Here is a 57,671-nt window from a genome sequence, read left to right as displayed (position 1 = left end):
CTGGAAATTTTGAAGTATCAAGCGAAGAAGGAATATCTTCAAATCTGTCTTCTTCACTTGCGAAAATTATCTCATCAAGGTCAAAGGTAACCCGCTTATTGCGATCTGATTTCTCAAGCATTTTTATAATATCAGAAGGCTTGGTAAGATTGACTATATTGACAGGCATTTTTTCTATTCCTGCAATGATAGCCGCTGCCCACCTGTGATGCCCGTTAAGAATCATATACCCATCCGGTCTGACCTTTTCAACCATTAAAGGTTCTGTATCCAGAATACCATTTCTCGCAATATCTTCCCTGAATTTTTTCTGGTACTCAGATATGATTCTGTAGCTGGGTCCTACCGAATCTATGCAAAATTCATCATTTGGGTTAGGATGGAGCTTTTTTACTGATACCTTATTAAACAGAATGCTCTCCAATGGCGATGCTTTCACCGGCACATAGACACCTTTATATTTTTCCAGTTCACTTTTTAAATAAGCAGAAAAACCTGTGGAATCACTCATATTCTCCCTCACATGAAAACATAATTACTTTTTAGGTTCAAGGGCTTTCTCTTCATTTTTGATTTCCCAATGAATAAGGAACGTAAGCGTAGCTCTTAAGGCAATGATTGCTCCCAGGATGCCAAGCTCTGCCCACTCGCGGACAACCACGGTTCTAAGAACCTCTCCGCCCAGCTTAAATTCCAGTGCCAGCGCAATTCCCTGGGCCAGCTCAAGTCTTATGGAATCTTTCTTCCTGATCCAGAAGATGAAGCTCTTTATTGCCGTGTACACAAGTATACATATTCCAAAGAATTCCAATAACAGTGTTGAAAACTCGACTATATAGCGAAGCAGATTTTCTGCATTCAGATACAGTTCTTCCATAGCGCCTCCTTATTTCAGGGAGATTATGCAGCTTAATAAGACTTAAGTATCACATGTAAAAAGCTTCAGGAATCCCGGAACATTTTGTCTCAATACTCTTTTTAACCTATTACTACATATTTATTTTATTATTCTTATTTTGAACATATCAATAAATCTAAAGTTAAGAAATAATAAACTTTATATTTTGTCTGAAATTCTATAAAAAGGCATGTTGCTTGCAACATGCTCGCGCCGAGCGCGGTTGCATTTATGCAACAATTACCATGCGCGCGAGTGCGCATCCATAGCGGAGCGTTTTTATATATTAGGGAATTCGGAGGAATTTCCTAATATATAAAAAAGATTCGACTGAGACCTTCAATCGAATCTTTATATATATTATTATTTATTTTTTAATCCTTAATATGTTCTGTAATATTTACAGCAAATCCGGAAGGTGAAAACAGCAGAGTTGCTCTGGATGAACTTGTATCCGTAACCTTGTCTCCACGCGGATTCACAAATCCATGACCAATCAGAAAATCATAAGCTTCCTGGAAATTATCTACATTAATATTCACTGCTGTGATATCCTGTGGCACATTATTAGAACTTGCAACATTAATGCGATTTCCATTGGCATCCTTCAGATTGTAATTAATGTTATTTCCGCCTTCAATATCTGACTTTGTATGGCGTTTCTCAAAGCCCATTTCTTCAAATACTTTTACAATAGAATCTGCATCTTTACTTACAATCAGTGGACAAAATCCTGTGATTTTCATGGTTGTACCTCCTCGTATAGGAAAACTTGAATTGTTAGCACTCCACTGTATTGTACTCTAAGTAAATTAATTATATATTAACTGCCCATAAAAATAGTTGAAACATTTTCAGCTAATCAGTTCTGCGGATTGTCCTTAAGCCACTGTATTATATCCAGGCTCTCGTACATCGGATTCCCATCGATAAACAGGCATGGAACCTGCATTTTTCCGCCAACTCTTACAAGCTCATCAGCTGCTTCCTGACTATGGCTAATATTTACATATTCAACATCGGTTCTTCCGACTTCATCTATATACTGCTTTACTCTTCTGCAAAATCCGCAGGTATCTGATACAAATAATTTTAAGTCCATATGCTTTACCTCTCTTTCATAATAGTTCCACTGAGAATAGCTCTCAGTTCATTAAGTTATTAAATATCATCTAAAATTACGATTTGTTTGTGCGCAATAGAATTGTATCACAATTCAATGTAATTGCAAGTAATTTATTAAAACAAACTGAGCTGCTCGTATTCCATATGACTATTAAGCTGAGGCATCTTCTCACTAAGCATCTCTTTTGCCGCATAACTATCCCAAAGCCAGTCTTTTACCTCCGCCTTATCTATCATAAGCGGCATTCTGTCATGAACTTGAATCATGGACTTATTAGCCGCCGTTGTAAGAACAACAAAAGAATCTCTGTTTTCAGATAGCTGATAGAATCCTGCCAAATAGATCGGACTCTTATCATTTCTGTAAAACGTAACCTTATTTTTCTCCTTGTCCCATTCATAAAAGCCTGCTGCCGGAAGGATGCACCTCCTTCGAAGGACGCTCTCTGAAAACATAGTTTTTTCAAGAACCGTTTCTGCTCTTGCATTTATGATGAGCTTCTTATCCTTACCCTTTATTCCCCAGAATATCTCTGAGACATTAATAGTATCGAAGGTCTTGTTGTTATCCGTGGTATTACGTTTGTCCGTAGTGTTGCATTTATCCGCGATATTGCATTTATACGTTTTAATTTCAATATTTTTGCCATCATTGCTTCCATTTTTATTTGCGAATAATGCAGATGCCATTATTCCGGGAGTGATATCCCCAGCTTTTAAAGATAAAGCCCCTTTCGGTAGCCCCAGCTCTTCTTCCACATCTCTTGCCGTTTTATCGTCTATATAATACCTTCCGCACATGATTATGCCCTTCCGAAAACAGGTGATTTGCAACGTGATATCGTAGTTTTTATCAATTGTTTTATAACGGAGATGGTACTGTAACAACAAATTCTTTCCATGAAAATCCGAAGTTACGGGGAAAATCCCCAAATGTTCCTTTCATCTGTTCCGGCATTTCTTTGTATGAATATTTCATCTTCGTACCTCACTCATCTAACATCAGTTTGCCGGCTTTAGCTTTTTTCTGAAGCCGTTCCATTTGTTCCTTTTCAATTTGCTGAATACTTTTCTCCGGTGTTGGCAAATCTTCGGGCATAGTTCCACCAATCTTTTCTATTGCCTTTCGAACCTCTCGCCCGACAGCGTAATGGTTTTGCGTTGCCTTATCAGCACCTTGAATGTTGTCTTTCCGCAGTTTTTCCTCTGTTTGGGATATACGGAAGAGATTCGCTATCAGTTCGGTGCTTCCCATGTAGTCAAGGATTTTCTGGTTGATCGTCAATCCCTTCTTGTTATGGATATCGTCGACATCCAGTCCGGCGTTTTCACACGCAATCATTGCTCGCTTTATCACCTTATGAAAATTATCCCATTTTGCGTATTCCAAAACCGGCGCAAGCTCTCTGGCGCTCCAGTATTCACTACCATCATCGCGAATATGTTTTATATCTTCAAATCTTTTATATTCTTTTCCTTTAAGAGACGGCATATTCTTGTCCACCTTTCAGAACTGATGTTCGAAATTATTTTATCATACTTTTTTGATTATTGCACAAGGAAATTTATTTATAAGCTATCAGTGCATAGATATTTAGATATAATGAAATATCCTGGGTGAAGCACTCCTGATCACCCTAAGTTTCTCTCCCGCACGACGAAAAAAAACAGGTCATTCGACCAGGTTTTCTTTGCTTTGCGAGGAGACCTTGAACCCATACAGTATATTATTCGAAATGCGGAAGAAGGGGCGCACGAGGTCCGGGGGACCTCGGTTTTGCGCCGACCGGAGCGAAGCGGAGACCTTGAACCGCTTGTGAAACAAGCGGTTCTAAGTCCCTCTCCCGCACGACGAAAAAGACCAGGTCATTCGACCTGGTCTTTTTTGTCGTGCGGAAGAAGGGACTTGAACCCTCACGATGTAGCCATCACAAGATCCTTAGTCTTGCTCGTCTGCCAATTCCGACACTTCCGCAAATATGATATAAAATTGTTGTTGCCAGAGTTTCGAACTCTAGTGCAGGAAAAGGGACTTGAACCCTCATGATATTGCTATCACACGGACCTGAACCGTGCGCGTCTGCCAATTCCGCCATTCCTGCAAGCAACAATAGATATTGTAGCCACTCAAAGCAGTTTTGTCAACTAATTTTTAAAAAGAATATCTGCCGCTTTAAATAAATCGTTATAACTCCTGTATTTCTGCGCATATTGCACCACAGATACAAGCAAAATCAAAAAGCTTATCAGCACCAAAAACAACATTGGCGGTGAGGGATAAGATAATAATCCGATAAGTGAAGCTACAAATGAAACAAAAAAAGCTGCCATCATTATAGTTCGTCTGAGAAGCTCATTCTGGATTATCTCAATAAGAGACATAATTTCCTTTTTCTCTGCAACAAGTTTCTCATCCGATAAAAGATCAATCTCCAGCTTCTCCACCCGCTTAATTCTTTCACGAATTCTTTTTTCCATACCCGCACCTCTAACTTCAAAAACACATTTCATACAGCCTCGACGATACATATAACTCAGCAATTAAAAATATCCAAAATCATCCGGTTCACCCGATTGCTTGAGCCAATCCCCAATTCGCCATAAGCATCTTCAGAATCCGGCAGACATTCCCCGCAAACATCTATTGCCAATATATCACTTCCAAAGCGCTGATTCAAATAATTAAGCGCATCCTGAAGCTGAGTTATGCTCATATTCCCCTGATCCCAGTTAGTCTTTATTTCATCAGGTGATAATACATCCTTGTCTACAGAGATATACACTTTCCCGAAATCGTAATTCTGAAGCCTGGATATATCACTTAAGAAAAATACTCTTCCATCATATTCAGGAAACTCGTCTTGTGTTTCTTTTACAAGACCTTCATCTGCACCCACAATGAATACTCTGTTAAGTTCAGGTCTATCTTTTAATGTATTAAGTATCCAGCTACCGCATGAAAGAATTTCTCCATAGGATGTCCATTTCATATCTGTGTGATGATCAAAAACTATAAGATCAAAAGGCAGCTGCTCTCCACTTGATAGTTTTTCACACATTACATCAATCAGTATCTTGGACATATAGTGATAATTTCCATTGTCAAAAAAACTGATTTTGTGGACATATTCATTTGGGGGAGTCAATTGCACTGCCTTATTCTTTATAAAGTCATAAGCATATTCATCACAGATGCAGTTTGTGCCACTAATATCCTTTAAACTTAAATAATCAGATTTATCATCAGATACTTTTTCCCGCGCATCAAAAAGAAAACCCGAATGACCAACATCTTTTGCTATTTCTTCTGCACCAAAAAGAAAATCAGAATGTTCATCATTAGCTTCCGGTTTTTCTGCATCTAAAAGAGAACGAGAGCTCTCTTTATCATAAAAGTCGAAGCCCTCGTTCTCATAAATTCCTGTAAAATCGTAGATTGTAACACTCATAATTACTTAGCAAGCATCTCCTGCAAGTGAAGGAGTGCATCCTCCTTAATAATGCATTTTGCTGTCTCTTCAACGTGAGTCTGCTCAGCAGAGTTCATCATCAGCTCCTCTGCATATTCAAGTCCGCTTCTTCGAAGATCATAAACTGCATTTTCTCCGTCAGGTTCAAGTACAAGAGTTAAGTAATACTCATCATTCTCCTTGTAGAGTTTTGATGATGTAATGGGAAGACTGTAGGAAACTTTGGCAAACCTTGCTGCGGAATTTATGTCCTTAAATCTCGCCATATATTTTTCTGTGTTGACTATAGGCTTTGCCATAGCCTCGATATGAGGCTCCTGCTCCTCATCCTGATCATATATCTGCTCAATAAGCTGTGATACATGACTTATCATTTCGTTTAGCGCCTGCCCTTTATCAGAACCGGTCTTTGCTTTGATCGAGTCAACCCTCTCCTGGGTCATCTCCTTAAGAATAGCCTCTGCTGATCCACGTATTCTGTCTGCTGATTTCTGTATATCCTCATTCGTCATCTTAATTGCAAAGATACGAACGCTGCCATCTACCATCATATTCTTACTCATCATGAGTACTTCTGTTTCGGGATCATACCCCAGCTGCTCGCCAACCTCCCTGTTCAGCTGCGCCATAAATGGAACGGTTCTCTTCTCTCCATTCATGATTGCTTCAGGGGTGAGGCCTATTTCGCGTAACTCTGAAGCAGCAATGCTGCATTCAACTGTCGTGTTATTCATTTTAACGATTACCATATAGCCTCATCTCCTTTCTATAAAAAAATGAATTACTACGTTTAGTGATTATAGCTCATTATGTCAGCACTGTCTAGTATCGAGTGCTAATTGTCGGATAATTCACCTTTCCTACTATTATTGTACTATATATTTCGGTGCAAAGCACCTATTTTATTAGATAATTCTTGAACGAATATTTACAAAATTGGTACACGCTATTTTCTATCATAGAACAAAAAGCATCAACCAAGCTAATGGCATCATCAAGATTTTCAATCAAAGTAGATAAAATCATGTACAAACAATCTGGTTGATTATGAATGAGCCAACACTCTAGAATATTATTGATTAAAATAAGAATTTCGCTGAAGTAATATTATTAATTAAAAAGACTTCTTGTGGGCAAAAATAAGATAGCCCACAAGAAGCCTTAAAATATTATCCTATTAGCGCTTAAGCTGCCTGAGTTCATCAAGCAATGTATCAGAAACGGTTATCACGCGGCTGTTTGCCTGGAAACCTCTCTGAGTAATGATCATGTCTGTAAATTCAGCAGAAAGATCCACATTACTCATCTCCAGTGAGCCTGAGCTGATATAGCCGCCATCATCATCCACATACATATTTCTGGCAGGCCCTGAGTTGGGAGTTACCGCATACAGATTTTCTCCCTGCTTTTCAAGACCGGTGACATTAGCAAATTCAGCAACGACTATTCGTCCTGCCACTCTGTTCTGATTATTACTGTAAAGTCTTGTGATCGTGCCATCACGGGCGATTGCAACTCCGTTCATATCTCCCTCAGGATAGCCTTCACCTTCTCCCTGGGCATCTCCGCGGTGAGCCTCAAGCGAGGAACCTGACATGCCGTTTTTGGGCGCATAATTGTTTGTCCCGGAAAAATCAAGCGTAAGCGGTCCTGCCTGTCCTGCATCACCCTGGAAAGCAAGCTGTACCTGTCCCTGGGCATTTCCATTAGCGCTTACAAAAGCTCCGGTTGCAGGATTATAAACCAAATCAATAGTCGGATTAGGTTCTGCAACGCCACCTTCAATCTCCTGATGATTTTGATCAAAGATTGTTGTCACAGTTACACGATAAGTTGAATCATTAGTATCACCTGCATTATCGAATTTTAATCTTGCAGTATAGGTATTTCCATCATTACCATAGAACTCCATGTCTACGGTTCTGCCTCTTTCGTCTGCCAGAAGACTGTCTGTTTTACTGATGATTCCTGTTATTCTTTCATAGGTTGTAGGCGCACCGGCCATTTTCTCGATATTCCCCTCATTATCAATCGGAATAACCTGAATTCTCTGGGTAGCACCTGCATTTTCAGCATCAGGGCCTGAGCCGCGAACATAAAAACCGTCAGCTCTTGTTACAAGATATCCCTGCGCATCCACTGTGAATGCTCCATCTCTGGAGTAATTCATTTCACCTCTCTGATTCTCAATAACAAAGAATGAATCACCGGTGATACTGAGATCAAAAACATTATCTGTCTGCTGAATTGATCCCTGTTTTTCAATGTTTGTCATTATAGCCGAATATTTAGCACCAAGACCTACCTGTTTAGCGTTAATTCCACCCTTAGTCATGGTAGGACCGGCTGCTTTTCTTGCATTCTGATAAAGAAGATCTCCGAAAGTAGTCTTCTGTGCTTTATAGGATGTTGTATTAACATTCGCAACGTTATTACCGATTACATCCATCTGAATCTGATGTGTCTTTAGTCCGGCAACTCCGGACCACAATGATCTCATCATAATCTCACCGCTTTCAAAATCGCAAACAAGTGCATATTATTCCTACATCAACTATTTCGGACATTATCATGAAAATCTTTAGCCTGATAGAATCAAGAATTTCGCTTGTGAAATTCTCGCGCATAGCGCTGTTATTTAGTAATGCCTGATAAAAGCTTCCGGCACCGCAATGAAACTAATGCCGTAAAAACGACATATATTCCAATGCGATGCCGGAAGCTTAATCTTTCATTAGAAATCTTTGGAATCACCTTTGTTAAACTGAAGTTCCTGGTTTTTGATACTTACCTTTGTTCCGGGTGCAATAGATGATGTCAAAAATGCATTTGATCCAACCACTGAATCGTGCCCTATAACAGTCTCTCCACCAAGAATTGATGCACCTGCATAAATTGTAACATTATCTTCGATAGTAGGATGTCTCTTTGCCCCCTTGAGAGCCTGCCCGCCCCTGGTGGAAAGAGCACCTATGGTAACGCCCTGATAAACCTTAACATGCTCACCAATTATGGAAGTCTCACCTACAACGATGCCTGTTCCGTGATCGATCATGAAGTATTTTCCGATAGTAGCACCGGGATGAATATCTATTCCGGTTTTTGAATGAGCATACTCAGTCATAATTCTGGGTATGAGCGGCACCTTTAAAAGATAAAGTTCATGCGCCATTCGATTAATGGCAGTCGCAAAAAGTCCCGGATAGGACAGTATTATCTCTTCCTTGCTATAAGCTGCAGGATCTCCATCAAAGGATGCCTGAAGGTCAGTATCTATAAGCGCACGGATATGAGGTATCTTTTTGAAAAACTCATAGGTTATATATCTTGCACCACAAGTAAGAGTCTCATCGCTGGCGTTCTCATATTCATCCACATGTCTGAACGCTATGGCAATCTGTTTCTGAAGATTATAAATTGCATCCTCAATTATCACTGCTACACGATTTGTATCATTATAGCTTCTGTAAATCTTATCCCTATAGTAGCCAGGATATAAAACACGCATAAGCTTTTTTACGATATCCACAACCATATCCCTGTCAGGCTGATTGAAAATATCCATCTTATCTACATCCCTGCCATTGTTGTAATCATTGAGGATAAGCTCAACAATGCCTCCAATTTCATCTCTAATATTCTGACGCTCTCCGATATCCATAGCCATCTCCCATCAAAATTGTTATTTTGTTTTTGCCATTCTCACTTCGGATTTTTTGCCGTAAATCTTCTCGTCATGAGCAATTCTATATGGAACAATATAATAATAATATTTTGTTTTACGCGCAAGCTTTTTGTCTATATATGTAAGCTTTAGCTGATTTTTCACCGTACCGACTTTTTTATACCCACTCTTTTTTGCAGTAGATCTGTAAATCTCATAGCCGGCAGCCCCTGTGGATTTAGTGTACGAGAGCGTTGCATTTTTCGTTCCCGCCTCAATATTTGTCCACAATACCTTGGAAGGCGCATAGTCCTGGATCTTTGCTCCAAGTGAATTCAAGGTCTTTTTATATGAATTCAGATCATCTGCTGCGATGTACATATTAACATTTTTAGAATTACTTATGGTCCTGGAATAATCTGAATCATCCGATGTGTAAGCAAAAAGCTGAACCCAGTAATGTACATTATTCACCTTGCAGTGACCGATGGCACAAACATTGTAATTTGTGCTGAGCATGTTTCTTCTGTGCCCCTGCCCCACATAGCCATTATTCGCTTCAAGAAAAGCATCAAAAGCCTTGGCTGCTGTCTTGTAACCGTAGGCAATATTTTCGCCGGCATATTTAAATTTATAACCGTTTTCCTTGAAAGCACTGAAACAATCCTTGCCACTGGGTCTCTCGTGATTGAATTTGATAGCAATTTCGGCAGCCCTTAACATGGCAATCTTTTCAAGATTGTAATCATAAGCAAGCTTGCCTATTCCCTGTGTATAGACTTTCTGCGTGTTATTTGCATTCCAGAGCCAGGTGTCTTTTCCTGTTCTGAAATCATTTATCATCTTGTGCATATTCCTCGCAGATTTTTGGGCATATTTAACTTTCAGCTTAACCTTTGAAAGTGGAAATCTTGTGGCTGTTTTTGCTTCAGATTCAGCAGTCAGCAGCTCCCCATCAAATCCCTGAACCATGTAGGTATAAATTCCGCCCTCTTTCATGGCATCAGTATCTGTATACTTTAAAACATCCCCCTGAACTGTGGCGATGAGCTCATAGGGCATACTGCTCTTCTGTTTTCTGAAAACATAATACCCTTTTGCACCATCCACTGCCTTCCAGTTAACGGTGAGTCCCTCATAATCGTTAGTGATTTCCGTGATCACAGGACCTTTTACAACATTTTGGGCTGTAACTTGCGGATTTTCTGCTGCCTTTACAGCAATTGTCCCCACAGGCAGCTGCACACCGGCAGAAAATAATGCAGCCGCAAGTGCAGTAGCAATTACACACCTGCCGGCAGTAATAAAATCTTTTTTCATAAATCCCCCTAAACTGATTTTTTTAGAAGCTTTCAAATATCAAAAGCGTACCGGACCAGCTCCTCGCAAAACGGGGGCCGTATCCTGCAAAGCAGGATTCTTGCGGGCTAATTCCGCAATAAATCCTCATTCTGAATCCGTATTTTTAGCTCTATCATCATATTATAATTCAACTTTTTAATAATGTTATAAAAAAAATTTAAAAAAGTTGTTGCTTTTATTTTGATGTCGTGATAATATACCTTTTGTCGCCGGGGTGTAGCGCAGTTGGTTAGCGCGCTATCTTAGGGAGGTAGAGGCCGCGAGTTCGAGTCCCGCCACTCCGACTATTATAAAAGATCGTAGACATTTGCTCTACGATCTTTTTTATTTCTTATTATTTGAATGTTACAATATTCACTATTTTTCCCGCCATGCTATAGAGTTCTCAGAGTTAAAATACTACAAGAGAAAATGAATCCGGTTGGTGATACCATAATATTGATTTTGGAAGAACCCGTATCAATCGTTTTATTCGCAGCTTCGTGTCTTGCCTTGTGGAATCCTGCATCAAGCCTGCCATAATAATCATCATATGATATGCCGCACTGATCCGGTCCGAAATATGGTCCGATGTCGCTTATGTTTTTCTTTCAGATACATCTCTTATTTGATAGAATTATCATTGATTGAATTTCAATCAGCCCGGGTTATCCCGGACATTAAGGTTAAGGAAATATGATTTATGGATAAGACACAGAAAAACCTGAATATTGGAATATACGCCCATGTTGACTCAGGAAAAACCACACTCTCCGAGGCACTGTTGTACCTTTCAGGAGCAATAAGGAAATCCGGCAGAGTTGATCATGGCGATACTTTTTTTGATACATATTCTCTTGAGAGAAGCCGTGGAATCACCATTTTTTCAAAGCAGGCAGAGCTCGACTTCTCAGAAAACACTCATGTAACACTTCTTGATACTCCCGGTCATGCGGACTTTGCTCCGGAAACCGAACGTACCATGAAGGTTCTTGACTACGCTATTTTGATAATAAGCGCAGCTGATAAGGTCACATCACAGGTGCAGACTCTTTGGAAACTTCTTGAACACTACAAAGTGCCTGTTTTTATATTTGTAAATAAAATGGACCAGCCTCAGGCAAACAAGGCTGAGATCGACGCAGATATAAAAAAGCGATTAACAGATCATCAGGTTGACTTTTCAGATTTGTTTTCAGGCAGCACAGATCCGTCTGAATCAAGTCCGGAATCTCAGGGAGGCGCCATCTGTCAGATTGATTTAAAGGCGCTTGGCGAAGATGTTTTCCAGGAGGAAATCGCCATGTGCGACGAAGCTCTGCTTGATAACTATTTGGAAAACGGTACAGAAGTATCCCTGAATGACATTACAAGGCTCATTTCCGAAAGAAAGCTCTTCCCCTGTCTTTATGGCAGCGCACTGAAAATGGAGGGCGTAAGAGAACTTATAACGCTTTTAGATACTTTTACCAGCACCCCATCCTACCCTGAGGAATTTGCTGCCAGAGTATATAAGATTTCAAGAGATTCAAACGGAAACAGATTGTCCTGGCTTAAGGTAATGGGCGGTACTTTGCATGTAAGAGATGTACTGTCATTGTCATTAAAACCCACTGCCGGCTCCTCAAACAACAGCAAAAACACTGAGACGGCCGAAGAAAAAATAGACCAGATTCGCGTTTATTCAGGGGACAAGTATGAGCTTTTGCAGGAAGCCCCCGCAGGAAAAATCGTAGCAGTAACAGGTCTTGACTCATCCCACGCAGGTCAGGGACTTGGAAGCCTTACAGGAGATGCGGCAGGCCTTTTGCAGCCTATTCTTTCATCAAGAATTATTCTTCCTGAGGATGCTGATCCCTTCAGGGTTTTCAGACAGCTAACAGAGCTCTCTGAGGAAGAGCCGCTTCTTTCAATAAATAAAAATGAAGAGACCGGAGATTTCTATGTTCAGGTGATGGGCGAAGTTCAGATGGAAATCTTAAAGCACCAGTGCATGGAGCGCTTCGGACTTGATATCTCCTTCGGTCCCGGAAATATAGTATATAAGGAGACTATCAAGGCACCGGTTGAGGGTGTTGGTCATTTTGAGCCACTACGCCACTATGCGGAGGTTCATCTTCTTTTATCACCGGGAGAGCCGGGAAGCGGTCTGGTATTTGATGCGGACTGCCCTTTTGATAATCTTGCTGCCAACTGGCAAAACCTTATTCTCTCACACCTTGAGGAATTCAAAATTCGCGGAATTCTAACAGGTTCAGAGATTACAGATATGAAGATCACTGTTATCGGCGGACGCTCCCACATAAAGCACACCGAGGGCGGCGATTTCCGTGAGGCAACCATGCGCGCGGTAAGACAGGGTCTTATGATGGCAGAAAGCATTCTGCTTGAGCCTGTTTATGATTTTACAATAGAACTTCCGTCAGAATCCGTCGGCCGCGCACTGAGTGATATTCAGCGCATGAACGGAAGCACCAATCCTCCCGACATGCTTGCAGATGGTACATCAGTAATAACAGGCTCTGTTCCCGCCTCAGAGCTTCATGATTACGCGCAGGAGCTTTTGTCCTACACCCATGGTGAAGGGCGCCTTAATCTCTCTCTACGAGGCTATGAGCCCTGCCATAATGCTGAAACAGTTATAGAAGAAAAAGGCTATGATCCCGACCATGACCTTGAGCAGCCCACAGGCAGCGTATTCTGCTCCCACGGCGCGGGAACAGTCATCCCCTGGTATGAAGTTAGAAATTATATGCATGTTCATACAGAGTGGCTTTCTGATGATGAAAAAAGAGGTGCAGATACTGAGACCGATCTCACAAGACTTGGTGACAGCCTACAAAGTTTTAGATCCACAGATATAAGAAAAGAGCAGGAGCTTTCCTACGAAGAGCGCACTAAGGCTTATAATGCCACAATACAGGAGCTTGACAGTATTTTTGAGCGTACCTATGGCCCTGTTAAACCACGTTATGATGCAAAGGCAGATGAGGAAAGAAAAAGAAAAGCCGCAAATAAAGCTCCTGAAAAGAAGTATAAAGCTCCTAAAAACATGAATCCGGATAACTCTTATCTGCTGGTTGACGGTTACAATATTATCTACGCCAATGAAGAGTTGCGAAGACTTGCAGAAACAGATATGAAATCGGCCAGGGACAAGCTAATGGATATCCTTTCGAATTTTCAGGGATACAGAAGGGAAATTGTTATCCTTGTTTTTGATGCCTACAGAGTCCCCGGCGGCACTGAGCATGTATTAAAATATCATAACATTGACGTGGTTTTCACAAAGGAAGCGGAAACAGCCGATCAGTATATCGAGCGAACCGCCCATAAATACAGCAAAAATAACCGCGTCACAGTGGCTACCTCCGATGCTATCGAACAGGTAATCATCTATGGCGCGGGTGCGATCAGAATGTCCGCAAATGATTTCTGGTATGAAATCAAAAGAACGGAGGATGAAATCAGGGACAGGTTAAGCTGAGTATCGACGCAGCCTGTCATCATCCCATTATGCTATGAATATGATTCCAATCGAGTTTAAGGAGACTGTTTCTTATTTCAGAAATCTTCGCTCCTTCATCCTTGGGAAGCTCGTACATTTTAAGGGAATCCAGGGTCATCTCCACAAGAGAAAAATCTTCTACCCTGGAAAATTCCTTTAAGGCGGACATGGCATCCATGAGCTTATCTCTGGATATCATCTCTTTCTTTCCGGAATACATGTGGTCAGAAAGAACTTTTTCATAAAGTCTGTACTCCTCCATGAATCTTTTGTGCTGACTTTTTATAAATCTGATGTTGTTGTCATCTCCGGCTCTCTCCATGGCTGCCGCCAGGGTTGAAAGCCGCATGGCACCGATGATTCGTGATGTACTCTTAAGGCCATGTGCCTTTATTCTGTAATTTGCTATGTCATTTGCCTCAATAAAGCTCTCAAATTCCTCAATATTGCTTTCTACATACTCAAGAAAAATATCCACTGAAGAAAGATAGGATTCCGCTGTCACCGCATTTTTTATGCCCTCATGCACATCAAGAAGCGGTTCATGGAAAAACCACTTAGGAAGCTTTTCCTCTTCTCTTTTTATCTGCAGGGCATTATCGTTATCGACATCATCGCCATGCTCTCTGCCATCTATGCTCTCTGCCTCGTAGGTTATCTCTACTCCGGGAACCCCATGCTTGTCCCAGGCTCCGAGAACACGAAGGATTGGTATTGTATAATTTTCATCATTGACCTTCATAAAAAGCATGATAGCCTGATTCTGACTAAGCTTTAGCACCACATCACTTCCTCTGAGTTTTGTGGATGCTACCTCAACAAACTTGTCCGTAATCTCACCAAGATATTCATTATCTCCGGATGACAGCGTAAAAAGCACCATCCTTATATCCCATTTATAATTACTTAAAAAGCGGTTAAGAAATCTATAGATAGATTTGAAGGTATCTGTATCGGCATTAAGAGCACCTTTTCCTATACTTCTTTCATTAAAGAGCATTCTCAGATTATCCAAACTACTTATGCTGCGCTCAGCCTGCTCATTGTTTTCATCCTCAAAAAATGAGCATCCGTGTTTGCCGTTCTGCTTCGTTTTATAAAGGGCTGCATCAGCTTTCATGAAAAGCTTCATATAGCCCTCGCCATTGCCGCTTACTTCAACAGCGCCTCCTGAGCATCCAAGAGGTATATCCATATTAGGTCCCATAAACTCTCTTGCGGATTTTAGAATTTCTTCATTGAGGTATCTGACCTTCTTCGCTATAACGCTCTGATTCGTCAGATTCTCACAGAAAACTATAAATTCATCACCGCCTACTCTTCCGGCAAAATCCTCTTTTCTGATGGCAGTTTTTACAAGTTCTGAAAAGCGCACAAGTATCCTGTCGCCCATCTCGTGCCCATACATATCATTTACAAGCTTAAAACTGTCCAAATCAAGAATCAGCAAAGTGCCATGCTTTTTTTGACAGATGCTGTTCAGAATATTTTCAGATGCCGCTTTATTAAAAAGCCCTGTCATGGCATCTATCTGGGCCGCTTCCTTGAGGCGCTTGTTTTCCTCAATATTCTCAAGGACACGCTCTATTCTTTTTATCAAAAGAGCTGCCTTTACCGGTTTTCTTATATAATCCGCAGCGCCCTGCTCAAACCCGCGGCTCTCGCTATCGTCGCTGTCATCAGCTGTCATGAAAATAAAGGGGATAGCCGGATCTATCTCGGTGTGGACTATACTCTGCAGCTCGTACCCTGTTATGGATGGCATCTGCAGATCTGAAAGCACCAGATCCGGAAGACAGTTTTCAAAGGCTTTAATGGCTTCCTCTCCTGAAGACGCCATAATTGTTTCATACTTATCCTTCAAAATATTGTTTGTGAGCCTTAAAATAAGCTCCTCGTCATCTACAATCAGTATTTTTTTCATAGAGTCACTCCTTGTCAAAACAGCGTAAAAGTGTTGATTTCTGCCATTTTGCAGTATAAATACAATCTACAACTCACTTCCAATATACAGATTGTCCGCATTGTATTAAAATTCTATTTATTTTTAATAAACTATTCAATTAAGCCCCAGTAAATCATCTATTAAAATTTGATAAAAATATAAGGCGAAATATCTTGTAAAATTAAATTATTCTTGCTACAATTTCTTGCATCAAACGTAAATGTGTACCATAACTTTTTGGTACTTTTCACTATTATAGTAACAGGAGGATTTAAAATGAGCGAACAGATTATTAGCCCTGATATGCTTGTGGGTGAAATCATTACAAAGCACCCGCTTGCATCACAGTTTCTTATGGAGTGTGGTATGGGTTGCATCCACTGCCCTGCTTCTCAGATGGAATCATTAGCAGAAGCTTGTGCAGTACACGGTATTGATGGTGATGAGATCACCGATGCTTTAAACGATTATCTCGCTGAGCACAACGCCTAAAAGTATTCAAGGCTGTCGCACTAATTTAGTGTGACAGCCTTTTTTCATACCTCTTCTATGTAATTAACGTAATCAAGTTCATTAAACAGTTGGAGAATTTCGTTGTGAGATCTCTGTCGGTCAAGTTCTAAGTCTATGATAAGTCCTGCATCCGAGGATTGCAGTGTCTTTTCCTTCGTCTTGGTGAGGCTCATGATTATGAAGCCCTGTTCTGAAATCATCTTTGAAAGCTTGGTAACTCCATGATTTTTGGTAACTTCTATGTAAATACTCATGTACTGGCTGTGCTCTTCAACATTTTTACTGGCGCGAAGAAGTACCAGATTGGAAAAGGCAATAAGCAAAAACGAAACAAATCCCACAATCAGATATCCAGCACCAATAGCCATGCCCATGCAGGCTGTGACCCAAAGTGAAGCGGCTGTGGATAGTCCCTTTATCTGCTTCTTACCGGTAACAAGAATTGTTCCAGCTCCCAAAAAGCCGATGCCGCTTACCACGCTGGCAGGAATACGGCTCACATCAGCAGCAAAGCCCGGCATCATTGCCAAATACACATTAAGGGCAGTAGCAACGGCAGAGCCAAGGCTTACAAGCGCAAAGGTCCTTATACCGGCGCTGTGATGCCTCATAAGGCGCTCCCAGCCCACAATACTCCCAAGGAATGTTGCCATGGCAAGTCTTATCGCCACCGCCAGGTCATTTGTACTTTGTAAAAAATCCTTAATTTCACTATAACTCATTCTTTATACCCTTTAATGTGGTGTATTTAAAAATTTTTACTTCTCTCCCTTATTTTTTAGTAGTGAAACTACTGCGTCATAATTATCAGGTTCATGGGGAAAAGTACAGTTAATGCAGCTCTTTATCTTCCGATCACCTTTATCAACAATTTTAAAATTCCCGGGACACTTTAAATTATAAAGCGGGCAATAACAAAAGAGGCAGTTTATGTCATTTTCACTCTCATGACACGGGTAGTATTCACATTCTTTGTTGGCAAAAAATCTACTTGAGTTTTTCATTTTTTACCTCTCTCATTCTCCCTATAAATATTTTAATAAATTTCGGATTGGAATTGTAGTAAAAATGAGGAAATCCCCATATCCCATTATTTTGTGAAATCATGCAGTTCCACCTGATATCCTTACCGGGTTTTCGTGCAACTAAGGCATCTCCATTATTTGAACTATCGTAATAATGAAATTCATGCCCCTTCATACCTACAAGGCTGCGTCTGAGAATATCTTCGTCAAAATCACTTCCCTCTTCCTTTTTAGAAAAGGCTATATTATTTATATCGGAATCTGAGCCTGAATCATGACTCTCCGATTCAATTTCCATATATCCAAACCTCACAAGATGCCCTGTGTAGTGGCATTCCCCATTTATTTCAGAAACCATCTCATAGCTGTTTCCATCTACATCAGTGATGGTTTTATGAAGATACATAAAACCGCCACATTCTGCCAGACTCGGAATTCCTCTATCAAGCGCAGCTTTTATAGATCTGCGCATAGACTCATTATGGCTTAATTCCTCAAGATGGTTTTCAGGATACCCACCGCCAAGCAGGATTCCGTCAGCATCAGCAGGAAGCTCTTTATCTTTCAAGGGAGAAAACATTTTGAGTTTTACTCCGTATTCTTCAAATAGCTCAAAATTATCTTTGTAATAAAAGCAAAAGGCATCATCATAGGCTATGGCAAGGGTCAGCCCTTCTCCAATCTTTGAGTCATACCGGGTATCATCTCCGGTGAAACCATCACTTTGTTTGTACTCTTTTTCAATTTCCCTATTGGAATCATTATTATGTTCTTCTGCAAGCTTAATTAACTCATTTAAATCAACGTTTTTTTGAAGGTTCTCTGCTGCCGCAGAAATTTTTTTCTTTATATCCTCCATTTCCTCAGGCAGCTTTAACCCCAAATGTCTGCTCTCTATAACAATGTCCTTATTCTTTGGAAAGAAACCGAGGAGCTTAACGTCGCTCCTCATGGAAGATATTTCTTTCTCAAAAACCGGCTTAAGGTTATTATAAAAATTCTCGCTTATCTTGTTTAAAATAACTCCTTTTATCAATTTATTCGTATCATCAATAAGCATGCCCTTTACCAGAGAAATAATTGTTCTCCCAACCCCTGATGCATCCACTATAAGGACAATTGGCAGGTTCAGGGCTTTTGCAATTTCATAAGAAGATCCTTCAAGTCCTCCTGCATTCATGCCATCGTAGAGGCCCATCACACCCTCCACAACAGCTATGTCTGCCTCGCACTTTGAAAATGAAGCTGCCACTTTCTCCGCACCTGCAAAAAAAGTATCCAGATTTCTTCCTTCAATTCCCAAAGCCTTTTTATGAAAAAGCGGATCGATATAATCCGGTCCGCATTTAAAGGACACTGTTTTCAGGCCTTTTCCCTTTAAAGCCTTCAAAAGTGCGCAGGTAATTGTAGTTTTTCCGCTGCCGCTAAGAGGTGCAGCAAGCATTATACCTTTTGTTTTTTCTCTACTCATTCCCTGTTCCTCATCTATGTAGTAATAATATCCTCAAATAGTGAATGAGAAAATCCATATAGGATTTTGCCCTTGCAGCATATGGTAAGATGCGAGTTTTTTTACATCACTTATGGAGATCATTATCGTTTCCTCATCGGCAGGCTCATACTCATTTATGATTTCTCTGACTTCACACATTGTTTCAAGACTGACAGCGTTAATGACATATCTTATACCGCTTCCTTTAGCCTTAAGGAGTTCAATTATATATTTAAGTTTCCCGCCGCTTCCGCCAATGAAAACACAATCGGGCTTCTCCATGCCGGCAAGGACTTCCTCAGCTGCGCCTTCTATCACTGTCACATTAGATAATCTTTTGTTCAGAACATTTTTCCTGATAAGTTCTGCTGCCTGAGGCTTCCTCTCTATGGTGTAAACCTTAAGGCTTGGGCTTAGCTGCGCTGCCTCAATTGCGACTGAACCTGTTCCTCCTCCTATATCATAAAAGACATCTCTCTCTTTCAAGTTAAGCCGGATAATGCTCTCATGGCGGATAACCTCCTTTGTCATAGGTATCTCACCTCTAATAAAATCTGTATCCCTCGCCACATTAATCAAAGGCCGCTTTAAGGGATTATAATTAACCACAAGAGCAGTCAGAACTCCATCAGCACAATATTCTTCTCCCTCTTTAAAGGTCATTTCACAGATTTTCTCACTATCATAGGAAAAATCTGCTCCCACCACGATTTTCCCTTCAAGCCCTGACTCTTCCAGCCTTTTTGAAAGCCTCTGAACATCCTTAGAATCTGACAACAGAATGAAAACCTTTTTGTTGTATTTTATTTCCTCTAAAAGAGCTTCTAATTCTTCAGCATTCTTCCTGCCGTGTATGCTAAAAAGGCAGGCATCGTCGTAGCTCTCCCCAAGCTTTGCAGCAAAATATGAAATAGATGAAATTCCGGGAATCACCTTTACATCAGCATCATCTTTCCAGTTCTTAAGAGCCTTAAACATCTTTTTGGCGCCGCTGTAAAAACCGGTATCTCCCGAAAAGATAATAGCTGCTTTTTCTGGCTTTTTTCTTTCAAGAACAGGAATGATATCCTCAGCCCTGTACATCTCATATTTAACCGGCGCTTCAATATCCTTTATAAGCCTCTTCGCACCAAAGACCACATCAGAATTCGCAATAATATCAATGGCTTCTTTAGTCATAAATTCTGCCCTGCCCATGCCAAGTCCAACAAGAGATATCCTCATTAAAAATCCGCCTTCATCATAATTATCACTACAAAAAGGCTCTTCTGACAAAATAAGTTTACAGGCATCATCAAGGCTTATTCCCTTATCGTCTGGACGTTCTATCATATGAAGTTTTATTCCTAAAGTTTCTGCCGCTTCGACCTTTTCCGCAAATCCACCTGATGCCCCGCTCTCCTTTGTAATCAGATGCTTTATGTCATACTGTCTTATCACAGCTTCATTCAGCTCTTTGGAAAAAGGGCCTTGCATGGCTACAATATGATCCGGAGCAATATTCTCATCCTCACAAAGCTTAAGGCTTTGAACAGATGGCAAAACTCTGACATAGGTTCTGTTTTTGGTATCCTCAGATACATTTTCGCAGTATATATGAAGTTCTTTACTGCCGGTAGTAAGGAGTATATTTCCTTCAGTGCTATCCATTGAAGCTGCACATTTCTCAATATCATGATATTTAGCGGCATCCTTAGGGAGCCTGGCTTCAATGCTCCTGCTGACTCTGAGATATTTAACTCCAAGAGATTTTGCAGCCTTCCTGATGTTCTTAGTGACCTCAACAGCGTATGGGTGAGTTGCGTCAATTATGAGATATTTCAAGGATTTCTCTTCTGAATCCTTCCTACCGCCATCAAATACCTCTGACAAAAATGATTCCATTTTCTCAGCATCCATACGTCCTACATGGACTTTTGCATACTCATTTTCGTCCATCATTTCTTTTCCGTACTCTGTTGCAACACAGACGGTGTGCCGGATTTTTGCTTTGGAAAGTCGCTCAGACAAGGTTCTTCCTTCAGTTGTTCCTGAAAAAATAACTATATTACTCATAGCTCATATCCTCTGGGGGTGATAAGTTTGCCGTCCAATATTCTGGTCATTGAGTTGCCTATGAAAACTGTAGTAAACATGTCCACCTTCTCCTGTGAAAGCTCCTTAAGAGTGCAGACCTTTTTCTCACATCCATCTCTTCTGATGTTTCTGACATATCCGCAGGCAGTATCCTCAGGGAGTTTTTCCAGCAGGATTTCACAGGCTCTTTGCAAATAGTCTGCCCTCTTGTGGCTTGAGGGGTTATAAATGGCAATACAAAAATCCCCCTCCGCCGCACATCTTAGCCTATTTTCAATCACTTCAAAGGGTGTAAGAAGATCACTCATACTTATTATGCAAAAATCATGACTTAAAGGCGCTCCAAGAACCGCTCCACCACTTAGGGCTGCAGTCACTCCGGGGATTACCTCCACTTCATGAAAATCTTCTCTGTCTGCGATTTCCAAAAGCGGCGAAGCCATTCCATATACTCCAGCATCACCGCTGCAGATAAGCGCTACCGATTTTCCTTCTTTCGCAAGTTCAACACACTTTTCACAGCGCTGAATCTCTCCGCGCATTCCGTTTTCATAAAACTCCTTTTCAGGAAAGCTGCCCCTTACGAGTTCAATATAGGTCTTGTAGCCCACAATAATATCGCTTCTTTTAAGCGCTTCCATGGCTTCAATAGTCATCATTCCCATGCTTCCGGGACCAATTCCAACTACACTTATTTTACCCAATTATATTCACCTCAAAATCCTATTCCAGGAGAGTTTCTCCTGGCGATTGCGATTGTCATACCATTATGAGCCTGCTTTTTAAGGACCAGCTCAGCCATAGGCCCTGCCCCTGCAACTGCTGCCCGCTCGCATACATTGTCCACACCGACTGTGTTTTTTACAAAATCAGAGGCTTCAAAATTCCCCTGCACCTTGTTTAATATTTCTTTATCAAAAGACAGCACAGGTATCCTGAATCTGTCCCTTAAATCAGTTATTGCTTCTTCATTTTCCTTCAGATCAATGGTGCAAATAGCGTAAACTTCGCTGGTTTCTATACCGATGTTTTCAAGGGTCTTAAGAAAAAAATCAAGCACCGCTTTCTTATCTCTATCTTTTTTCATCCCGAGACCAACTGTGTATTTTTTGGGTTTTAGTAAAAGTGAACACTCAGCATCCGTATCATCGCTAACCGCCACGTCCACCTTTTCCTTTGGAGGATAATTCTTTATGGATAAGGTTACCTTCTTATTTTCAATCGCCTTTACTGAAACCCTTTTTATTCCGTCCCTATTGGCAATCGTTAGCCTGTTTTCCACAGCAAATGTATCAACTGAAAAAGAATCATTAACATCAGTTGAAGTGGTTATAACGGGTATGGCTCCAAGAAGCTCTGAAAGAATCACCGCAAGCTTGTTTGCACCGCCTGCATGCCCGGAGAGCAAGGGAATCACAAACTGTCCGTTATCATCTATTACAATAACAGGGCAGTCACCTAGCTTATCCTTTGGAAGACCTGAAATTGCTCTTACTGCAATCCCGGTGGCGCCAATGAAAATAAGTGCATTACCTGTATGAAAAACTTCCCCGGTCCACTCACCTATCTTTTTCCCAGTCTTTTTGAATGACTTTGGAAAATCATCGGAGTCCATGCAGACATAGCAGTCCGGTGCTTCGATTCCATTCTTTACGCATCCTTCATTTATTTTTTCTAAAATACCCGCGCCGGGTTTCGTAAAGCATACAGCTATCTTCTTCATTTGTAATACCTGATTTTCTTTTCCTGAATTCCGTTGAGAACTCAGGATCATAAAGCTTTGATCTGTCATAACTGCTGTGGCTTATGGCATCTCCCACAAGAACTATTGCTGTCTTTGTGATATTTTCTTCGGATGCTTTTTCTGCAAGATTTTCAAGGGTGCAGATAATCTTCTTCTCCTCGGGCCAGGTGGCCTTATACACGATTGCACAAGGAGTATCCTTGGAATAGCCGCCGCTTATAAGTCTGTCCGACAATTCCTTAAGCATTCCTGCACTAAGATAAATAGCCATGGATGCACCGTGCTGTGATAACAGCTCCATCTGCTCCTTTTCCGGGACCTTTGTTTTTCCTTCAAGTCTCGTTATTATTAAAGTCTGTGAAACGTCAGGAAGTGTGTACTCGATATTTAGAGCTGCAGCAGCGCCAAAACATGCACTGACTCCGGGGCAGGACGCATAGGGTATTTTCTCTTTATCAAGCTCGTCCATCTGCTCACGAACTGCACCGTAAATGCTGGGCTCTCCTGTATGAAGTCTCACCACTTCTTTGCCTTCTTTATGAGCATTTATCATCACCGCCATGACCTCTTCAAGGGTCATAACTGCGCTGTTATATATTTTGGCTTCCTTCCTGGTGTACGTAAGGATTTCGGGATTCACAAGGCTTCCCGCATATATCACAACATCTGCTTTTTTCAGAAGTTCCATTCCTCTTACAGTTATAAGATCCACTGCCCCGGGACCTGCTCCAACGAAATTTACCATCTATATATCCTCGTCTTAAAAAATATCCTTTAGAAATCTTTGTTCTGAAAAATGTCCTCAGCATTTTCAGTTTTTCCCAAAAGTCCCTCTTTATTGGAATACATTATGCACTCTGTCTGAATCTGCCCTGCTCCTCTTTTGCTTAGATAAAAAGCGATTTTCTCCATAATATAATCAAAGCATTCTTTTTCTATGCCCTCTCTAAAATAAATATCAAGAGCCTCCTCGGTGGACACGCAGCCAAGGATTTCCTGTAAAACTTCAGTTGATGCTCCGCACTTTATGGCAGCTGCTGCCAAAAGCTCCATTCTGCAGTCTGCCTCTCTTGAGTGGGTGTTCATGATACCGCCGGAGACCTTTATCAGTTTCCCGATATGTCCGCAAAGCACCAGCTTTTCAAAGCCCAGTTCCTTTGCCATATCTATGGTCTCCCCGATATAATTCGAGCACTTAACCGCCGCATCGAGGTCATATCCATATTTTTCCTTCATAAACTCTCTGCCATAATTGCCGGGTGAAACTATGGCACAGCAATCGCCCATGGCTCTCTTTTGCCGAAGCTCCACAAGGATAGTATCAAGAAGGGCTTTGGTACTCATGGGCTCCACAATGCCTGTGGTACCGATGATAGATATCCCGCCTTCGATTCCGAGTCTTGGATTAAAAGTTTTTTCAGCAAGTGCCTCACCATCAGGAACTGATATTTCTATGAAAAGTGAACCATCATAGTCATAAAGATCCATGACCTGCCTCACTTCTTTTTCAATCATCTGCCTGGGCACAGAATTTATCGCAGCATTACCTACAGGCTGATCAAGCCCCGGACGGGTTACCCTTCCGACACCTTTTCCGCCATCTATTAAAACTCTGCTTTCCTCATCCTTTGGATCAATGCAGGAAACTTTAGCATAAACCAGAATTCCATTGGTGATATCAGGGTCATCCCCGGACTGTTTTCTCACCGCACAGCTTGCATAGCCGCTATCAAACTGTATGTCTTCAAGCTCTGGACTGTACTTAATTCCTGCAGGTGTCTCTATTTCAATTTGTGTTTTCTTTTTCCCTGATAAAAGCATGATTGCAGCGGCTTTACTTGCTGCTGCAGCACAGCTTCCCGTGGTAAATCCTTTTTTCATCTTATTCCCCGTGTCAAAGTAATATATATATCTTCTTTCAGGCAAAAGCGATAATGACCGAAAATCACAGGCTGTAAAGAACTGCGTTGCAGATAGCTGCCGCAATGTTGCTTCCGCCTTTCCTGCCTTTATTTATTATGTAGGGCACATCGGAATTAAGAAAAAGCTCTTTTGCCCAAACCACGTTCACAAAACCCACCGGCACACCTATGACAAACTTTGGTGTAAAAAACCCCTCTTCCATCATCTCGTAGAGCTTTATCAAAGCGGTCGGAGCATTTCCTATAGCAAAAATCACATCCTTGTCGAGCCTGGCTGCTTTTTCCATTGAAGCCTGTGCCCTTGTGGTTCCTCTTTTTGATGCCTCCAGAGCAACATCCTCATCAGCCATAAAGCAAAACGCCTCACCGCCAAAACTTGCAAGCTTCTTCTTATTTATCCCCGAAAGAGCCATGTTGGTATCAGTTACTATGCAGGCACCATTTCGTATAAGATTCTGTATCTTTTCCACTGCCCCTTTAGAAAATGTAAGAGTTGATGCATAGTCAAAATCTGCTGAAGTATGAATGCATCTTTTGGTGATAAAAGAAGTTTCTTCATCCAGGAAAATCCCGGCATCTTCCAGCTCCTTCGTTATGATCTCAAAACTCCTTTTCTCTATATCAGCAGGTTTTACATTTTCATAATTCATACACAGCACCTCAAAAAGTTTATGTCTTTATATTTCGTAAACGCCATTCAAACTTTGCCTTAATACTTCTAAAACATCAAGGCTTTCGTTCTCAAAAAGTGTGTAAAACATCTTCCAAAGCTTCCACAAGCTTTTCGTTTTCCAAATGTCCCTTAACAGCGATTCTGAAAAATCCCTTTTCAAGTCCGTAATAATCGCTGCAGTCTCTTATTAGTATTCCCTTTGAAAGCAGCGCATCATACAAATCAGAAGGTCCCTCAAACAGAATAAATGAACTGTCGCTTTCATAAACCTTAAGCCCAAGATTCCTAAGTTTGCTCATAAGGAAACTTCTTTCACTACTAATTAGATCATTCGTGCTTTTGATAAAATCCATCTCTCCTATAAGTCGTATTCCTTCCTTCATAGCTGCTTCACTACAGACGGAAAGGTTCCATTCGGGGAGCTGTCTTATCATCTTTTTGATGTTTCTCGGAGACGAAATTGCATAGCCCATTCTGATTCCCGGGAGCGCAAGGAGCTTTGTCAAAGACCTGATGATTATCAGATTTTCATACTTTGTAATGAGGTCTCTTACTCTTGCTTTAAGAAATTCATTTGCATTTCCTACTCTACCTGAATCGTCTGCATTCCAGAATTTTCCTATCTTTTCTGACATATAAAGGAAGCTCTCGTCGAGGCATACATAAACATCTCTTTCCTTTGCAATATCAAGAATTTCTATAAGGATTTCTTCTTCAATATTTACTCCTGTTGGATTTGAGGGATCACATATAAAAATCATACCTGGTCTGTCACCTGATTCTTCACTTAATGCCTTTATATCCTCTTCCGAAAATCTAAAGCCATTTTCCTTGTTTAGCAGGTGTCTCTTTATCCTGCAATCCACTGATAACAAAGCATGCTCATACCCTGAAAATCCCGGTTCAAATAGTAAAGCTGTCGCAGGTCGTACAGCCTTAACCGCAGCCATAATAAGCTCAGATGCGCCGTTACCTGCATACACAGATTCCGGCGAAACTCCGTTTGCATCCGCTATGATTTCTCTTATCTCCTGCTGCGTGATGTCAGGGTAAACACCTGCCCTTTCAACTGAATTCCTTACCGCTTCCATGACCTTTGCCGGTGTACCAAGAGGATTCAGGTTCACTGAAAAGTCCATATTCACTTTATTTCTGTAAATGTCACCGCCATGTGCCATATATTTCCACCAATAAAATCTGTTTTATGAGAAAAAAGGATTCTTGAACGCATTTTCCTTAGTGCATTCATAAAATCATCGTAGTCTGTAATTAAACGCCTGCGAAAAATCCAACAAGGCACATAATGACCAAGAGCACTACTGCCGTGATTGCCTCAGTCATAAACATAAGGTCATTGGCTCTTTTGATGTCCTTTTTCTCCGGCTTTCGTACTTCGTCGCCGATTGTGGGCTTTTCAACAACAACTCCCTTATATGTATGAGTTCCGCCAAGCTTTAGTCCCAAAGCACCGGCGCAGACGCTCTCTGTCTGGGCTGAGTTGGGAGACTTGTGATTAAGCCTGTCTCTTTTCCAAATTTTAGAGGCTCTTTTCCCATCAATATTCTTTGAAAAAAGCTCTAAAATAAAGCTTGCTGCAATCATGAAAACTGCGCTGATACGGGCCGGAAGAAAATTGAAAAAGTCGTCTGCCCTTGCTGCAAAGCTTCCAAAATATTCGTATCTGTCATTGTGATACCCAAGCATGGAATCCATGGTATTTACAGCTTTATATGCCATCCCGATCACAGGTCCGAAAAGCGCCGTGTAAAGGAGCGGCGCAATTACTCCATCAGATGTATTTTCAGCCACAGTCTCGACTGCCGCCTTGATCACTTCCTCCTCGGACAGCTCTTTGGTATCTCTCCCGACGATCATGGATAATGCATATCTTGCCTTCCCGATATCGCTCTTTTCAAGCTCTGAAGCTACCGCCATGCTCTCTCTGCAAAGGCTCCTTGCTGCAAGAATATAGCAGGTAAAAATCGCCTCAAAAACAACGCCAATATACATGTTTAAAAAATATGCCGTGCCTACGATAACTGCCATAACCGCAATTACAATAAGCTCCACACTAAGCCACAGAAGGATTCCGTTTCTCTTTTCCCTTTGATATTCTCTCTTTTTATCCTTAAGATCGCCTCCCAGCAGCACTTTTTCAAAAAAGGAAATCAGGTTGCCAATCGCTCTTATTGGATGCGGGAGCCTGTGAGGATCTCCGATTATCTGGTCAAGTATTATGCCAAGTACCAGCCCTGCTATATGAAGTCTAAAAAACAATCCCATCCGTTAGTTTTTCCTTATCAAATTAATAATATGGCAAGCTTTCCTGCCAAAAAACGCCATTTCCAACCTATCAATACAGCCATATTTAATTATCCACATTGATAAGCCGATACTATCAATCTATCCACATAGGCAGGTGGATATTATAGGCTTTTTTACAAATAAACCACAATTGCCAAAACAGCGGCCATGACAATCTCGCCCGTCGTTACAAAAAATCCTGCGGTATCTCCGGTGACGCCGCCAAACTCTTTATAAATCTTCCTTTTGTAATACAATGTATGCGCCAAAAATGCCAACACTGTAGCTGCTCCATAGAGCGGTTTAGCGTAAATCATTCCCCCGCAGCTTATAAGAAATATGAAAAGATTAAAAAATACCGTTCCCTTCTGATTATTCTTTGTTTCTTCATAAAGCATTCCTTCCTTTTTTGCTTTCTTAAAGGTTAGTGAAGTAAAAGCACTGGCTGCCCTTGAAATAACAAAGGTCAATCCCAAAATAACAATAAGCCTTGTATCGTATTTGGGACTTAGCAAAATCGCTGTAACAGCAGCTGCATAAATCAGATACCATTTTAAAAGTGATATAACCGCAAATGCACCGATATGGGAATCCTTTAGGATTTCCAGTTTTCTCTCCTTTGATGCGTAGGAATTAAGGGCATCCTCCGTATCCATAAAACCGTCCAGATGAAAGCCGCCGGTTATAAGAATTGGAGTCAGAATCGTCAGGATAATTCTGACCGCCACGGGCAGTTTCATAAGCGGATCAAAACTATTTAAAAGCAGAACTACTGCCCCAATCACAGCCCCTACGAATGTGAAAAATGTGAGGCTGTGCGCCATATCATCTTCCTTCCACTCAAACACAGGCATAGGTATCTTACTGTACATGGAAAAAGTTACAGCGAGCCATCTAAATATTTTCAACTTTAGTTTCCTTTCCTCAGATCATATATCTTCTCTGAAAAAGCAGACAGCTTCTCATTTATCATGCTAAGGATATACACATATCGCCTTGTGGAAACGTCATATCCCTCATCATCTCTCTCGTACTCATTCGTGACAATAATGATATTATTAACTTTCTTCGAGAGCTGCTTTATCTCATCAACAACTTTGTCTATAAGTTCTATGGTCGTCAGATTTTTTCCTTCAGGATTCTCGAACATCTCATTTCCGGCTAAATTGGATACGCACTCCAGAAGCACCGTTGTCTTTTGTGGATCAGGAATTTGGGCTAAAGTCTCAGCTATTCCGTACTCTTTTTCTATAGTGACAAAGCCTTTTCCTTCCCGCTGTCTTCTATGCTTTTCCACACGCTCTTTTCCTGCATCATCATATATCTTCATGGTGGCGAGATATACTCTGTATGGGTCATCCGTCTTCATGGAAAGCTCCTCTGCAAGAACGGATTTTCCGCTGTTGCTGGTACCGATTACAAGATAAATCATCTGTCAAACCTCTCATACTGCTCTATTACGGTGTCGTTAAATTCCGTGCCGTTAAGATAAAGAGACATAGCCATATCAAGCATAGGAAAAAGCATAATAGCACCGGTTCCCTCTCCCAGGGCAAGGTCAGCATGGATTACAGGTTTAAGTGAAAGCTCACCAAGAACAATCTCCATTCCTTTCTCTCTCCCCATGTGTGATGGAATCATATAATCACTGCTGCCGGGTACAAGCCTCTCAGCCAAAAGCCCTGCAACTGCACTAATCAGTCCATCTACCACTATCGGCACATGGTATAGCGCACCTCCTATAAAAACTCCGGTGAGTCCTGCTATGTCAAAACCTCCAAGGCGCATGAGTGCGTCAATTGCCTCTTCTTTGGTAACTATCTTTGAATTCTTTTTATCTCCTCTGTGAAGCTCCAGCCCCTTTTGAACAACCTCTGCCTTTTTCTTAAGTCCGCTGTCGGAAAGTCCTGCGCCTCTCCCTGTTACTCCCGCAGGATTAAGTCCCATCAATGCACAAAGAAGAGCTGTGCTGGTTGTCGTGTTTCCTATACCCATCTCGCCAGTGGCGATAATGCCATATCCGTCCCTGCTCCTGTTCTTTACTGCCAGAGTTCCTGTTGTAATTGCCAGAAGGCACTCATCAAGCGTCATAGCAGGTCCTTTAACGAAATTCGAAGTTCCTTTTCTGACCTTGGCGGCTATAACTCCGGAAGGCGTATCCTCACAATTTATGCCTACATCATAGACGAAAAAGTCAAGCGGATAGCCCTTTGCCATGGTACCTACAGAACTCTTTTTTTGTCCCATTAGCTCAGCCACATCCCTCGTAACTTTCTGGTTTGTCTGGGATACCCCCTCTTCAAACACGCCATTGTCAGCGCACATTATTATGATGGCTTTCTTTTCTATGTCAGGACAAGTTTTCCTCTGTATCTCTGCCATGTGGCTTATCATCGCTTCAAAGCTCCCAAGACCGTCGATGGGCTTTGCAACCGCATCCCATTTTTCCTTGGACTTTATTCTGATTTTGCCATCCGGCTTATCTATTTTAATTGAAAATAATTCTTCTAATGTCATTCCGCTCCCTTACCTTTAATAAGCCTGTAATTTCCGTTCAGGACTTCATAAATATAATCCATATCAAGGCTCTCTCTTAGCGCTTTTGCAAGACGGTCATACTCCCTGTCCTTGAATTCATCATAGTCTGAAATCTTATCCGTGACGATATCTTTTCCCCTTGCTTTTGCGATTTTTTCAATAACCAATGAGGCTATCTCCTTCTTATCAAAAAAGCCGTGGATGTAGGTTCCGTACACATTTTTACTGCAAAATCCCGTTCCGCCAGATGTGAATTCTAAAGGCTCTTCGGCGGGTGTATTTTTTTCCATTTCTCCGTAGGTGACAGTATTCCCCATTTCACCATAGGGAACAGTTTTCCCATTTTCATCATAGGGAACGGTTTTTCCCATATGTATTTCATAACCATCAACAGAAATACCCTCTAATCCGCTAAGGATTCCGGAAACTGAATTCACCTTTCCTTCATAACGGGTTCTCACCTTCTCATTTTCCAAAACCGTATCAACAGGTAAAAGCTCAAGTCCCTCAATGCTTCCGCCCTCTTCCACATGATAAGGATCTTCTATTTTCCTGCCTAGCATCTGGAAACCGCCGCATATTCCAAAGACACAGATGCCTTCTGCTGCCTTGCCTATGACTTCATCAAAAAGGCCGTTTTTCTTGATACTCCTTAGATCTGCGATCGTGTTTTTGGTTCCGGGCAAAATTATGAGGTCAGGATCCTTAAGTTCTGATGGCTCATAAACATACCTTACCGACACATCTTCAAGCTGTTCAAAGGTATCAAAGTCTGTAAAATTCGATATATGCGGAAGCCTTATAACAGCTATATCAAAAGTCTTCACCTCTTTTTTTGTAAATCTGTCAGAAAGAGAATCCTCATCATCAAGCTTGACATCAATATAAGGAACAACACCCGCAACCCTTGTTTTTCCTTTATCTTCAAGGATGCGTATACCATCATCAAAAAGCCTTATATCCCCTCGGAATTTATTGACTATAAGCCCTTTAACTCTTCTCCTCTCATCATCTTCAAGAAGGTCAAGCGTACCAAGGAGCTGCGGAAAAACGCCGCCTCTGTCTATGTCTCCAACCAGTAGAACGGGTGCATCTATCATCTCTGCAAGTCCCATGTTCACGATGTCATCCTTTTTAAGATTCATCTCCACAGGAGAGCCAGCGCCCTCAACAACTATCACATCTACCATGTCCGAGAGCCTGTTGTAAGCATCAAGAATGTCTTTTACATAATCCTTCTTGTGCCTGAAATACTCCATTGCCTTCATGTTTCCGATAACTCTGCCATTTACAATGACCTGGGAACCCACATCACTAGTAGGTTTTAAGAGTATGGGATTCATAATGGCCATAGGCTCAATTCTGGCACACTCTGCCTGCATCACCTGGGCTCTGCCCATCTCTAAGCCGTCCTTTGTGATAAAAGAATTAAGTGCCATATTCTGAGACTTAAAGGGCGCAACCTTATACCCATCATCGCTGAAAATCCTGCAAAGACCGGCTGCTATAACACTTTTTCCGGCATTTGACATAGTGCCCTGAATCATTATGACCTTTGCCTTTTTCCTCTTGAGAAAAGGCGCTTCATCTGAAGCATCAATTTTATTTTTATTAAATGAAGCTTCTTTTGATGATTTTTCTACAGGTTTTTCTATCACTACGGAACTTTCTTCATTATTATGTAAAGACGATTCGGGCGCGTTTGCCTGAGTAGATTCTTTTTCTTTCTCCCAGGGCATCTCCCCAAGCAGCTCAATATCTATATTCTCAATATGATAAAGCTTTCTTATGAAGCTCTCCTTAAATACTTCTGAGGGCTTTCCTATTTTCAGGACTTTCCTCTCTCCGATTGCAACCACAGTATCGGAGATTTTCCTGGCTATTTCCAGTTCATGAAGTGACATAAGCACGGCCACGTTTTTCTCCTGAACATAGGCTTTGATCTTTTGAAGAATGTCGATTTTATGCCTTATATCAAGGAAAGATGTGGGCTCATCAAGTACCAGAATCTCCGGTTCCTGACATATGGCTCTGGCCAGCAGGACTCTTTGTTTTTGTCCGTCACTTATTTTTTCAAAAAACTTATCCGAAAGTTCTGAAACATCAGTCCACCGCATGGCTTCTTCAACTTTTTCCCTGTCTGCTTCTGAAAGGATTCCAAGCCGCCCGGTGTAGGGATATCGCCCTATCTCCACAACCTCTCTGCAGGTCATAAGCTCAGGCTTAACCCTGTAGGTCATAAGGAGCGACATGCGCTTTGCAATCTCTGACGCAGATAACGCAGACTTATCCTCACCATTTAAATACACGGTACCGCCCCTTAATGAAAGCTCACCTGTCAGAGTCTTTAGAAGCGTAGTCTTACCACATCCGTTAGGACCTATAAGTGTGACGATTTCGCCCTTTTTCACAATTATTGAAATGTCTCTTATCAGGTCTTCCTTGTAGCCTATATTAAGTTTGTCAGTGCTTATCGCTTTTGACTTATCCATCAATCCTTCTTTTTCCTTTGAATCATCATAAAAATAACAACCGGCACCAGAAGCACCGCTGTCACGGAGCTGATGCTGACCTCAGTGGGGGCAAAAACTGTTCTGGCTATAAGATCGCAAAATAATGTTATGAGCGCCCCTCCAAGGAAGCTGGCGGGGATCATCACATGAGCGCTGTCAGTTTTAAGGCTCATCCTTGCAAGATGAGGAACTGCTATTCCCACAAAGGATATGGGGCCTGCAAATGCAGTTACACAGGCAGCAAGAATGCTTGATATAAATATGAGCATGATCCTGAGGGCAATTATATTTACGCCAACGCTCCTTGCATAAGCTTCCCCAAGTCTGTAGGCATTCATGGGTTTTAAAATCGTAACCGTAAGTAAAAGTCCCAGAATCACGATCACGGTAAACACTCTGATTCCATCCCAGTTTATTCCGGAAAGACTTCCCATGGACCAGTTATGAAGATTTACAATATTTGAATCATCCGCAAATGTCACCACAAAATCAGTTATGGCTGAACATATATATCCTATCATTATTCCGCATACAACAAGAGTGCTCATGCTCTTAACTTTTGTGGAAATCATAAGTACAAAACTCATGGCAAGAGACGCTCCAATGAAGGCTGACAACACCATCATACTTAGTCCCATCTCTTTTCCCATATATAGAAATGAAATCATGAAAATGGCAACCGACAGCTTGGCTCCTGAAGATATTCCAAGCACAAATGGCCCAACGATAGGATTCCCAAAAAAGGTCTGCAAAAGATATCCTGACAGAGCCAGCGCTCCTCCCAGAATGATTGCAGACACTGCCCTCGGAAGTCTGATATTAAGAATGATGCTTCTTAGCATCTCATTGTCGGACTTACCGGAAATAATTCCGGGCAAGTCCCACACGGATACGTAAGCGCTTCCAAGGATAATGCTTATCCAAAATACTACCACTATGAAAATTGTTATCAGGCTAAAGAATATAATGCTTCTTTTTCTATTCATATATGTTTCCTAATTCCATTTACGATAACTTATTCAGGTAAGTGTAGTCTCTGTCCACATCACTTAGCACATCACTTAAGTCTCGCAAAAATTCGGCCATTCCTGTTATCTGCTGAAAAAGATTTCTCTCCGTACAATAAACTCTTTTTTCTTTTACCGCTTTAAAATCGCTAAACAGTTTATTCTTTGCAATGAGGTCATCGATAGAATGAATCTCGCCACCGATGGTGCTGTTGTAGATTATTATATCTGCCAAAGCCGCCTCTCTGTAAAAATCCTCCATCTGCATGTTCATGGTTGAGAGGGCATTTTCCCCTTCCCCTGCTCCAAGGAGGGCATACTTTCCGCCTGAAAGCTCAATCATCCTGGTAATATAATCACCGGATTTTCTTACATTGATAAGGCCATTTGCGGTTACATGGAAAAAGGCAACAGTTTTTCCTGTCTTCTTATTATCATCCATGATTGCGCTCATGGAACCAAGCTGATCATCAAAATATTGTTCTGCTTCTTTTTCCCTGTCAAAAAGTGCTCCGTAAAGCTTTATCCATTCAAGCCTTCCAAGAGGATGCTCCTCGTAGCTGGAAGTCTCAACAAGTACAGGTATGCCTAGCTCTGTAAGCTTTTCTTTAACTGCGGGCTCATGATATATCATAGTATTTTCTATGGCAAAATTGCAGCCTGCCCCAAGGATAACCTCGTAATCGGGAGCTCTGTATTTTCCCGCATATATTATTTTTCCATCCTGCATGGCATCCTTCGCAGCATCAATGTACCAGTCTTCCTTCTTTGTACCTGAAAGCTTTACCATATCAAGGGCGCCGCAGGTGTTAATAAGGTCCATTGCAGATGTTGATACAAGATAAGTCTTATCAAGAGGCTTTTGCAAAATCACAACATCCTTGCCTGCTTTTTTAAGGATATTACTTGTTATCTTCTCATCTGAACCTTCCGGTAAAACCAGATAGTTCCCGGAATTATCTATAGATATGAGAGAATAATCTCCGTATTTTTCTATTTCAAAACCTGTAGCATATTTAAGTTCTGTCTTGCCGGTAAAGGATAAACCTGCATCTTCAAGCGCAGCTTTTAACTCAGATAATTTCGCATCTGAGTTCTTATCTTTCCTTGTTGAAGGCTCCTCATTGCCTGCTTCTGAATTCTCTCCTACTGGGCTACTTTCATTTTCTGCTTCTAGATTTTCTTCTACAGAAGTATTACCATCGTGTTTTTCGCCCCAGGTTATCGTATATTCAATTTCATGAGGGACACTCATTGCCACTGTATCCCCGATAACCGTCAGAGGTTCATCTATATTATCTATATCTACGGTAAAGGTCGATTCTCCACCGTTATTTTCATTTTCATATTTTTGCCCGTTTACGATCATGTAGTCATAATTGCTGCTGCTCCAGACAAATTTAGCAGAAAGCTTTCCATTATTATCAGTAATCTCTACCGGGGATTTGATATAAGCTTTCCCTGTTCCGCCTTCAAAGCTTATATCAACAAAGTAATTATGTTCTGATATTACATTTATATTCTGATTAGTGGAAGTAACCTCCTGCGAAGCGCAGGAGGTTATGATAAATGTTGCTAATATTAAAATACATAAAGAGGTTATTGTTTTTCTAAAATTCATTAAATCCTCATTCTTTTGTGCCTGCCGGACTTTAGTTCTGCATTTTTCCTGAAACCAATTTGTAATTCTGATAAATACAGTATTTCTTCGCAGGCATTTTATTACACTAACAGTATTTACTTATATTTAGATTCCTGTTTTTTTCTAAGAAAAACCCTATCAGTTATTACTTAGCAGGAGTTTCAACAACTACCTTGTGGTCGTACCACTTTCCCTTTGTTCCTATCAGCGCAAGGTCAAATTCCTTATCAAGATAGGGAACAGGAACATCAAAACCGTTTACTGTCTCTGTTGTACCGTCACTGTAGGTAACCTCATCCTTTGTGGGCTCAAGAAGAACTGCACCATCCTTCATAGCATCCTCAGCTGTTCCGGGAAAAAGATTTACAATGTTCTCGGAAGGAAGGCTGATATGAATTACCATCTCACCATCTTGTACGGTTAAAGTTCCCATGTCCTCATAGACTTCGTTTACCTTAAACATTGAACTGTCAGTTGTGAATTTTGCCTGATACTCTCCGTTCTCAATTGCCTCAGCACTTTCCTCCTTTGCAGCAGTTTCACCTGCTTCAACACCTGATTCAGAGATTGCTGCTGCAGTATGAGCTACATATAAATCCTTAACTGCATCGATTCTTCCAAGACCTTCTATCTGGCAGTCTATTTTCTCAAAAGCTCCGGAAGCCTCAAACATGTTCTTCCAGGAATCCTCATCATCTCCAGCCATATCGTTGTTTGCATGATCACCTGCAACAACCATCAAAGGACGAAGAATAACCTTTGTATAGCCTGCTTCCTTGACATTCTCGATTACCTTGTCACAAGCAGTTTCTTCAGGCTCACCCTCAACTGTTCCAATGAAAACATTGTCATAGCCAAGTTCCTTCATCTGAGTTGCCATCTGAGAATAAGTAACTTTTGCAGTGTGTGCTGTTCCGTGTCCCATGAATACGAAAGCAGTCTGATCATCTGCTGCAGCTTTAATGCTTTCAAAACCTGCTGACTTTACAGAAGCTTCCACAACCGCCTCGGCAACAGCTTTCTTATCTTCATTTATTACACTTGCATCACTTCCTACTTCTCCAAGAAGGGGCTCTGCAATAACTACGCTGTCAAATTTATCTGCATAGTTGTCAATTGCTTCCTTGAGCTCATCGTACTCAGCACCATGCATAAGGTGTGTAGGCTGAACAACAAGATTTTTTACACCATTCTGGACTGCTCTCTCAAGAGCCTGTTCCATGTTATCAATTTTCTCACCATCTCTTGCCTGAACATGGTTGATGATAATCTGAGCAGTGAAAGCTCTTCTTACAGACCAGTCAGGATAAGCATCAGCGATAGCTTTTTCAACTCCACTTATATCTTCCACCCTGCTGTCATTAAAAGATGTTCCAAAGCTGACAACAAGTATCTCATTTTCTCCGATGTTATCTGTATTAAGCGGATCATCCTTTGATGCATCACCTGTATCTCTTCCAAAGTAATCAGGATCTGCGTTTTCACCTTCTACAAGTTCCTTCTGCTCATCTGTAAGATTATCCCAGGCAGCCTTTGCTTTTTCACAAAGCTCATCTGTCTCGTCGGTTCTCTGCTGAACATAGATAGAATCTATAAGGTCAGCTACTTCCTTAGCTTTCTCCTCATCACTCATATCAGCATCATCCTCTGTCTCTTCTGCATCCTCTGCCTGCTCTTTAGCGGCATCCTCTTCTGCTTCAGCTTCGCTTACTTCCTCACTTGCTTCATCAGCCTGCTCTTGCGCTTCTGCTTCCTCAGATGCTTCATTTGAACTTTCATCAGAAACAGTTTCCTGCACTGCTCCGGATTCAGCTCCTGTTTTGCCGCATCCAACAACCAGTGACATTGAAGTTGCCATTGCAAGCACTGCTAACACTATTCTTCTTTTCATAATATAATGCCTCCTTTTTATATATAGAAAAAACTCATTCCCAAAATCCGGAAATGAGTTTTTTGCACACAAAACTACAGGGTTCTATTTTTCATAAACCCTTCTATTCGGTACGGCCAATTACTCGTGGTCCGGATTACAATTTCCAAAAGGAAATCTTATCCTGTACCAGCTTCATGGCAGGTTTCCTGGCTCATGGATCATTATGCTGCTATCTGCCTTCCCGGGATTCCCCAGTGGTCATAAAATGCGATATCAGCACTCCCCATTTACAGTGACGAGTTCGCACAGGTTTTACACCTGTTTCCCTTTTACCCTCTGCAGTCAGATAAACTTCCCTGACTTAAGCGGCACCACAAAACTGTCTATATTCTATTTTGAAAAAGTCCTTTAATTACTATTCAAGCTTCTCTTACAGCCTGAATTACTCAAAACTAATCCCATATCAAATGGATGTATTCTTAAAAGCTTCAATATCAAGCTCAGGCATAAGCTCTTTGTTTATGATATCCAGCATTTCGTTAAGCTTTTTATAGTCCTCAGGAGAGAATCTCTTCTCGCACCTCTTCATAAGGATCTTCAGATAGTCCTGATTGATCTTGCAGAAATCAAGATACTTCTTGGTGGGACGAAGGTGAAATTCTCTTCCATCATCCTTGGACTGCACTTTTTCAAGATATCCTTTTTGAACCAGACACTTGATTCTGTGAGCAGCATTGGGAGAGGATATATTAAGCGTTTTTGCAAACTCAGCAATAGTTGGCTCATTCATAGCCATTATTATCTCCATACTGAAAGTTTCAACCGTTGTGAGTGTTGCCTCTCTGTTTTCATAACGCGAATAAACCTTCAGGAAAAAATGAAGGCGAAGCTTATCATATATATGACTTATGGCATAATCGAGCATTTTATATATTCCTTTGAAAATAATGATGTAAGGATCAAAAGTAAATTTAGCCCATTACTGATGATAAAAGTTACTTTTTCCGAAACTTTCGCAATTCAAAACAATCGAAATCCGTTAATTTACTGTGTAATCTGCTACCTACTCACGTTTAACGGTTTAATATGTCATGATTCGATTTATGCAGGCATAAACGAATTATGGCCTTTGACCCTATTTTGTAACTTTCATCTAGTATAGCATACTTTGCAAAGATACCCATCACTGAAACCCGAAAAGGTATTAAGCCAATCTTAAAGTTTTCTAAAGAATGACTGACGACTTTCTGAAAAAGCGCATACATGAATCATATTTTCATGCATTATTAGCATTTTGAATACATCAAATGACCAATTTCATTGAATTTCTGATACTTCAATGTTCTTTTTTGAACAAAATAATCAGTCTAAAATAAGATTTTAATTAGTCAGACTCCTCATAAACGAAATAACGTCAACTTTCCACAGCAAAGGATATAACTTCACATTAATTCCATTTTGAACCTTCAAGATAATACATTTAGCACAACTCACCTGTCAAGCAGTAAAGGACATCTCAGCGCTCTGCTAATGTAAAAATCCGGAATTTCTGATAAAATTCCGGATCCTGTCACTATATTATGAGGTAAGGTACATTAAGTAATTATGCTATTTATGCAAGCATAATCTCATTATAACCTTTGCTCCTCGTATCATATTATTGAAAATGTAATTTCAGCCTTAGTGACAACTACTCCGTCCACAAGAGCCTCTGCTTCTGCTACTCCCACAGGGCCTTTGCATCTGACCATCTGACAGCGGAGCTCAAGAACATCCCCTGGAGTTACAGGCTTTTTGAAGCGGGCATTCCTTATGCCTCCGAACAGAGCAATCTTACCTCTGTTTTCAGGAAGAGATAGCGCTGCAACAGCTCCTGTCTGTGCAAGTGCTTCAATAATCAGAACCCCGGGCATTATAGGTCTTCCGGGAAAATGTCCCTGAAAGAACTGCTCATCCATACTGACGCACTTTCTTCCCACAGCCCATATTCCAGGCTCATGATCTATAATTCTGTCCACAAGAGCAAAAGGATACCTGTGCGGCAGTATTTCAGCTATTTCCTCTGCAGTAAGTGATTTCTTTTCAACTCTTTCTTCTATATTCATACTATTTATTTTCCTCTAAATGCGATGACAGAGTAACCCTATCTTCCCTATCATTGCAAAATAATCAATACGACTTTCCAAGCGCTACACAAAGAACGTTCAAAGAATCTTAAAACTTCTTAAAGATGAGACAAGCGTTGTGTCCGCCAAAGCCAAGGCTGTTACTAAGCACATACTTAAGATCAGATTCTATGCCCTTACCGGGAACATAATTAAGATCCAGTTCAGGATCAGTTTCCTTAAGTCCTACAGTCGGAGGAACGAAACCGTCTTCCAATGCCTTTACACTAAATATAGCCTCTACTCCGCCTGCGCCGCCGAGGAGATGTCCTGTCATTGACTTTGTACTGGAGACGTAGAGTTTCTTTGCATGATCGCCAAAAACTGATTTTATGGCTGCTGTTTCATACTTATCATTAAGGCTTGTTGATGTTCCGTGCGCGTTGATGTAGTCGATATCATTTTCACTGATTCCTGCATCTTTGATGGCAAGCTTCATGCAAGCTGCGCCGCCGACTCCGTCCGGTGAAGGAGAAGTTATGTGATAAGCATCGCAGTTACTTCCATAACCAACTATCTCAGCATAGATATGCGCGCCTCTGCTGACAGCATGCTCGTATTCTTCAAGTACGAGGACACCGCTTCCCTCGCCCATTACAAAGCCGCTTCTGTCCTTATCAAAAGGAATGCTTGCTCTTGCAGGGTCTGTAGAATCTGAAAGTGCCTTCATATTCTGGAAACCTGCGATTCCAAGAGGAGTTATGCTGCTCTCAGTTCCGCCGCAGATCATCACATCCTCGTAGCCATCTCTTATTCTGAAAAAAGAATCTCCGATGGCATTACTTCCGCCTGCGCAGGCAGTAACAGGGCAGGTGCACATTCCCTTAAAGCCATGAGCTATTGCTATGCGGGCTGCTGCCATATTACAGATAGCCATAGGCACAAAGAAAGGGCTGACCATATTGTTACCTTTTTCCGTCATGCGGTTATGCTGTTTTTCAATATCATCAAGTCCACCGATTCCGCTTGAAATAATAACTCCGCATCTTTCTGCTGCTATCTCGGATACAGGAGTATCAAATTTATACTCTCCGTCAGCAGACTTGCAGAGACCTGAATCCTCTATTGCCTCTTCAGCGGCATATAAAGCAAGCTGAGTAAATCTCGCCATATGACGAATTTCTTTTCTGTCCAGCTTCTTTGCAGGATCAAAATCCTTGACCTCAGCTGCTACCTTGGTCTTATACTCTGTGGTGTCAAATACTGTTATTTCTCCGATTCCTATTCTGCTATTTTTTACACTGTCCCAGCTCTCTTCTACACTGTTACCGATTGGATTGACTGTACCAAGGCCGGTTACGACTACTCTTCTCTTCATATCGTTCCTTTCTTACAACTTACATTCCCATGCCGCCATCGACTCCAAGTACCTGACCTGTAATATAGCTGCTCTTCTCGTCTGCCAGGAAAAGCACAGCATTCGCCACGTCTCCGGGCTCTCCCATTCTCTTGGCAGGAATTGAATTATTGATGTTATCCTTTTGTGCATCTGACAGCACATTTGTCATGTCAGTTTCGATCATTCCGGGTGCAACAGCATTCACGGTAATATTTCTTGAAGCCAGTTCTTTTGCGCTGCTCTTTGTCAGGCCGATAAGTCCTGCTTTGCTTGCACTGTAATTTGCCTGTCCCGCATTTCCGTGAACACCGACAACACTGGATATATTTATTATTCTTCCATAGCGCTGCTTCATCATGGGTTTTGTGACAAGCTTACTCATCAAAAATGCGCCCTTTAGGTTTGTAGACACTACGCTGTCAAAATCCTCAGGACTCATTCTCATAAGAAGTCCATCCCTTGTGATTCCGGCATTGTTTACGAGCACGTCAATTCTTCCGTACTTCTCAACTACTTTTTGAACAAGCTCTTTGCAGGATTTTTCATCTGAGACATCTCCCTTGAAAAGAACGACATCCTCAGCACCTTTTTCTCTGCAGAGCTGCTCAGCTTCGGCAGCAGCTGCATCGTTTCCTGCATAGGTAATCACAACATTATATTTATTCTCTGAAAATGACAGTGCAATTTCCCTGCCAATACCACGGCTTGCGCCGGTTACAACTACTGTTCGTGCCATTTGTGTTTCCTCTACTTATTCATCTCACTGAGCTAATGCTACAAAATCCTCTATATCCTTAGAAGTTTCCAGGGTGATACACTCGATGTCATCAATGTTCTTTTCCTTGGCAGTTCTCTTTACAAAGCCTGTAAGAGCTTTTCCGGGTCCGATTTCAACAAAACGTCTTACACCCTTTTCAAGCAGATGCTCAATTGTCTGAGTCATCTTTACGCCGCTCTGAACCTGTTTTTCAAGAAGTTCTTTCACAGATTCATCGCTTCTTCTTTCATCTCCCTTGACATTGAATACCACAGGAATCTGCTCTTCATTAAAGGTGATTCCTTCAAAGTATTCCTTCAATGCGTCTCCCGCAGGAGTCATGAATTTGGTATGAAAAGGGCCACTGACATTAAGATACATGCATCTTTTTGCGCCATTTTCCTTGGCGAGTTCTACTGCCTTATCAACCGCAGCCTTTTCACCGCCGATTACGATCTGTCCCGGGCAGTTGTCGTTACAAATGGATACGACTCCAACTGAAGATGCTTCATCAACTGATTCCTGAAGCTTATCTCTGGAAATGCCGATCACTGCTGCCATTTTTGACTCAACACCCTCTGCTGCCTTTGTCATGGCTTCTCCTCTGAAGGCTGCCAGATCAATTGCAGTCTTTGCATCCCATACTCCTGAAGCTTCAAGTGCTGAATACTCTCCCAGAGATAAGCCTGCAAGATAGTCAGGTTTTATTCCCCTTTTATTCAAAATCGCTGTTACACCGGAGGCAAAAGCAACCATGCAGGGCTGGGTATATTTTGTAAGACTAAGCTCCTCATCAGGATCCTCAAAACACATCTTTTTAAGGTCAAAAGACAGCTCCGCCTTATCAAAAATCTCTCTGAATTCCTCAAAATCGCGGTAAAGATCCTCGCCCATTCCCTTATGCTGGCTCCCCTGTCCCGCATATAAAAATGCTGTTTTCATTCTCTTACTAGCTCCTCAAAAATTTTTCTCAAAGGCCTGATTTCCTTGACCTGTCCGCAAGTCTGTCCTGCCATGAGACTTCCGGTTTCGGTATCTCCTTCAAAAACCGCTCTTCTAAGACTTCCAAGTGTAAATTTCTCAAGCTCTAAAAGATCAGCTCCTGCCTTTTCCTGCTTAATGTATTCACGGCTCATCTTGTTTTTAAGGATTCTTACCGGTGTTCCACCGATTCTTCCTGTGACGATAGCATCTGTTCCCTTCGCCTTGATGACCGCCTTTTTATAATTCTCATGAATAGGACATTCATCACTGGCAAGAAGACATGTTCCGACCTGAATGCCGCTGGCTCCAAGTGCATATGCCGCCTTAACCTGTCTGCCATCCGCAATACCGCCTGCTGCAATAACAGGAATGTTTACCGAATCAACGGTCTGCGGAACCAGAGTCATTGTGGTCATCTCTCCGATGTGTCCACCACTCTCACAGCCTTCAGCGATTATCATATCCGCTCCGCATTTCTCAAGAGCCTTTGCAAGTATAGGTGCCGCAACTACCGGAATCACAATGATTCCTGCTGCCTTCCATTTGTCCATGTACTTTGCAGGATTTCCTGCACCGGTTGTGACAACCTTTACCTTTTCCTCCACCACAATGTCAGCAAATTCGTCTGCGTCAGGATGCATGAGCATTATATTTACACCAAAAGGCTTATCTGTTTTGCTCTTGCAGATCCTGATCTCATCTCTTAGCATCTTGGGGGTCATACCGCCTACACCTATAATTCCAAGCGCTCCTGCGTTTGAACATGCTGCTGCAAAAGATCCGGTGGCAATGTTAGCCATGCCTCCCTGGATTATGGGAAATTCCGTTCCGAGTATTTCGTTAATCTTTTTCATTTTTTCATTCATCCTCTATTAACACCGATACTGCACTATCTTCCGGCATATCGTATGAGCGCTCCTGCCCATGTAAGTCCTCCACCAAAACCGACCAGCATTAAAAGATCCCCACTACTTAGCTGTCCGCTTTCTGCAAGTTCATCAAGTGCTATCGGCACTGAAGCAGCACTTGTGTTGCCATAACGGTCCATGTTTTTGTAAAATCTGTCCGGATCAGCCTTCATCCTTCTGACAACAAAATCGATAATTCTTTCATTTGCCTGATGACATATCACCTTACTGACATCACCGGAAGAATATCCGCTCTTTTCTTCAAGCTCCTTTATACACAGAGGAATAATTGATGTTGCAAATTTAAAAACATCCTGCCCCTGCATTTTTATGTGGCTTGGTTCTTTTCCGGGTCCCTCTGCAAGAATTTCATATCCGCCTCTTGCCCCTAAAGTTGAGGCATAAGGCGCATCCTCCGAGAGCCTTACAACTGCTGCTCCCGCACCGTCTCCAAAGAGAACACAGGTGGAACGGTCAGTCATATCAAGTAATCTGGACAGCTGCTCACATCCAACTACAAGAGCGTATTTTTCTAAAGATCCATTTAGCATCCCTCTGGCAACTTCAAGCCCGTACAGAAAACCGCTGCAGGCTGCATTTATATCAAAGCTTGCGATGTTTTCCCTAAGCCCCAGCTCCCTCTGAACCATGCATGCCATACTTGGCGTTGCATAATCTCCTGAAAGTGTTGCACATATACATACTCCTATATCCTGTGCATTAAGTCCCGAGGACTCTATCGCTTTACATGCTGCCTTTATCGCAAGTTTGTCCGCACTCTCATTTTCATCACAGAAATATCTCTGCCTGATACCGGTCCTGGTAGTAATCCACTCATCACTTGTCTCAACTATTTTGGCAAGATCATCATTGGTTACGACTTTTGAAGGAATCGCTCTTCCAGTTCCCAATATTTCAATATTTTTCATCCCTCTTATCCAATCTTCCTGTACTTCATCTGTCTGTTTTTCTTACATCCGGAGGGTGACAGTGCCATAAGCTCTTTCAGATTGGAATAAAGCTCCTTATCAAGGTTTTTAAACACTTCCTTATAATCCCTCTGGGCACCGCCGACAGGCTCTTTTATAACGCAATCGGCAACACCGTCCTTAAGGAGATCAGCCGCTGTAAGCTTCATAAGCTTGCATGCTTCCTTGTGTCTGTCAGCATCCTTCCAGAGAATACTTGCAAAGCCCTCAGGACTGAGAATTGAATAGACTGCGTTCTCCAGCATAAGAATCTTGTTGGCAACGCCTATCGCCAGAGCTCCTCCGGAATTGCCTTCACCTGTGACAACGGCTATGATCGGCACATGGAACTGACTCATCTTGGCAAGGTTCATTGCAATCGCCTCACCCTGACCATGCTCCTCAGCCTCAAGCCCCGGATATGCTCCGGGAGTATCTATAAAGGTAATGATCGGTCTCCCGAATTTTTCTGCCTGATTCATAAGCCTTAAGGCTTTTCTGTAGCCCTCCGGGCAAGGCATTCCGAAATTATAGGCCATGTTTTCTTCCACGGTATGCCCTTTTCTGTGCCCAAGAACAGTGACAGGTATCCCGTGAAATCTGGCAATTCCGCCATATATGCTCTTGTCCTCATCAAAGAGGTGATCTCCCTTTTGCTCAAAGAAGTCTGTAAAAAGTCCCTCTATAAAATCTTCTATGTGCGGCCTTAAAGGGTGTCTGGCAAGAAAAACCTTTTCATCAGGAGACAGCTCCTCACATTCGGAAAGGAGACAGTCACGCATTTTTTTAAGCTTGCCTATCTCTATTCCCTGAGCTTCCCAGGCTTCGTACTCATCCTCAATGCCCTCGAGGATCTCGTCATATTTAAATGCTGTTTCGACAAGTTCGTCCGTCTCTCCTGCCGCTTTCTTTTCAAGTTCAGATATTTTCCGGTCGAGTTTTTCTACTGATTTTAAAACCTTCTCTATCATGGATTAATCCCTCCATCACCTCAAAACAAAACTCATTTTGAATGCAGCTCTATAAGTTGGATCAGTGTATCCCTCATCTCACTTCTTGGCACTATCTTGTCAACAAAACCATGAGCCTCCAGATATTCGCTTCTTTGGAAGCCCTTAGGGAGCTTTTTATGGATAGTCTGCTCAATTACCCTGGGACCTGCAAAGCCTATCAGCGCTCCGGGTTCGGCAAGAGTTATGTCGCCAAGAGAAGCAAAGCTTGCCGTGACACCACCCGTCGTTGGATGAGTCAGGAAGCTGATATAGAGCCCTCCTGCCGCATTGAACTCCTCAATAGCTGCCGCAGTTTTTGCCATCTGCATAAGGCTGAATATTCCTTCCTGCATCCTGGCTCCTCCGCTGGCTGAAAAGATGATCAGGGGCAGACATTTTTCAGTTGCATATTCAACTGCCCTCGTGACCTTTTCCCCTACGGTACTACTCATACTTCCCATGAAAAATCTGCTGTCAAGGACAATAGTTACAACCTTATGTCCATTGATTTTCCCGGTGGCTGTAACAGCCGCCTCGGGAAGTCCGGTCTTCTCTGTCTGGCGCTTCAATTTATCCTGATACTCCGGAAAATCCATGGGATCCTTTGCCTTAAGGTCTTCGTTCAACTCTTTGAAAGTTCCCTTATCAAGTATAATAGAGAGTCTGTAGTAAGCCCCTATCGGTCTGTAATTGCCGCAGACCGGACAAACATAATAATTCTTTTTCCACTCCTGTTTCAGAGCTCGTCTGTTACAGGCCTTACATGTTATAAAAACCGGCTCCTTGTCCTTTTTCAAAAGGACCTCGCCAATGTCCTTCCTTACTCTTGCAGGAAAGGATAATGAGTCAAGAAAAGTCCCCATTCTGCTGCCTCCTCTATAAACTATTCCATAAGGCGCTGCCATCGAAACTTTATTATTTATGTGCCTCGATTGCGTTAAGTACGTCCTGAACTGTCTTAAGATTTGCAACTTCCTCATCAGGAATCTTTACACCAAGTCTCTCCTCGATTTCCATGTGAAGCTCAACAACGCTGAGTGAATCTGCACCAAGATCATCGATAAGGTTTGATTCCTTTGTAATCTTCTCCTCATCTACTGCAAGAATCTCTGCTATAAGTCCCTTAATTTCTTCAAAGCTCATTTTATTTTCCTCCGTTTTAACTAAATTCTTTTTAATTAAATTACTTTGAAATAATATCCTTAAAGTTTCCGTTTGTCAACGTAGTAATGAATGCCACCTTTTATAGTCCAGGCTTAGTTTCCGTGGTTTTCTTGTCCCCTTCTGAATTTACCAACATAATTAAGCCTAGTTGAAACTGTCTGATTGCGAACAATTTTTCACTATTTCCGGTGCTTTATGAAAGTTAAAAACATTTTATTTTCCTATAAACTTTTCCAAATTCCACTTCGATAATATTATTGAACACACAAAAGAACATGCAAAACGGCCGGTCGCATGAAACATAATTATTACTGACGGAGGAATAGGACAATGTATATGTATGAATTGTTTCTTGCAAAAGATATAAATGGGAAAAATGTTCACTTTATAGAGACTGATCACAAAGTAGATGACCTGGAAAAGTGGCTCAAGAAACTTGTTAAAGACAATACCATTACAGAAGATATCGCAAATGCTGTTACCTTCGTCTGGTAAGTAAAAAACAGAATATCAAAAATCCACAGCTCGACAAGTCAGATACAATAAGATCAGTCCACAGAGCCAGGGACATAACACATAAAAACAGGGACTATGCTTGACGAAGCATAGTCCTTTTAAAATGTCATCCAATATTACTTTTTCTCATATTTTTTATTACGGAGCCTGTCCTCAAACTCCTCAACGGGCAGGGGTCTGTCGTAGAAAAATCCCTGAATCACAAAACAGCCTACCTTGTTAATAAAATCTATCTGATCCTGTCTCTCAACACCTTCAGTGATAATATCCATTCCAAGGCTTGTTGCTATGTGGATTATATCTCTGAGGATTATTTCATCCTTCCAGGAAAACTCCTCGGTATTTATAAAGGAGCGGTCTATTTTCAGAGTATGAACCTGGAATTCTCTAAGAGTTGCCAGTGATGAATATCCGGCACCGAAATCATCGATTGCCGTCATAATCCCTCTACTATCCAGATCACTTATAAATCTGGCGAGTTCTCCGTGCTCCTGCTCATCGACGGTCTCGGTAACTTCGATCTCGATAAACTTCTTATCGATTCCGGAATTGGTTATGATCCTGTCGATGTTTTCCGCCAGATCAGGATCCATCAGATCTTTTCTTGAAAAGTTGACTGAAATAGTTACAGGCTCTATTCCCTCATCAATCCATCTCTTGATATCAGTACATGCTCTTCTCAATACATAATAATCAAGAAGAACTATCTCTCCATTGGTCTCGAGCGGCGGAATAAATATTCCGGGAGATACCATCTCTCCCTTATGTTTCCAGCGCACAAGTCCCTCAGCTCCTACAAGCATATTGTTTCTCGAATCAACCTTTGGCTGATAGTACACAAGAAACTCATGGTTACTAAGAGCACTCTGATACCTCTGCAAAACAGATTTTTGTACTGCAACGCGCTCAACCATGGCATCTGTTACGCTCACCACGGGAACATGCTGAATATGCTTTGCGTACTGCAAAGCAATTGAAGTCCTTCCTATGGTCTCTCCGGGATCTGTAAATTCATCATTTATATCCCAAAGACCTATCGTAGAAGGTATGCGAAGTTTATAACTATGACCCTCTGTTTCCAGAATAATCTCTATTCCGTTTAGAAGACGACAAAATTTCTCTTTTCTCTCCTTCTTAACCAGCGCAACGAAATTGTCACCACCAAGATGCCCCAGCACCTCGTCATCCTCAAGAAAATCCTTGACCTTCTCGGATAACCGAACAATTATCATGTCACCCTTTTCCATTCCATATCTCTGATTGATGTTGCCAAAGCCCTTGAGATTGAAATAAAAAGCAGTATAGTTCTGAATGGTTCCGTCCTTCATTTTTCTTATTATTTCATCCAGATAACCGCCGGCGTTAGGGAGTCCAGTCAGATAATGTATTTTTCGGTCTTCAAACATTTTTCCCCTCTCATCTTCTTTCATGCTCTAATAATCTCCATCTCGTAGCTTATCAAATATTTACCTGAGGAATCCATCTCTTTCCATTTATCTATAATTCTGTTAATAACTGTTTCGCTGTTAATTGCCTCGGTCTCAATAAGAATTACCCTGATATGGCTGTAGCCGTTTTGAGATACCACATCGCTTCCACGCAGGGATTCCTTTACAATCTGATAAAACTTCTCACCTGTCTCGGCATCAACCTTATCATTCTCCTTGTCTGAGGGACTTATGGTAAAAATTATATAGCGATTGCCAACCTGGTAATTATCCTCAACCCTGCACAAAAATCTGTATATCAGCTTAAACTGGTCTCCGTTCAGGGCGTAGGCACCTTTTCCCTTGCTTCTCTCAGAGAGTATCATCATATCCTGGACGATATCGGATGCAACAGCGGCTTCACCATAATTGTCCTTCTCAGACTCTACAAAAATACAATATCCGTGCTTTCCATTCTGTTTTACATTATAAAGTGCCTTATCAGCCTTTTTATAAAGCGTAAGGAAATCCGTTCCTTCTTCAGGAGCAATAACCGCCCCCACTGAGGCACCAAGGGGTATGTTCATATCCTCCCCCATAAATTCCTTCGCTGATTTTAAAAGTTCGTCATTTATGTACCTGGTTTTCTCCGCAATTATTTTTTCATCCATTGCATTCTGACAGAAGGCGATGAATTCATCTCCTCCCATTCGTCCTGCTACGTCATTGGTTCTGATAGCTGTTCTTATTATTTCGGCAAATCTTATGAGAACTTTATCCCCCATGCTGTGCCCATAAATATCATTGACCAGCTTGAAGCTGTCAAGATCGATCATCATAAGCACGCCTTTGGTTTCTCTGCACATGGCACCTATCTCTATCTGTGATGATGCCTTATTGAGCAGCCCTGTCATGGGGTCTGTCTCAGCCGCCGCCTTCAATCCCTTAATCTGTTCCACATTCTTAAGGATATTCTCCACGCGCTTGATAAGAACATCTGCCCGAAACGGCTTTCTTATAAAATCAACTGCACCGGCTTCAAATCCCTTGCCCTCTGTCTCTTCATCTGCATCCGCAGTCATAAACATCACAGGTATATGTTCAGCGTATTGATCCTGTAATGTATTCTGAAGCTCAAAACCTGACATTCCCGGCATGTGCAGATCAGTAAGAATCATGTCAGGACGTTCATGCTTATATTTCTCTATTGCTTCCGTACCGGAAGTAACACAAATAGTCTCATAATGAGGCGCGAGAATATGCTGTGTCATTCTAAGAGTAATTCTTTCATCATCTACTATCAGAATTTTCTTCATGAAAAACAACCTCTAAGAAGCTAAACCACCTGCTTACATTATACTCGCCAATAGTTCAAAATTGCGCGAATAAACGAATTTTTTAAACTTTTTTTATTTTTCTTCAGACAGAAGGCTGACGATGCCGTCGTAATTATATTGTGATGCAAGTCTCTTTATCTCATCGAACTTTTCCTTATCAGTCTCAGGAATCTCGTAATCTGAAAGCTCCAAAAAGGCTTCATCTATGGCATCACTGTCCATATCTTCCGCAGCCGCGGATATCGCTTCATAGACACTGTCCATAAGGAATGAATCTGCCATGGGTTTTAATGCTGCGGCGCTCTTTCCTTTACTCTTTTTACTGTATAAGTCTGAAAGCCTGTCCTTATATGAAAGATACTCTTCCATAAATTCATCATACTTATCCCGGATGTATACGATATTTTCTTCCTTACCAGCGGTTTCAAGGCTCTGAGCTTTTTCTGCAAGCGCGGTAGCACCTATAAGCTTACATGAACTCTTAAGAGCATGAATTTTTATCGTATAATTCCCCCAGTCCTCCTCTTTATATGCAAATTCCAGTTCCCTTGCTCTCTCATCAATTGAATTATAAAAAATCTCCAGCACCGTTCTGAATGACTCCTCAGACCCGCTGTTTGTAATTGCAGTTTCGCCATCTATTCCTTCAATATTTGCATACCACGGTTTGTTATCATCTGCACCCTTAGGTTTAGTATTTCTGGTAAAAATATCCCTGCCGGCTTCATAAATCTCATTGAAGAAAAGGGCCTCTGACTTTGCTGTTTTCCCGGTATCTTTCTTATCATCAGGATCATCCGGCTCATTAAAATCAGTCCGAAGAGGCAGAATAGATGAAACATTGTAGGATTTATCCCCTTTAAGGAAATAAAGAAGTCCAAAGGAGCCCGGTCCGCAGTTGGAAGAAATAGCCGCAGAAGCCCTCTGGAAAACAATATGTTCAAAATCTACTATATTAGATACTTCCTTCCTGATTTTTTGAAGCATCTCTTCATTTAAATCGACATAGGTTATAAAAAGGACATCCGTATCCGGTATCTGCCCTGTTCGAAAAGCTGATCGGATATAGGTTTTATAGGCATCCCACTTACTTCCCACACAGATTGTGCCCAGTTTTACTTTATCATCTGAGAATCTAAGGCACGGACGAAGACTAAGGGACTCCGCTACTCTGTGCATTCCTACACCTATGCGGCCGTTTCTTTTCATAAAATCAGTACTGTCTATGATAAAGCTGCACTTTATCTTTTTCTTTACCATCTCGAGTTCATCAATGATCTCTTCAACCGGCATATCCCTTTGAGCAAGCTTACATGCTATAAGAACCAGCAGACCTGTGGCGCTGGAAAGGGCTTCAGAATTGATAACCGTCACATTATCAAACGCTTTGGAGGCTTCGATTGCACGGTTGTAATCCTCACTCATACTGGTTGTAAGTGCAATATAGATAACATGATGAGCTCTCTTTAAAGCTTTTGCGAAAAACTCAGTGTAAACAGCGGTCTCAGGCGGAGCTGACACTGCATTTTTCCCGTCATTTATATACCTTACCAGTTCATCAGAACCAATCTGGGTTCCATCTTTAAATACTCCATACTCAGTCTTAACAACAAAGGGTAGGATAGGCAAACGTGGATCCCTCATAGATGCATCAGGAAGATCGCACATACTGCTGGTGGTGATAACAACAGGTATCTTCCTGTTATACCCGGCGGTGGCATTGGTCTGCCCCTGCATACGCCTTGTCTGGCTCTTTACATCAATCTTATCCCCCTGAATATGCCCCATCATCATCTCTTCCAGGGCCTCACCGGATACCGGTTTTACAAGATAGCCGTCAAAACCTGCATGACTGTATAGTTCTTTATTATCGCTTCCGGCATTTGCCGTAAGAATGATCACAGGGGTTTGCTGATTAAGTCCTCCTACCTGATTGCGGATCTGATTAAGACACTCAATTCCATCCATCTCAGGCATAAGATGATCCATCAGAATAATGTCGTACCTGGTATCAACTGTAGCTTCAAGAGCCTTTTCCCCACTGGTAGCAACATCTATGTGCATCTTTGTCCCAAGTAAAAGCTTTCTTTCTACTTCCAGGTTCATCTCATTATCATCAACGATGAGAACACTGGCTTCCGGAGCTGTAAAGGAGCATTCATAGGCATGCTTTTTAACTTTTCCGTAATTCTGTATACTCAGTTCTCCGATTGCCGTAGGGTCAGATACGCCCTGTTTTATAGTGACATTAAAGGTGGACCCCTCACCGTATACGCTATTTACAGAGATACTTCCATCCATCATCTCCACGAGCTGCTTGACGATACTTAGTCCGAGTCCGGTTCCTTCTATATGTCTGTTTTTCTCTTCATCCACTCGTTTAAAGGCATCAAAAAGATAGGGAATATAGTCCTTCTTAATTCCCATGCCCGTATCGGAAACCGAAATTCGAAGCAATACAACATTTTCCCCTGCAGTCTCGCTTTCAATATGAAAACCTATGCTTCCTTCTCTGGTATATTTGACTGCATTATTCAGTATGTTGATGAGGATTTGTTTGATCCTGACTTCATCGCCGTAAAGGATCGAAGGAACACCCGGATCAACACTGACATTCAGGTCAAGACCTTTTTCCCTGGACCTTAGCCATATCATATTTACAATCTCGGAAACCAGGTCTCCCACGTTGTAATCCACGGGGACTATTTCCATGCTTCCTGCCTTCATCTTGGAAAAATCAAGAATGTCATTAATAAGCGCAAGCAGCATTTTTCCTGCACCCTGTATGCCAAGTGCATCTTTTGCCACTTCATCTGATATATTCTCTTCCCTTAAAATGAGTTCATTTAACCCCAAAATTGAGTTGATGGGAGTCCTTATTTCATGACTCATGCTGGAAAAGAAGCGGTTCTGTGACTGGTTAAGTTCTTCAACTCTCTCTGCTTCCTTTTTAGCCTTTTCATTTTCCTTTCTGAACATACGAGTCTGATAGGAAACCATACCAAATAAAACAAGGCTCACCAAAATGAATGAAATGAATGAATCTATGAAAAATTCATTGCGATTCTGGTACAGCACAAGCTCAGGATAAAAATATTCCAGGCAATAACAGGAAAGCGCCAAAACCAGCATCAATGAAAGCATCACATTTCTTACTTGACCTGAAAGTACCATTCCAATATAAAAAAAGGCGAACAACAGCCAGAGTATTCCGCTGCCTTCCGCGCCGCCCCCAAGGAAAAACTCCATTGGAAGTACAATAAATATTCCTCCGACAATTATTATCTTCGCAATCAGCTGGAACTTTTTATGATAGGCACAGAGCGTCATCAGTACAGGCGTAACTACAACCATTATGAGCAAACTTATGATTTTGAGTATATTTGCACCCATAATGGCATCCACTATCAGGGCAATGGTTACCGCAACATTGGATATTATTGTGAGAAGTATGAACACTCTTTCTGAAAAGCTTCTGTTTTCACTATTTATGTTTGTCAGTATTCTTTGGATAAAATCTTTGACATTCATGATTTTGCACCTCCCTCAGCCATACGCACTTTGGAAAGTACACGTGACATAACACGTTCAAAATCCGGAAGACTTATGGGTTTTCCTATAAATCCGTCAAAGCCCTCTTTGACAAACATCTCCCTTGCACCTGATACCACATTGGCTGTAAGAGCAATAACAATTACATTTTTACCCATCACAGCTGCCTCAGATCTGATGCGATGCATCGCCTCAACGCCATCCATCTCAGGCATCATATGGTCCATGAATACCAGGTCTATGTCGTCTGCTTTAAATTTACTTATAGCTTCCTTGCCGCTCTTTGCGGTTTCAACTATCATTCCGTAGTCTTCAAAAAGGCCTTTTGCAACCACGAGATTCATGGGTTCATCATCCACAACAAGCGCCCTTATTCCATCCAGTTCCGGAGGCTTGTAATTATCATCCAGTTCTATATTCTCGGCATTTAGTCCTTCGTTTAATATCTTTACGACAGGATAAGCGTAAATAGGCTTAGGCATAACCATTACACGGCTTCCGGCTTTGGGTCTGAATCCGTGATCTGCTGATACTGCGATGATGATATCACCTTTACTTAGTTCATCAAAATACTTTGAATTGGCTTTGTATTCTTCCTCTCCCATAAAGATAAAAGAGACATTAAGATTATCGCATAGTCTCTCGATATCTTTTATTGTCTCTGCAGGGTATAGCGGTATCTGCAGACCTGTAGCAAGATTTGTTGCCATATCACTGTAGAAATCTCTAACCCTGGCAACCTTATACTTGTCAGGTCTTACGTGGAACAAAATATCTCCGGAGAATGAATCATCCTTTTTAAGGCATGGCTTTGGATCAACAACCTTCTGAGGTATGGTTGCCCTCACGGTGGTTCCTTTTCCATACTCGCTCTCAATCTTGATAAATCCATTCATTCTGTGAACGAATCCATAAACGATAGAAAGTCCAAGGCCCACGCCACCTGAGCTTCTGTTCCTTTGCTTATTCACCTGAAACAAACCATTGAATGCCGAATCCACATCCTTTTGCCTCATGCCTATTCCGGTATCTGTCACTTCAAGAATAAGGTTTACGCCATATTCCATTTTTTCCGCAGTCAGCTTTACATATACGCCGCCGTGCCTGGTAAATTTGAAGGCATTTGACAGCAGCTGATTGAAAATCTTATGAAGTTTTTTCACATCCCCACACATCATTGTAGGGACATCAGGGGACATATCGACGATAAGTTCGAGATCTGTTTTATCAGAAACCATGCGAAAACTTGTTACCACATCATTAATAAGAGATGTGCTCATATAGTTTTCTTCTTCAAGAATCATGGCACTTCTTCTGGTTTCCGTGTAATCCTGGATGTCTTCAATCTGATTAGAAAGACGAATACCGGCCTCTTTTATTGCATTTACTTCGCCGCCAAAACCTTTTTTCAGAAGAAGGTCAGACATTCCACTGACGACGTTGACCGGAGTTCTTAGCTCATGAGAAATATTAGAAAGGAAATCCTCCATATCCTGATCATATTCATGCATATGCTCCTGCATCCGGCTCAGGCGTTCCTGCATCTCGCTTCGTCCCTGAATAGCCTTGCAGCAGCCTGTATACACGTAAAGTACTGCGACAAAATGAAGCATGGTCCTTGAAACAGTCAGAAAATCGAAAGTCACTGACCCACCGATCATGCCAAGCCAGATCTGTATAAGCAGCAAAAAAAGATATTCGGCAAGAAGCAGATGCATCATATAAAAGCGGTCCATAAGAGAATATGCAACCATGATGAAACTGATAACTATTGCGATATCTACATAACTTGTTTCATGAATTCCATGGTAAAAAGATGCCATCATGGCATAGATGAGATAGCACACTTCACGAATGTTTTCTTCAGGCCTCTCTGTGATATGCATGACCCACAGGGAGACTGTTCCAATTATGATAAGCGGTGAAACCCAAAACTCCCATTTGAGAACACTCCCCTCAAATATCAGGGCAATACATGAAATGGACACCAACGAGATAATATATATATTATTGTTTCTTCGATCCATAGGGTTCCCCCCGCCGTTCACTGACCAATCTTTTCATCAATAATAGCAAGAAGATTCTCACGTGTAGTGGATTTTAGCACATAACCTGCGGGTTTCAGTTCCATTACCCTCTCCACTCCTTCTCTTGTACTAACGCCTGTGAGAAATATTACCGGAATATCTTTTGTTGTGGGTTCCTGCCGCAGCATCTGAAGGACCTGCGCCCCATCAACCACAGGCATCTCATAATCCAGCAAAATCAGATCAACAGGTTTTTTCAGAAGGAATGTGATTGCCTGCATTCCTGCCGTTACCACATCTGTCTTATAAAACCTTTTGATCCATGTCTTCACCATCATTGCATAGGAGGGATCATCATCAACAATAAGGACTCTTTTTCTTGTATCTGCGTCTTCGTCATTCGAAAGTGCTGCCTCATCCGGGTTAGGTCCACCGCTTTCCTCAGCAGCTTTTTTCCTCATTTGTATCTTTTCGTAGTTTTCCATTACTTCATCAACTACGTTGCAGAACGCTTCAGGCTCCACAGGACGGATCAGCCATTTGTAGGATGCAAATTCCGGAAACTCATTCACCAGAACTTCCTTATCCCCTGCATCTCCGATAAAAATGATAAAACCGTTATTGTCCACGATCAGGTCTTTGATATGAGCCATGTTCTTATGCCCATACTTGGCATAAAGAATATCCTGAGGATTATATATGATAAATACCCCTGCATTTTTTATGTAATTCTCCAGCCTGTCAAAATTACCGAATATAGAATACGTAGTGTAATTATCTGCTTTAAGTCTTTTTTCAAGTCCGCTTATGACAATACTTGATTTTTCCATTAAAAAAATAACTCTTTTAGACTGCTCAAGCATCTTAACCCCTCCAAAATACTGTATCACTGCCTAAGTCGTAAGGTTTGGTTTTTTTACAATTTTAAATTCCTTATTTAACGTATTTTTATAAAATTTCCCACACCTTTTTGGTGTGGGAAGCCTTTAAAACAATCTTAGCCTATTATTATTCTACAACGAAAATTACCCAAAATGCGTTTGTTTATGTTTTTTTTAGGAACTATTCAGAATTGATGTAACAAAAGTATCTGCCGGTTAATAAACTGATTTAACCTTCTAATTTTGACAATGCAATATGTATTTATCCTTTTAATTATGTCAATTGCCTGAAAAGTGTTATCATTAAATCAAACAAACATAGCTACTGAAGATGACATCGATAATAATCTTGTATATTGGGCTTCGATATTCAAAGCAACTACATGGGAAGAATTTAAAGCTCTTGCTGCCGGAAACCCGGCCATGGAGGAGGTGGGCGATTTGATCCTTGAACTTAATACTGACAACCAGACAAAAGAACTACTTGAAGGGCAACGCAGATACAGAGAGATGATGGCTTCACAGTATACTGCAGGCTATACTGACGCTGAGGATAATTATAAGAGCATAATTGCTGATAAAGATGCCACTATCGCTAATATGGGTGTCACTATCGCTGATAAAGATGCAGAAATTGCCGAGTTAAAAAAGGCTCTGAATGATATAAAGAGGCAATCAAAATAACCTGCTTTTTTATATTCAGGCTACTTATAAGCACTGATGATCCCTATGCGGCCCAAATAAAGCGCTGTCATAGGGATTATTCTATTGCTTATGCCGTCCTATTAATATGTCCCTAAGTCAAAACAGCATAAAAGTCCTCCCGCCACTAATTCGAAATAATGACAGGAGGACTTATCTTACTTCTTATTCTTTACTCTCTTAACTGTTGCGTTCTATCGACAAGTGCCTGTGCAGTGCCGTTAGCTGTCAGTTTTTTAGCAGTTGGAGCGGTTTTTACTTTCGCTACTTCCATCTCAGACTTTTTATAAATAGGTGCACTGTACCTAATCTGCCAACCTTCTTCACTTTGAATAAGAAAATTGTCCCGTCCATTCCCTTGTGGCTCCATATTGAATTTTGCATAAACTGTTAGATTTTCAATTAAAACACCTTGGCCATAATCATCACTTGTCTTTAATTTCTGCGTACAGGCATCATCAGCATAAAACGTCACTAATCCGGATATACCCTCAGTCCCCCATTTAACTTTCTTTTTGGATGCATTTTCCGGGAGAATTGTCTCTTATATTTATGATTGACATCTTATTCTTAATATTGTATTATTCCACTTGTTCAAAAGGCCATATATGGTGTCAGGGAGTATCTCCCACATTTTCCACAGATTGTTTGTGCAAGCGATGTAGGATATAATTATAGT

Annotated in this window: 50 protein-coding genes, 3 tRNA genes, 2 pseudogenes and 1 riboswitch (1 of these 56 running past the window's edge); of the genes and pseudogenes, 5 read left to right on the top strand and 50 right to left on the bottom strand. The window is 41.4% G+C overall.

Translation table 11 applies throughout. From position 1 onward, the window contains the following. From G622_RS0109055 to G622_RS24545, 14 genes are all read right to left on the bottom strand, one after another. Nucleotides 1–511 carry the 5' portion of a ParB/RepB/Spo0J family partition protein gene (locus G622_RS0109055; protein ID WP_044957399.1) on the bottom strand. 380 nt of this gene lie to the left of the window's left edge, so the window shows 511 of its 891 coding nt (coding positions 1–511); the start codon lies at nucleotides 509–511; its stop codon lies off the left edge, out of view. Between the two features lie 24 nt (nucleotides 512–535). Beyond that, nucleotides 536–877, bottom strand: a complete 342-nt coding sequence (locus G622_RS0109050) for a DUF1622 domain-containing protein (protein ID WP_026510454.1) — start codon at nucleotides 875–877, stop codon at nucleotides 536–538. A 395-nt stretch (nucleotides 878–1,272) separates the two neighbouring features. Next, nucleotides 1,273–1,644: a hypothetical protein gene (locus G622_RS0109045; protein WP_026510453.1), complete on the bottom strand. Its 372-nt coding sequence runs from the start codon at nucleotides 1,642–1,644 to the stop codon at nucleotides 1,273–1,275. A 116-nt stretch (nucleotides 1,645–1,760) separates the two neighbouring features. After that, on the bottom strand, nucleotides 1,761–2,000 hold the full coding sequence (locus tag G622_RS0109040) for a glutaredoxin family protein (protein WP_026510452.1): 240 nt from the start codon (nucleotides 1,998–2,000) through the stop codon (nucleotides 1,761–1,763). Nucleotides 2,001–2,137: 137 nt separating this feature from the next. Then, nucleotides 2,138–2,824, bottom strand: coding sequence for an SOS response-associated peptidase (locus G622_RS22305; RefSeq protein ID WP_049945765.1), 687 nt, complete (start codon nucleotides 2,822–2,824; stop codon nucleotides 2,138–2,140). 187 nt (nucleotides 2,825–3,011) lie between these two features. After that, on the bottom strand, nucleotides 3,012–3,515 hold the full coding sequence (locus G622_RS0109025) for a BRO family protein (RefSeq protein WP_026510451.1): 504 nt from the start codon (nucleotides 3,513–3,515) through the stop codon (nucleotides 3,012–3,014). A gap of 399 nt (nucleotides 3,516–3,914) precedes the next feature. Next, a tRNA-Leu gene (locus G622_RS0109020) sits at nucleotides 3,915–3,998 on the bottom strand. Between the two features lie 43 nt (nucleotides 3,999–4,041). Further along, nucleotides 4,042–4,125 (bottom strand) — tRNA-Leu (locus G622_RS0109015). Between the two features lie 43 nt (nucleotides 4,126–4,168). After that, a complete protein-coding gene (locus tag G622_RS0109010; protein ID WP_155831441.1) occupies nucleotides 4,169–4,501 on the bottom strand; it encodes a hypothetical protein in 333 nt (110 codons plus the stop codon). 56 nt (nucleotides 4,502–4,557) lie between these two features. After that, nucleotides 4,558–5,472 carry a hypothetical protein gene (locus tag G622_RS0109005; RefSeq protein ID WP_026510449.1) on the bottom strand — a complete coding sequence of 305 codons (915 nt, stop codon included), beginning with the start codon at nucleotides 5,470–5,472 and terminating at the stop codon, nucleotides 4,558–4,560. A gap of 2 nt (nucleotides 5,473–5,474) precedes the next feature. Continuing rightward, entirely contained in the window at nucleotides 5,475–6,242 is a 768-nt protein-coding gene (locus G622_RS0109000) for an adaptor protein MecA (protein ID WP_026510448.1), read from the bottom strand. A 428-nt stretch (nucleotides 6,243–6,670) separates the two neighbouring features. After that, a complete protein-coding gene (locus G622_RS0108995; RefSeq protein WP_026510447.1) occupies nucleotides 6,671–7,996 on the bottom strand; it encodes a flagellar hook protein FlgE in 1,326 nt (441 codons plus the stop codon). Nucleotides 7,997–8,227: 231 nt separating this feature from the next. Then, nucleotides 8,228–9,154, bottom strand: coding sequence for a serine O-acetyltransferase (locus G622_RS0108990; protein WP_026510446.1), 927 nt, complete (start codon nucleotides 9,152–9,154; stop codon nucleotides 8,228–8,230). Nucleotides 9,155–9,175: 21 nt separating this feature from the next. Beyond that, nucleotides 9,176–10,477 (bottom strand): CAP domain-containing protein, encoded by a 1,302-nt coding sequence (locus tag G622_RS24545; RefSeq protein ID WP_026510445.1) that lies wholly within the window; start codon nucleotides 10,475–10,477, stop codon nucleotides 9,176–9,178. Nucleotides 10,478–10,729: 252 nt separating this feature from the next. Here G622_RS24545 and G622_RS0108980 point away from each other — a divergent pair. Continuing rightward, nucleotides 10,730–10,803, top strand: a tRNA-Pro gene (locus G622_RS0108980). A gap of 398 nt (nucleotides 10,804–11,201) precedes the next feature. Continuing rightward, nucleotides 11,202–13,985, top strand: a complete 2,784-nt coding sequence (locus G622_RS22295) for a translation factor GTPase family protein (RefSeq protein WP_044957397.1) — start codon at nucleotides 11,202–11,204, stop codon at nucleotides 13,983–13,985. A 19-nt stretch (nucleotides 13,986–14,004) separates the two neighbouring features. On the opposite strand, the gene G622_RS0108970 is transcribed toward G622_RS22295, so the two are convergent. Beyond that, nucleotides 14,005–15,930, bottom strand: a complete 1,926-nt coding sequence (locus tag G622_RS0108970; protein ID WP_026510444.1) for a diguanylate cyclase — start codon at nucleotides 15,928–15,930, stop codon at nucleotides 14,005–14,007. Between the two features lie 297 nt (nucleotides 15,931–16,227). Here G622_RS0108970 and G622_RS0108965 point away from each other — a divergent pair, with 297 nt between their 5' ends. Further along, nucleotides 16,228–16,443 carry a DUF1858 domain-containing protein gene (locus G622_RS0108965; RefSeq protein ID WP_026510443.1) on the top strand — a complete coding sequence of 72 codons (216 nt, stop codon included), beginning with the start codon at nucleotides 16,228–16,230 and terminating at the stop codon, nucleotides 16,441–16,443. Nucleotides 16,444–16,487: 44 nt separating this feature from the next. Here the strand turns inward: G622_RS0108965 and G622_RS0108960 are convergent, their stop codons facing one another. The 29 genes and pseudogenes from G622_RS0108960 to acpP form a co-directional block, all read right to left on the bottom strand. Beyond that, nucleotides 16,488–17,186, bottom strand: a complete 699-nt coding sequence (locus G622_RS0108960) for an MgtC/SapB family protein (protein WP_026510442.1) — start codon at nucleotides 17,184–17,186, stop codon at nucleotides 16,488–16,490. Between the two features lie 36 nt (nucleotides 17,187–17,222). Further along, nucleotides 17,223–17,468 carry a cysteine-rich small domain-containing protein gene (locus G622_RS27025; protein ID WP_026510441.1) on the bottom strand — a complete coding sequence of 82 codons (246 nt, stop codon included), beginning with the start codon at nucleotides 17,466–17,468 and terminating at the stop codon, nucleotides 17,223–17,225. Then, a complete protein-coding gene (locus tag G622_RS0108950; RefSeq protein WP_026510440.1) occupies nucleotides 17,452–18,960 on the bottom strand; it encodes a cobyrinate a,c-diamide synthase in 1,509 nt (502 codons plus the stop codon). The genes G622_RS27025 and G622_RS0108950 overlap by 17 nt, the downstream gene beginning before the upstream one ends. A gap of 33 nt (nucleotides 18,961–18,993) precedes the next feature. Further along, the gene (locus G622_RS0108945; RefSeq protein WP_026510439.1) at nucleotides 18,994–21,036 is read right to left on the bottom strand and encodes a bifunctional cobalt-precorrin-7 (C(5))-methyltransferase/cobalt-precorrin-6B (C(15))-methyltransferase; all 2,043 of its coding nucleotides are present in this window, start codon (nucleotides 21,034–21,036) and stop codon (nucleotides 18,994–18,996) included. Further along, nucleotides 21,033–21,761 (bottom strand): precorrin-3B C(17)-methyltransferase, encoded by a 729-nt coding sequence (gene cobJ, locus G622_RS0108940; RefSeq protein ID WP_026510438.1) that lies wholly within the window; start codon nucleotides 21,759–21,761, stop codon nucleotides 21,033–21,035. Before cobJ ends, G622_RS0108945 begins: the two co-directional genes overlap by 4 nt. Nucleotides 21,762–21,772: 11 nt before the next feature. After that, complete coding sequence (locus G622_RS22290) at nucleotides 21,773–22,780, bottom strand: cobalt-precorrin 5A hydrolase (RefSeq protein WP_049945764.1); 1,008 nt, start codon at nucleotides 22,778–22,780, stop codon at nucleotides 21,773–21,775. Next, a complete protein-coding gene (gene cobM, locus G622_RS22285) occupies nucleotides 22,719–23,546 on the bottom strand; it encodes a precorrin-4 C(11)-methyltransferase (RefSeq protein ID WP_044915447.1) in 828 nt (275 codons plus the stop codon). The genes G622_RS22290 and cobM overlap by 62 nt, the downstream gene beginning before the upstream one ends. Before the next feature lie 29 nt (nucleotides 23,547–23,575). After that, on the bottom strand, nucleotides 23,576–24,682 hold the full coding sequence (gene cbiD / locus G622_RS0108925; protein WP_026510437.1) for a cobalt-precorrin-5B (C(1))-methyltransferase CbiD: 1,107 nt from the start codon (nucleotides 24,680–24,682) through the stop codon (nucleotides 23,576–23,578). Nucleotides 24,683–24,746: 64 nt separating this feature from the next. Further along, a complete protein-coding gene (locus G622_RS0108920; protein ID WP_196814196.1) occupies nucleotides 24,747–25,373 on the bottom strand; it encodes a precorrin-8X methylmutase in 627 nt (208 codons plus the stop codon). Between the two features lie 91 nt (nucleotides 25,374–25,464). After that, nucleotides 25,465–26,574: a pyridoxal phosphate-dependent aminotransferase gene (locus G622_RS0108915; RefSeq protein ID WP_026510435.1), complete on the bottom strand. Its 1,110-nt coding sequence runs from the start codon at nucleotides 26,572–26,574 to the stop codon at nucleotides 25,465–25,467. Nucleotides 26,575–26,665: 91 nt separating this feature from the next. Then, nucleotides 26,666–27,679 carry an adenosylcobinamide-phosphate synthase CbiB gene (gene cbiB / locus G622_RS0108910; RefSeq protein ID WP_044957396.1) on the bottom strand — a complete coding sequence of 338 codons (1,014 nt, stop codon included), beginning with the start codon at nucleotides 27,677–27,679 and terminating at the stop codon, nucleotides 26,666–26,668. Between the two features lie 155 nt (nucleotides 27,680–27,834). Next, on the bottom strand, nucleotides 27,835–28,608 hold the full coding sequence (locus G622_RS0108905) for an adenosylcobinamide-GDP ribazoletransferase (protein WP_026510433.1): 774 nt from the start codon (nucleotides 28,606–28,608) through the stop codon (nucleotides 27,835–27,837). A gap of 2 nt (nucleotides 28,609–28,610) precedes the next feature. After that, nucleotides 28,611–29,132, bottom strand: a complete 522-nt coding sequence (locus G622_RS0108900; RefSeq protein WP_026510432.1) for a bifunctional adenosylcobinamide kinase/adenosylcobinamide-phosphate guanylyltransferase — start codon at nucleotides 29,130–29,132, stop codon at nucleotides 28,611–28,613. Further along, nucleotides 29,129–30,217 carry a nicotinate-nucleotide--dimethylbenzimidazole phosphoribosyltransferase gene (locus tag G622_RS0108895; protein WP_026510431.1) on the bottom strand — a complete coding sequence of 363 codons (1,089 nt, stop codon included), beginning with the start codon at nucleotides 30,215–30,217 and terminating at the stop codon, nucleotides 29,129–29,131. Before G622_RS0108895 ends, G622_RS0108900 begins: the two co-directional genes overlap by 4 nt. Then, on the bottom strand, nucleotides 30,214–31,785 hold the full coding sequence (locus tag G622_RS27020; protein ID WP_044957418.1) for a cobyric acid synthase: 1,572 nt from the start codon (nucleotides 31,783–31,785) through the stop codon (nucleotides 30,214–30,216). Before G622_RS27020 ends, G622_RS0108895 begins: the two co-directional genes overlap by 4 nt. A gap of 447 nt (nucleotides 31,786–32,232) precedes the next feature. Then, nucleotides 32,233–32,730 (bottom strand): annotated as a pseudogene (locus G622_RS27015) (ABC transporter ATP-binding protein); the annotation flags it as partial. Next, nucleotides 32,730–33,737 (bottom strand): FecCD family ABC transporter permease, encoded by a 1,008-nt coding sequence (locus G622_RS0108885; protein ID WP_026510430.1) that lies wholly within the window; start codon nucleotides 33,735–33,737, stop codon nucleotides 32,730–32,732. The gene G622_RS0108885 and the pseudogene G622_RS27015, both read right to left, overlap by 1 nt. Before the next feature lie 19 nt (nucleotides 33,738–33,756). Further along, on the bottom strand, nucleotides 33,757–35,379 hold the full coding sequence (locus G622_RS0108880; RefSeq protein ID WP_026510429.1) for an ABC transporter substrate-binding protein: 1,623 nt from the start codon (nucleotides 35,377–35,379) through the stop codon (nucleotides 33,757–33,759). A 580-nt stretch (nucleotides 35,380–35,959) separates the two neighbouring features. Next, nucleotides 35,960–37,291: pseudogene (locus G622_RS0108875) on the bottom strand (sirohydrochlorin cobaltochelatase); the annotation flags it as partial. A gap of 161 nt (nucleotides 37,292–37,452) precedes the next feature. Further along, nucleotides 37,453–37,664, bottom strand: a riboswitch (cobalamin riboswitch). A 72-nt stretch (nucleotides 37,665–37,736) separates the two neighbouring features. Beyond that, entirely contained in the window at nucleotides 37,737–38,198 is a 462-nt protein-coding gene (locus tag G622_RS0108870) for a MarR family winged helix-turn-helix transcriptional regulator (protein ID WP_026510427.1), read from the bottom strand. A gap of 727 nt (nucleotides 38,199–38,925) precedes the next feature. Continuing rightward, nucleotides 38,926–39,378 carry a 3-hydroxyacyl-ACP dehydratase FabZ gene (gene fabZ / locus G622_RS0108865; protein WP_044957393.1) on the bottom strand — a complete coding sequence of 151 codons (453 nt, stop codon included), beginning with the start codon at nucleotides 39,376–39,378 and terminating at the stop codon, nucleotides 38,926–38,928. 109 nt (nucleotides 39,379–39,487) lie between these two features. After that, entirely contained in the window at nucleotides 39,488–40,756 is a 1,269-nt protein-coding gene (gene fabF / locus G622_RS0108860; protein WP_026510425.1) for a beta-ketoacyl-ACP synthase II, read from the bottom strand. Between the two features lie 19 nt (nucleotides 40,757–40,775). Next, nucleotides 40,776–41,513: a 3-oxoacyl-[acyl-carrier-protein] reductase gene (gene fabG / locus G622_RS0108855; RefSeq protein ID WP_026510424.1), complete on the bottom strand. Its 738-nt coding sequence runs from the start codon at nucleotides 41,511–41,513 to the stop codon at nucleotides 40,776–40,778. Nucleotides 41,514–41,537: 24 nt separating this feature from the next. Continuing rightward, nucleotides 41,538–42,476 carry an ACP S-malonyltransferase gene (fabD, locus tag G622_RS0108850; protein WP_026510423.1) on the bottom strand — a complete coding sequence of 313 codons (939 nt, stop codon included), beginning with the start codon at nucleotides 42,474–42,476 and terminating at the stop codon, nucleotides 41,538–41,540. Then, nucleotides 42,473–43,372, bottom strand: coding sequence for a DUF561 domain-containing protein (locus G622_RS0108845; RefSeq protein WP_026510422.1), 900 nt, complete (start codon nucleotides 43,370–43,372; stop codon nucleotides 42,473–42,475). Before G622_RS0108845 ends, fabD begins: the two co-directional genes overlap by 4 nt. 35 nt (nucleotides 43,373–43,407) lie before the next feature. Beyond that, nucleotides 43,408–44,355 carry a beta-ketoacyl-ACP synthase III gene (locus G622_RS0108840; protein ID WP_026510421.1) on the bottom strand — a complete coding sequence of 316 codons (948 nt, stop codon included), beginning with the start codon at nucleotides 44,353–44,355 and terminating at the stop codon, nucleotides 43,408–43,410. A 5-nt stretch (nucleotides 44,356–44,360) separates the two neighbouring features. After that, nucleotides 44,361–45,176 (bottom strand): acetyl-CoA carboxylase carboxyltransferase subunit alpha, encoded by an 816-nt coding sequence (locus G622_RS0108835; protein WP_442855610.1) that lies wholly within the window; start codon nucleotides 45,174–45,176, stop codon nucleotides 44,361–44,363. A gap of 221 nt (nucleotides 45,177–45,397) precedes the next feature. Continuing rightward, nucleotides 45,398–46,249 carry an acetyl-CoA carboxylase, carboxyltransferase subunit beta gene (gene accD, locus G622_RS0108830; protein ID WP_026510419.1) on the bottom strand — a complete coding sequence of 284 codons (852 nt, stop codon included), beginning with the start codon at nucleotides 46,247–46,249 and terminating at the stop codon, nucleotides 45,398–45,400. 52 nt (nucleotides 46,250–46,301) lie between these two features. Beyond that, on the bottom strand, nucleotides 46,302–46,529 hold the full coding sequence (acpP, locus tag G622_RS0108825) for an acyl carrier protein (protein ID WP_026510418.1): 228 nt from the start codon (nucleotides 46,527–46,529) through the stop codon (nucleotides 46,302–46,304). A 351-nt stretch (nucleotides 46,530–46,880) separates the two neighbouring features. Between acpP and G622_RS25695 the strand changes: the two genes are divergently transcribed. Further along, entirely contained in the window at nucleotides 46,881–47,045 is a 165-nt protein-coding gene (locus tag G622_RS25695) for a hypothetical protein (protein WP_155831440.1), read from the top strand. Nucleotides 47,046–47,182: 137 nt separating this feature from the next. Here G622_RS25695 and G622_RS24540 read toward each other — a convergent pair whose 3' ends face one another. The 5 genes from G622_RS24540 to G622_RS24535 all read right to left on the bottom strand — a co-directional run bounded on the left by G622_RS24540 (nucleotide 47,183) and on the right by G622_RS24535 (nucleotide 56,272). Next, entirely contained in the window at nucleotides 47,183–48,496 is a 1,314-nt protein-coding gene (locus G622_RS24540; RefSeq protein WP_049945763.1) for a putative bifunctional diguanylate cyclase/phosphodiesterase, read from the bottom strand. Then, nucleotides 48,493–49,809: a GGDEF domain-containing response regulator gene (locus G622_RS0108810; RefSeq protein WP_026510417.1), complete on the bottom strand. Its 1,317-nt coding sequence runs from the start codon at nucleotides 49,807–49,809 to the stop codon at nucleotides 48,493–48,495. The genes G622_RS24540 and G622_RS0108810 overlap by 4 nt, the downstream gene beginning before the upstream one ends. Before the next feature lie 93 nt (nucleotides 49,810–49,902). After that, entirely contained in the window at nucleotides 49,903–53,361 is a 3,459-nt protein-coding gene (locus tag G622_RS22270) for a DegV family protein (protein ID WP_049945762.1), read from the bottom strand. After that, nucleotides 53,358–55,409 (bottom strand): hybrid sensor histidine kinase/response regulator, encoded by a 2,052-nt coding sequence (locus G622_RS0108800; RefSeq protein ID WP_026510416.1) that lies wholly within the window; start codon nucleotides 55,407–55,409, stop codon nucleotides 53,358–53,360. Before G622_RS0108800 ends, G622_RS22270 begins: the two co-directional genes overlap by 4 nt. A gap of 17 nt (nucleotides 55,410–55,426) precedes the next feature. Then, nucleotides 55,427–56,272: a response regulator gene (locus G622_RS24535; RefSeq protein WP_049945761.1), complete on the bottom strand. Its 846-nt coding sequence runs from the start codon at nucleotides 56,270–56,272 to the stop codon at nucleotides 55,427–55,429. 312 nt (nucleotides 56,273–56,584) lie between these two features. Here G622_RS24535 and G622_RS0108790 point away from each other — a divergent pair, with 312 nt between their 5' ends. Then, complete coding sequence (locus tag G622_RS0108790) at nucleotides 56,585–56,974, top strand: hypothetical protein (protein WP_026510415.1); 390 nt, start codon at nucleotides 56,585–56,587, stop codon at nucleotides 56,972–56,974. A gap of 190 nt (nucleotides 56,975–57,164) precedes the next feature. On the opposite strand, the gene G622_RS0108785 is transcribed toward G622_RS0108790, so the two are convergent. Continuing rightward, nucleotides 57,165–57,467 carry a hypothetical protein gene (locus tag G622_RS0108785; protein ID WP_026510414.1) on the bottom strand — a complete coding sequence of 101 codons (303 nt, stop codon included), beginning with the start codon at nucleotides 57,465–57,467 and terminating at the stop codon, nucleotides 57,165–57,167. Nucleotides 57,468–57,671: the final 204 nt, after the last annotated feature.

This window comes from Butyrivibrio sp. LC3010 (assembly GCF_000424385.1).
In the GTDB taxonomy this organism is placed as follows: domain Bacteria; phylum Bacillota; class Clostridia; order Lachnospirales; family Lachnospiraceae; genus Butyrivibrio.
This window is presented reverse-complemented; position numbering and strand designations above follow the sequence as displayed.

What these genes read in the sequence shown, in the direction of transcription:
- G622_RS0109050 (WP_026510454.1), bottom strand. Translation starts at nt 877, where the DNA reads ATGGAAGAACTGTATCTGAATGCAGAAAATCTGCTTCGCTATATAGTC.
- G622_RS0109045 (WP_026510453.1), bottom strand. Translation starts at nt 1,644, where the DNA reads ATGAAAATCACAGGATTTTGTCCACTGATTGTAAGTAAAGATGCAGAT.
- G622_RS0109040 (WP_026510452.1), bottom strand. Translation starts at nt 2,000, where the DNA reads ATGGACTTAAAATTATTTGTATCAGATACCTGCGGATTTTGCAGAAGA.
- G622_RS22305 (WP_049945765.1), bottom strand. Translation starts at nt 2,824, where the DNA reads ATGTGCGGAAGGTATTATATAGACGATAAAACGGCAAGAGATGTGGAA.
- G622_RS0109025 (WP_026510451.1), bottom strand. Translation starts at nt 3,515, where the DNA reads ATGCCGTCTCTTAAAGGAAAAGAATATAAAAGATTTGAAGATATAAAA.
- G622_RS0109010 (WP_155831441.1), bottom strand. Translation starts at nt 4,501, where the DNA reads ATGGAAAAAAGAATTCGTGAAAGAATTAAGCGGGTGGAGAAGCTGGAG.
- G622_RS0109005 (WP_026510449.1), bottom strand. Translation starts at nt 5,472, where the DNA reads ATGAGTGTTACAATCTACGATTTTACAGGAATTTATGAGAACGAGGGC.
- G622_RS0109000 (WP_026510448.1), bottom strand. Translation starts at nt 6,242, where the DNA reads ATGGTAATCGTTAAAATGAATAACACGACAGTTGAATGCAGCATTGCT.
- G622_RS0108995 (WP_026510447.1), bottom strand. Translation starts at nt 7,996, where the DNA reads ATGATGAGATCATTGTGGTCCGGAGTTGCCGGACTAAAGACACATCAG.
- G622_RS0108990 (WP_026510446.1), bottom strand. Translation starts at nt 9,154, where the DNA reads ATGGATATCGGAGAGCGTCAGAATATTAGAGATGAAATTGGAGGCATT.
- G622_RS24545 (WP_026510445.1), bottom strand. Translation starts at nt 10,477, where the DNA reads ATGAAAAAAGATTTTATTACTGCCGGCAGGTGTGTAATTGCTACTGCA.
- G622_RS22295 (WP_044957397.1), top strand. Translation starts at nt 11,202, where the DNA reads ATGGATAAGACACAGAAAAACCTGAATATTGGAATATACGCCCATGTT.
- G622_RS0108970 (WP_026510444.1), bottom strand. Translation starts at nt 15,930, where the DNA reads ATGAAAAAAATACTGATTGTAGATGACGAGGAGCTTATTTTAAGGCTC.
- G622_RS0108965 (WP_026510443.1), top strand. Translation starts at nt 16,228, where the DNA reads ATGAGCGAACAGATTATTAGCCCTGATATGCTTGTGGGTGAAATCATT.
- G622_RS0108960 (WP_026510442.1), bottom strand. Translation starts at nt 17,186, where the DNA reads ATGAGTTATAGTGAAATTAAGGATTTTTTACAAAGTACAAATGACCTG.
- G622_RS27025 (WP_026510441.1), bottom strand. Translation starts at nt 17,468, where the DNA reads ATGAAAAACTCAAGTAGATTTTTTGCCAACAAAGAATGTGAATACTAC.
- G622_RS0108950 (WP_026510440.1), bottom strand. Translation starts at nt 18,960, where the DNA reads ATGAGTAGAGAAAAAACAAAAGGTATAATGCTTGCTGCACCTCTTAGC.
- G622_RS0108945 (WP_026510439.1), bottom strand. Translation starts at nt 21,036, where the DNA reads ATGAGTAATATAGTTATTTTTTCAGGAACAACTGAAGGAAGAACCTTG.
- G622_RS22290 (WP_049945764.1), bottom strand. Translation starts at nt 22,780, where the DNA reads ATGAAGAAGATAGCTGTATGCTTTACGAAACCCGGCGCGGGTATTTTA.
- cobM (WP_044915447.1), bottom strand. Translation starts at nt 23,546, where the DNA reads ATGGTAAATTTCGTTGGAGCAGGTCCCGGGGCAGTGGATCTTATAACT.
- cbiD (WP_026510437.1), bottom strand. Translation starts at nt 24,682, where the DNA reads ATGAAAAAAGGATTTACCACGGGAAGCTGTGCTGCAGCAGCAAGTAAA.
- G622_RS0108920 (WP_196814196.1), bottom strand. Translation starts at nt 25,373, where the DNA reads ATGAATTATGAAAATGTAAAACCTGCTGATATAGAGAAAAGGAGTTTT.
- G622_RS0108915 (WP_026510435.1), bottom strand. Translation starts at nt 26,574, where the DNA reads ATGGCACATGGCGGTGACATTTACAGAAATAAAGTGAATATGGACTTT.
- cbiB (WP_044957396.1), bottom strand. Translation starts at nt 27,679, where the DNA reads ATGGGATTGTTTTTTAGACTTCATATAGCAGGGCTGGTACTTGGCATA.
- G622_RS0108900 (WP_026510432.1), bottom strand. Translation starts at nt 29,132, where the DNA reads ATGATTTATCTTGTAATCGGTACCAGCAACAGCGGAAAATCCGTTCTT.
- G622_RS0108895 (WP_026510431.1), bottom strand. Translation starts at nt 30,217, where the DNA reads ATGACATTAGAAGAATTATTTTCAATTAAAATAGATAAGCCGGATGGC.
- G622_RS27020 (WP_044957418.1), bottom strand. Translation starts at nt 31,785, where the DNA reads ATGATTCAGGGCACTATGTCAAATGCCGGAAAAAGTGTTATAGCAGCC.
- G622_RS0108885 (WP_026510430.1), bottom strand. Translation starts at nt 33,737, where the DNA reads ATGAATAGAAAAAGAAGCATTATATTCTTTAGCCTGATAACAATTTTC.
- G622_RS0108880 (WP_026510429.1), bottom strand. Translation starts at nt 35,379, where the DNA reads ATGAATTTTAGAAAAACAATAACCTCTTTATGTATTTTAATATTAGCA.
- G622_RS0108870 (WP_026510427.1), bottom strand. Translation starts at nt 38,198, where the DNA reads ATGCTCGATTATGCCATAAGTCATATATATGATAAGCTTCGCCTTCAT.
- fabZ (WP_044957393.1), bottom strand. Translation starts at nt 39,378, where the DNA reads ATGAATATAGAAGAAAGAGTTGAAAAGAAATCACTTACTGCAGAGGAA.
- fabF (WP_026510425.1), bottom strand. Translation starts at nt 40,756, where the DNA reads ATGAAGAGAAGAGTAGTCGTAACCGGCCTTGGTACAGTCAATCCAATC.
- fabG (WP_026510424.1), bottom strand. Translation starts at nt 41,513, where the DNA reads ATGGCACGAACAGTAGTTGTAACCGGCGCAAGCCGTGGTATTGGCAGG.
- fabD (WP_026510423.1), bottom strand. Translation starts at nt 42,476, where the DNA reads ATGAAAACAGCATTTTTATATGCGGGACAGGGGAGCCAGCATAAGGGA.
- G622_RS0108845 (WP_026510422.1), bottom strand. Translation starts at nt 43,372, where the DNA reads ATGAAAAAGATTAACGAAATACTCGGAACGGAATTTCCCATAATCCAG.
- G622_RS0108840 (WP_026510421.1), bottom strand. Translation starts at nt 44,355, where the DNA reads ATGAAAAATATTGAAATATTGGGAACTGGAAGAGCGATTCCTTCAAAA.
- G622_RS0108835 (WP_442855610.1), bottom strand. Translation starts at nt 45,176, where the DNA reads ATGCGTGACTGTCTCCTTTCCGAATGTGAGGAGCTGTCTCCTGATGAA.
- accD (WP_026510419.1), bottom strand. Translation starts at nt 46,249, where the DNA reads ATGGGGACTTTTCTTGACTCATTATCCTTTCCTGCAAGAGTAAGGAAG.
- acpP (WP_026510418.1), bottom strand. Translation starts at nt 46,529, where the DNA reads ATGAGCTTTGAAGAAATTAAGGGACTTATAGCAGAGATTCTTGCAGTA.
- G622_RS25695 (WP_155831440.1), top strand. Translation starts at nt 46,881, where the DNA reads ATGTATATGTATGAATTGTTTCTTGCAAAAGATATAAATGGGAAAAAT.
- G622_RS24540 (WP_049945763.1), bottom strand. Translation starts at nt 48,496, where the DNA reads ATGAAAGAAGATGAGAGGGGAAAAATGTTTGAAGACCGAAAAATACAT.
- G622_RS0108810 (WP_026510417.1), bottom strand. Translation starts at nt 49,809, where the DNA reads ATGAAGAAAATTCTGATAGTAGATGATGAAAGAATTACTCTTAGAATG.
- G622_RS22270 (WP_049945762.1), bottom strand. Translation starts at nt 53,361, where the DNA reads ATGAATGTCAAAGATTTTATCCAAAGAATACTGACAAACATAAATAGT.
- G622_RS0108800 (WP_026510416.1), bottom strand. Translation starts at nt 55,409, where the DNA reads ATGGATCGAAGAAACAATAATATATATATTATCTCGTTGGTGTCCATT.
- G622_RS24535 (WP_049945761.1), bottom strand. Translation starts at nt 56,272, where the DNA reads ATGCTTGAGCAGTCTAAAAGAGTTATTTTTTTAATGGAAAAATCAAGT.